53 protein-coding genes (1 of these 53 running past the window's edge) are annotated in these 57,164 nt (G+C 58.6%); 40 read left to right on the top strand and 13 right to left on the bottom strand.

Annotated features, from left to right (window positions below; all coding sequences use genetic code 11):
* Positions 1–114: 114 nt before the first annotated feature.
* The gene (gene gltA, locus AAGW23_RS13215) at positions 115–1,386 is read right to left on the bottom strand and encodes a citrate synthase (RefSeq protein ID WP_200639447.1); all 1,272 of its coding nucleotides are present in this window, start codon (positions 1,384–1,386) and stop codon (positions 115–117) included.
* A gap of 363 nt (positions 1,387–1,749) precedes the next feature.
* Between gltA and sdhC the strand changes: the two genes are divergently transcribed.
* The 17 genes from sdhC to sstT all read left to right on the top strand — a co-directional run bounded on the left by sdhC (position 1,750) and on the right by sstT (position 22,536).
* A complete protein-coding gene (sdhC, locus tag AAGW23_RS13210) occupies positions 1,750–2,124 on the top strand; it encodes a succinate dehydrogenase, cytochrome b556 subunit (RefSeq protein WP_159968054.1) in 375 nt (124 codons plus the stop codon).
* Positions 2,118–2,486, top strand: coding sequence for a succinate dehydrogenase, hydrophobic membrane anchor protein (gene sdhD, locus AAGW23_RS13205; protein ID WP_200639448.1), 369 nt, complete (start codon positions 2,118–2,120; stop codon positions 2,484–2,486). Before sdhC ends, sdhD begins: the two co-directional genes overlap by 7 nt.
* 3 nt (positions 2,487–2,489) lie before the next feature.
* The gene (gene sdhA, locus AAGW23_RS13200; protein WP_200639449.1) at positions 2,490–4,262 is read left to right on the top strand and encodes a succinate dehydrogenase flavoprotein subunit; all 1,773 of its coding nucleotides are present in this window, start codon (positions 2,490–2,492) and stop codon (positions 4,260–4,262) included.
* Between the two features lie 10 nt (positions 4,263–4,272).
* The gene (locus AAGW23_RS13195; protein ID WP_045426311.1) at positions 4,273–4,977 is read left to right on the top strand and encodes a succinate dehydrogenase iron-sulfur subunit; all 705 of its coding nucleotides are present in this window, start codon (positions 4,273–4,275) and stop codon (positions 4,975–4,977) included.
* 290 nt (positions 4,978–5,267) lie between these two features.
* On the top strand, positions 5,268–8,099 hold the full coding sequence (locus tag AAGW23_RS13190) for a 2-oxoglutarate dehydrogenase E1 component (RefSeq protein ID WP_342406919.1): 2,832 nt from the start codon (positions 5,268–5,270) through the stop codon (positions 8,097–8,099).
* A 67-nt stretch (positions 8,100–8,166) separates the two neighbouring features.
* Complete coding sequence (gene odhB / locus AAGW23_RS13185; RefSeq protein ID WP_342406918.1) at positions 8,167–9,393, top strand: 2-oxoglutarate dehydrogenase complex dihydrolipoyllysine-residue succinyltransferase; 1,227 nt, start codon at positions 8,167–8,169, stop codon at positions 9,391–9,393.
* 93 nt (positions 9,394–9,486) lie between these two features.
* Positions 9,487–10,923, top strand: coding sequence for a dihydrolipoyl dehydrogenase (lpdA, locus tag AAGW23_RS13180; RefSeq protein WP_200639452.1), 1,437 nt, complete (start codon positions 9,487–9,489; stop codon positions 10,921–10,923).
* Positions 10,924–11,098: 175 nt separating this feature from the next.
* Positions 11,099–12,265 carry an ADP-forming succinate--CoA ligase subunit beta gene (gene sucC, locus AAGW23_RS13175; protein ID WP_102836266.1) on the top strand — a complete coding sequence of 389 codons (1,167 nt, stop codon included), beginning with the start codon at positions 11,099–11,101 and terminating at the stop codon, positions 12,263–12,265.
* Positions 12,265–13,146: a succinate--CoA ligase subunit alpha gene (sucD, locus tag AAGW23_RS13170; protein WP_200639453.1), complete on the top strand. Its 882-nt coding sequence runs from the start codon at positions 12,265–12,267 to the stop codon at positions 13,144–13,146. Before sucC ends, sucD begins: the two co-directional genes overlap by 1 nt.
* Positions 13,147–13,424: 278 nt before the next feature.
* The gene (gene brnQ / locus AAGW23_RS13165) at positions 13,425–14,735 is read left to right on the top strand and encodes a branched-chain amino acid transport system II carrier protein (protein ID WP_342406917.1); all 1,311 of its coding nucleotides are present in this window, start codon (positions 13,425–13,427) and stop codon (positions 14,733–14,735) included.
* 93 nt (positions 14,736–14,828) lie between these two features.
* Positions 14,829–15,554, top strand: coding sequence for a DUF599 domain-containing protein (locus AAGW23_RS13160; protein WP_200639455.1), 726 nt, complete (start codon positions 14,829–14,831; stop codon positions 15,552–15,554).
* Between the two features lie 56 nt (positions 15,555–15,610).
* Entirely contained in the window at positions 15,611–16,069 is a 459-nt protein-coding gene (locus tag AAGW23_RS13155) for a PaaI family thioesterase (protein WP_342406916.1), read from the top strand.
* Positions 16,066–16,512 carry a PaaI family thioesterase gene (locus tag AAGW23_RS13150; RefSeq protein WP_200639457.1) on the top strand — a complete coding sequence of 149 codons (447 nt, stop codon included), beginning with the start codon at positions 16,066–16,068 and terminating at the stop codon, positions 16,510–16,512. Before AAGW23_RS13155 ends, AAGW23_RS13150 begins: the two co-directional genes overlap by 4 nt.
* A gap of 41 nt (positions 16,513–16,553) precedes the next feature.
* Entirely contained in the window at positions 16,554–17,804 is a 1,251-nt protein-coding gene (locus AAGW23_RS13145; RefSeq protein ID WP_342406915.1) for an MFS transporter, read from the top strand.
* 142 nt (positions 17,805–17,946) lie between these two features.
* Entirely contained in the window at positions 17,947–19,854 is a 1,908-nt protein-coding gene (gene htpG / locus AAGW23_RS13140) for a molecular chaperone HtpG (RefSeq protein ID WP_342406914.1), read from the top strand.
* 155 nt (positions 19,855–20,009) lie between these two features.
* Positions 20,010–21,020, top strand: coding sequence for an amidohydrolase family protein (locus AAGW23_RS13135; protein WP_342406933.1), 1,011 nt, complete (start codon positions 20,010–20,012; stop codon positions 21,018–21,020).
* A gap of 277 nt (positions 21,021–21,297) precedes the next feature.
* Entirely contained in the window at positions 21,298–22,536 is a 1,239-nt protein-coding gene (gene sstT, locus AAGW23_RS13130; RefSeq protein WP_342406913.1) for a serine/threonine transporter SstT, read from the top strand.
* 132 nt (positions 22,537–22,668) lie between these two features.
* On the opposite strand, the gene fabB is transcribed toward sstT, so the two are convergent.
* Together fabB and fabA are read right to left on the bottom strand one after the other, a co-directional pair.
* Entirely contained in the window at positions 22,669–23,886 is a 1,218-nt protein-coding gene (gene fabB / locus AAGW23_RS13125) for a beta-ketoacyl-ACP synthase I (protein WP_342406912.1), read from the bottom strand.
* An 11-nt stretch (positions 23,887–23,897) separates the two neighbouring features.
* Complete coding sequence (fabA, locus tag AAGW23_RS13120; RefSeq protein ID WP_045426348.1) at positions 23,898–24,413, bottom strand: 3-hydroxyacyl-[acyl-carrier-protein] dehydratase FabA; 516 nt, start codon at positions 24,411–24,413, stop codon at positions 23,898–23,900.
* Between the two features lie 396 nt (positions 24,414–24,809).
* On the opposite strand from fabA, the gene AAGW23_RS13115 reads away from it, so the two are divergent.
* The 8 genes from AAGW23_RS13115 to AAGW23_RS13080 all read left to right on the top strand — a co-directional run bounded on the left by AAGW23_RS13115 (position 24,810) and on the right by AAGW23_RS13080 (position 31,110).
* Positions 24,810–25,832: an NAD(P)H-dependent glycerol-3-phosphate dehydrogenase gene (locus AAGW23_RS13115; RefSeq protein ID WP_342406911.1), complete on the top strand. Its 1,023-nt coding sequence runs from the start codon at positions 24,810–24,812 to the stop codon at positions 25,830–25,832.
* Between the two features lie 19 nt (positions 25,833–25,851).
* The gene (locus tag AAGW23_RS13110) at positions 25,852–26,190 is read left to right on the top strand and encodes a DUF4389 domain-containing protein (RefSeq protein ID WP_342406910.1); all 339 of its coding nucleotides are present in this window, start codon (positions 25,852–25,854) and stop codon (positions 26,188–26,190) included.
* Entirely contained in the window at positions 26,187–26,645 is a 459-nt protein-coding gene (gene sixA / locus AAGW23_RS13105; protein ID WP_342406909.1) for a phosphohistidine phosphatase SixA, read from the top strand. The genes AAGW23_RS13110 and sixA overlap by 4 nt, the downstream gene beginning before the upstream one ends.
* A 79-nt stretch (positions 26,646–26,724) precedes the next feature.
* Complete coding sequence (locus AAGW23_RS13100) at positions 26,725–27,180, top strand: hotdog fold thioesterase (protein WP_342406908.1); 456 nt, start codon at positions 26,725–26,727, stop codon at positions 27,178–27,180.
* A 108-nt stretch (positions 27,181–27,288) separates the two neighbouring features.
* Complete coding sequence (locus tag AAGW23_RS13095; protein ID WP_342406907.1) at positions 27,289–28,095, top strand: alpha/beta hydrolase; 807 nt, start codon at positions 27,289–27,291, stop codon at positions 28,093–28,095.
* The gene (locus tag AAGW23_RS13090) at positions 28,092–28,949 is read left to right on the top strand and encodes an alpha/beta fold hydrolase (RefSeq protein WP_342406906.1); all 858 of its coding nucleotides are present in this window, start codon (positions 28,092–28,094) and stop codon (positions 28,947–28,949) included. The genes AAGW23_RS13095 and AAGW23_RS13090 overlap by 4 nt, the downstream gene beginning before the upstream one ends.
* 178 nt (positions 28,950–29,127) lie before the next feature.
* Entirely contained in the window at positions 29,128–29,931 is an 804-nt protein-coding gene (locus AAGW23_RS13085; RefSeq protein WP_342406905.1) for a DUF4892 domain-containing protein, read from the top strand.
* A gap of 84 nt (positions 29,932–30,015) precedes the next feature.
* Complete coding sequence (locus tag AAGW23_RS13080; protein ID WP_342406904.1) at positions 30,016–31,110, top strand: AI-2E family transporter; 1,095 nt, start codon at positions 30,016–30,018, stop codon at positions 31,108–31,110.
* A gap of 51 nt (positions 31,111–31,161) precedes the next feature.
* On the opposite strand, the gene AAGW23_RS13075 is transcribed toward AAGW23_RS13080, so the two are convergent.
* Positions 31,162–32,148: a patatin-like phospholipase family protein gene (locus AAGW23_RS13075; RefSeq protein WP_342406903.1), complete on the bottom strand. Its 987-nt coding sequence runs from the start codon at positions 32,146–32,148 to the stop codon at positions 31,162–31,164.
* A gap of 176 nt (positions 32,149–32,324) precedes the next feature.
* Here AAGW23_RS13075 and selD point away from each other — a divergent pair, with 176 nt between their 5' ends.
* The 8 genes from selD (at position 32,325) to AAGW23_RS13035 (ending at position 40,460) form a co-directional block, all read left to right on the top strand.
* Complete coding sequence (gene selD, locus AAGW23_RS13070; RefSeq protein ID WP_342406902.1) at positions 32,325–33,359, top strand: selenide, water dikinase SelD; 1,035 nt, start codon at positions 32,325–32,327, stop codon at positions 33,357–33,359.
* Positions 33,359–34,465, top strand: coding sequence for a tRNA 2-selenouridine(34) synthase MnmH (mnmH, locus tag AAGW23_RS13065; protein WP_342406901.1), 1,107 nt, complete (start codon positions 33,359–33,361; stop codon positions 34,463–34,465). Before selD ends, mnmH begins: the two co-directional genes overlap by 1 nt.
* Before the next feature lie 22 nt (positions 34,466–34,487).
* Positions 34,488–34,766, top strand: coding sequence for a hypothetical protein (locus AAGW23_RS13060; protein ID WP_073299532.1), 279 nt, complete (start codon positions 34,488–34,490; stop codon positions 34,764–34,766).
* A gap of 90 nt (positions 34,767–34,856) precedes the next feature.
* On the top strand, positions 34,857–35,459 hold the full coding sequence (locus tag AAGW23_RS13055) for a flavin reductase family protein (RefSeq protein ID WP_342406900.1): 603 nt from the start codon (positions 34,857–34,859) through the stop codon (positions 35,457–35,459).
* 175 nt (positions 35,460–35,634) lie between these two features.
* A complete protein-coding gene (locus AAGW23_RS13050; RefSeq protein ID WP_342406899.1) occupies positions 35,635–36,552 on the top strand; it encodes an AAA family ATPase in 918 nt (305 codons plus the stop codon).
* Between the two features lie 31 nt (positions 36,553–36,583).
* Positions 36,584–37,546 carry a DUF58 domain-containing protein gene (locus AAGW23_RS13045; protein WP_342406898.1) on the top strand — a complete coding sequence of 321 codons (963 nt, stop codon included), beginning with the start codon at positions 36,584–36,586 and terminating at the stop codon, positions 37,544–37,546.
* Positions 37,543–39,564: a DUF3488 and transglutaminase-like domain-containing protein gene (locus AAGW23_RS13040; protein ID WP_342406897.1), complete on the top strand. Its 2,022-nt coding sequence runs from the start codon at positions 37,543–37,545 to the stop codon at positions 39,562–39,564. Before AAGW23_RS13045 ends, AAGW23_RS13040 begins: the two co-directional genes overlap by 4 nt.
* Before the next feature lie 98 nt (positions 39,565–39,662).
* Complete coding sequence (locus tag AAGW23_RS13035; protein WP_342406896.1) at positions 39,663–40,460, top strand: acyl-CoA thioesterase; 798 nt, start codon at positions 39,663–39,665, stop codon at positions 40,458–40,460.
* A gap of 65 nt (positions 40,461–40,525) precedes the next feature.
* Here AAGW23_RS13035 and AAGW23_RS13030 read toward each other — a convergent pair whose 3' ends face one another.
* Together AAGW23_RS13030 and AAGW23_RS13025 are read right to left on the bottom strand one after the other, a co-directional pair.
* Positions 40,526–41,998, bottom strand: coding sequence for a methyl-accepting chemotaxis protein (locus tag AAGW23_RS13030; protein ID WP_342406895.1), 1,473 nt, complete (start codon positions 41,996–41,998; stop codon positions 40,526–40,528).
* A 110-nt stretch (positions 41,999–42,108) separates the two neighbouring features.
* Positions 42,109–42,921: a TatD family hydrolase gene (locus AAGW23_RS13025; protein WP_342406894.1), complete on the bottom strand. Its 813-nt coding sequence runs from the start codon at positions 42,919–42,921 to the stop codon at positions 42,109–42,111.
* A gap of 175 nt (positions 42,922–43,096) precedes the next feature.
* Between AAGW23_RS13025 and AAGW23_RS13020 the strand changes: the two genes are divergently transcribed.
* Positions 43,097–44,506 carry a transglycosylase SLT domain-containing protein gene (locus AAGW23_RS13020; RefSeq protein WP_342406893.1) on the top strand — a complete coding sequence of 470 codons (1,410 nt, stop codon included), beginning with the start codon at positions 43,097–43,099 and terminating at the stop codon, positions 44,504–44,506.
* A gap of 4 nt (positions 44,507–44,510) precedes the next feature.
* Here AAGW23_RS13020 and AAGW23_RS13015 read toward each other — a convergent pair whose 3' ends face one another.
* The 5 genes from AAGW23_RS13015 to AAGW23_RS12995 all read right to left on the bottom strand — a co-directional run bounded on the left by AAGW23_RS13015 (position 44,511) and on the right by AAGW23_RS12995 (position 50,567).
* The gene (locus AAGW23_RS13015; protein ID WP_342406892.1) at positions 44,511–45,530 is read right to left on the bottom strand and encodes a lipase secretion chaperone; all 1,020 of its coding nucleotides are present in this window, start codon (positions 45,528–45,530) and stop codon (positions 44,511–44,513) included.
* A gap of 49 nt (positions 45,531–45,579) precedes the next feature.
* Positions 45,580–46,476 carry a triacylglycerol lipase gene (locus AAGW23_RS13010; RefSeq protein ID WP_417797323.1) on the bottom strand — a complete coding sequence of 299 codons (897 nt, stop codon included), beginning with the start codon at positions 46,474–46,476 and terminating at the stop codon, positions 45,580–45,582.
* 344 nt (positions 46,477–46,820) lie between these two features.
* A complete protein-coding gene (gene greB, locus AAGW23_RS13005; protein WP_102836298.1) occupies positions 46,821–47,318 on the bottom strand; it encodes a transcription elongation factor GreB in 498 nt (165 codons plus the stop codon).
* 64 nt (positions 47,319–47,382) lie between these two features.
* Positions 47,383–49,884: an ABC transporter permease gene (locus AAGW23_RS13000; RefSeq protein WP_342406890.1), complete on the bottom strand. Its 2,502-nt coding sequence runs from the start codon at positions 49,882–49,884 to the stop codon at positions 47,383–47,385.
* On the bottom strand, positions 49,881–50,567 hold the full coding sequence (locus tag AAGW23_RS12995) for an ABC transporter ATP-binding protein (RefSeq protein ID WP_342406889.1): 687 nt from the start codon (positions 50,565–50,567) through the stop codon (positions 49,881–49,883). The genes AAGW23_RS13000 and AAGW23_RS12995 overlap by 4 nt, the downstream gene beginning before the upstream one ends.
* Positions 50,568–50,577: 10 nt before the next feature.
* Between AAGW23_RS12995 and AAGW23_RS12990 the strand changes: the two genes are divergently transcribed.
* From AAGW23_RS12990 to AAGW23_RS12980, 3 genes are all read left to right on the top strand, one after another.
* Positions 50,578–51,183, top strand: a complete 606-nt coding sequence (locus AAGW23_RS12990) for an arylesterase (protein ID WP_342406888.1) — start codon at positions 50,578–50,580, stop codon at positions 51,181–51,183.
* Positions 51,184–51,228: 45 nt separating this feature from the next.
* The gene (locus AAGW23_RS12985; RefSeq protein WP_102836302.1) at positions 51,229–51,510 is read left to right on the top strand and encodes a hypothetical protein; all 282 of its coding nucleotides are present in this window, start codon (positions 51,229–51,231) and stop codon (positions 51,508–51,510) included.
* Positions 51,511–51,577: 67 nt separating this feature from the next.
* Positions 51,578–52,540: a L,D-transpeptidase family protein gene (locus AAGW23_RS12980; RefSeq protein WP_342406887.1), complete on the top strand. Its 963-nt coding sequence runs from the start codon at positions 51,578–51,580 to the stop codon at positions 52,538–52,540.
* Between the two features lie 87 nt (positions 52,541–52,627).
* Here the strand turns inward: AAGW23_RS12980 and AAGW23_RS12975 are convergent, their stop codons facing one another.
* Positions 52,628–52,882: an Lpp/OprI family alanine-zipper lipoprotein gene (locus AAGW23_RS12975; protein ID WP_029404583.1), complete on the bottom strand. Its 255-nt coding sequence runs from the start codon at positions 52,880–52,882 to the stop codon at positions 52,628–52,630.
* Positions 52,883–53,303: 421 nt separating this feature from the next.
* On the opposite strand from AAGW23_RS12975, the gene AAGW23_RS12970 reads away from it, so the two are divergent.
* Positions 53,304–53,594 (top strand): GNAT family N-acetyltransferase, encoded by a 291-nt coding sequence (locus AAGW23_RS12970; RefSeq protein ID WP_342406886.1) that lies wholly within the window; start codon positions 53,304–53,306, stop codon positions 53,592–53,594.
* 39 nt (positions 53,595–53,633) lie between these two features.
* On the opposite strand, the gene AAGW23_RS12965 is transcribed toward AAGW23_RS12970, so the two are convergent.
* Positions 53,634–54,710 carry a 3-deoxy-7-phosphoheptulonate synthase gene (locus AAGW23_RS12965; RefSeq protein ID WP_342406885.1) on the bottom strand — a complete coding sequence of 359 codons (1,077 nt, stop codon included), beginning with the start codon at positions 54,708–54,710 and terminating at the stop codon, positions 53,634–53,636.
* Positions 54,711–54,983: 273 nt separating this feature from the next.
* Between AAGW23_RS12965 and AAGW23_RS12960 the strand changes: the two genes are divergently transcribed.
* Both AAGW23_RS12960 and cysB read left to right on the top strand, forming a co-directional pair.
* Positions 54,984–55,931 (top strand): putative 2-dehydropantoate 2-reductase, encoded by a 948-nt coding sequence (locus AAGW23_RS12960; protein ID WP_342406884.1) that lies wholly within the window; start codon positions 54,984–54,986, stop codon positions 55,929–55,931.
* A 307-nt stretch (positions 55,932–56,238) separates the two neighbouring features.
* Positions 56,239–57,164: the 5' portion of an HTH-type transcriptional regulator CysB gene (cysB, locus tag AAGW23_RS12955; protein WP_342406883.1), read on the top strand. The gene runs 49 nt beyond the window's last position; 926 of the gene's 975 nt are visible here — the first part of the coding sequence; its start codon is at positions 56,239–56,241; its stop codon lies off the right edge, out of view.

Genomic DNA, 57,164 nt, shown 5'->3' with positions numbered 1-57,164 from the left:
TGGGATAACTTGCTTGGCCTAACAAGAAAACGCCCGGCGTGCGGCGCCGGGCGTTTGAGGGTGCCTTATCCTGAAGGCCTATAGGCCTACTTCAGGTTGGCGCTTTGCTCTAACTTAGCGAGGCAGGTCGCGCTGCGGGTGGCCAGTGTACAGCTGGCGTGGGCGACCGATCTTCTGCCCCATCGCAATCATTTCTTTCCAATGCGATATCCAGCCGACTGTGCGTGCCAGTGCGAAGATCACTGTAAACATGCTAGTCGGAATGCCAATCGCCTTGAGGATGATACCGGAGTAAAAGTCAACGTTCGGATAAAGGTTGCGTTCGGCGAAGTAGGGATCATTCAGGGCGATCTCTTCAAGCTTCATGGCGAGTTCAAGCTGCGGGTCGTTGATGCCGAGTTCGCTCAAAACCTCGTCGCAGGTCTGCTTCATCACCTTTGCGCGTGGATCGAAGTTTTTGTACACGCGGTGACCGAAGCCCATCAACTTGAACGGGTCGTTCTTGTCCTTGGCCTTGGCCAGGAATGCCTCAATGTTCGAAACATCACCGATCTCATCCAGCATGGTGAGTACGGCTTCGTTGGCGCCGCCGTGTGCTGGGCCCCAAAGTGCAGCAATGCCGGCCGCGATGCATGCGAAAGGGTTGGCGCCAGTAGAGCCGGCAAGGCGTACGGTGGACGTCGATGCGTTTTGCTCGTGATCTGCGTGCAGAATGAAGATGCGATCCATGGCTTTGGCCAGGACTGGGCTGATCGGCTTCACTTCACACGGTGTGTTGAACATCATGTGCAGGAAGTTTTCGGCGTAGTTCAGATCATTTCGCGGGTACATCATCGGCTGACCCATGGAGTACTTGTATACCATGGCAGCGAGAGTCGGCATCTTGGCGACCAGGCGGACCGCGGAGATCTCGCGATGATGTGGGTCGTTAATGTCTAGGGAGTCGTGATAGAAGGCTGAAAGTGCGCCTACAACGCCGCACATGATAGCCATCGGGTGCGCGTCGCGGCGGAAGCCGTTAAGGAAGGACTTGAGCTGCTCATGAACCATTGTGTGGTTCTTGACGGTGCTGATGAACTTCGCTTTTTCTTCAGCTGTTGGCAGTTCGCCGTTGAGCAGAAGGTAGCAGGTCTCGAGGTAATCAGCTTTTTCGGCCAGCTGCTCGATCGGGTAGCCGCGGTGTAGCAAAATACCCTTGTCACCATCGATATAGGTGATCTTGGATTCGCAAGAGGCGGTGGACATGAAGCCGGGGTCGAAAGTGAAGCGACCCGTGGAGGTCAAGCCTCGTACGTCGATTACGTCGGGCCCTACGGTGCCGGATAGAACGGGCAGTTCGATGGCGTCTGCGCCTTCGATGATCAACTGCGCTTTGTTGTCAGCCATGTATGGCCTCCTGTTTTATGCTTGGAATCATCATGGCCCCCCACGCAGGGCCCGCATCACTATAGTGAGATAAATCACAAAGTCAATTTGGGCGAGCCGCCAGCTGTAGAGGGGTTTAGGGGTGAATTCGCATCACAGAAAAGGCTATTTACGCGAATTACAAACCCAGGCGCCATCCGCCTTTAGTGGCACTTCACCACATTGTCATTAGCGACCTAACTGTTTATAATCGGCGACCGACCGGCAGGGGCCTTACAGGCAGTTTCCTGTGGGTTGTCACTCGTGGGTGGCGGGTACCGCTGCGTGCTCTTCCCAACAACTTTGCCCTGCGGTTTCGGGGCTCTCAAGTGTGATAAAAAAGCCGTGAAAAGCCAACGACCTGTAAACCTAGATCTTAGGACAATAAAACTCCCAATCACTGCTTACACCTCAATCCTTCACCGCATTTCCGGTGTGATCTTGTTTGTTGGTGTGGCCGTTCTACTGCTTGCGCTTGATGTCTCTTTGTCTTCAGTCGAAGGCTTTGAAGATGTTAAGGCGTATCTCGGTAGTCCGCTGGCTAAGCTGGTGGTCTGGGCTTTGCTCTCTGCCTTGCTGTATCACCTGGTTGCCGGTGTGCGCCATCTGGTCATGGATACCGGCCATGGCGAAACGCTGGAAGGCGGGAAGCTAGGCTCGAAAATCGTTTTGGCCGTATCGGCGGTGCTGATCGTTCTGGCGGGAGTTTGGATATGGTAACCAATGTCACCAACTTTTCCCGCTCGGGTCTTTATGACTGGATGGCTCAGCGCGTTTCAGCGGTGGTCCTGGCGGCTTATTTTCTGTTCCTGATCGGATACCTCATGGCAAATCCGGGGCTGGACTACGCTCAGTGGCATGGGTTGTTCTCTGCTCAGTGGATGCGCATCTTCAGTCTCCTTGCACTCGTTGCCCTCAGCGTTCATGCGTGGGTTGGTATGTGGACGATTTCCACTGACTACCTGACCAGCATGGCTATCGGTAAGTGGGCAACCGGCGTGCGTTTTCTCTTCCAGGCGGTGTGTGGCATAGCCATGTTCACTTTCTTCGTCTGGGGCGTGCAGATTCTTTGGGGTATCTGATCCATGGCTAGCATTCGTACTCTTTCCTATGACGCCATCATTATTGGTGGTGGTGGCGCGGGCATGCGTGCCGCGCTGCAGTTGGCTCAAGGTGGCCACAAAACGGCGGTGGTTACCAAGGTTTTCCCGACGCGCTCGCATACTGTTTCCGCGCAAGGTGGCATCACCTGCGCTATCGCTTCGGCTGACCCGAACGACGATTGGCGCTGGCACATGTACGATACCGTCAAGGGCTCCGACTATATCGGTGACCAGGATGCTATCGAATACATGTGTTCAGTTGGTCCGGAAGCTGTGTTCGAACTCGAGCATATGGGGCTGCCGTTCTCCCGTACCGAGCAGGGTCGTATTTACCAGCGCCCATTCGGTGGTCAGTCCAAAGACTACGGCAAGGGCGGTCAGGCGGCTCGTACCTGCGCAGCTGCTGACCGTACCGGTCATGCGTTGCTGCATACTTTGTACCAGGCCAACTTGAAGGCGGGAACGTCCTTCCTCAACGAATGGTATGGCGTAGACCTGGTGAAGAACCAGGATGGCGCTATCGTCGGCATCATCGCGATCTGCATCGAAAACGGCGAAACGGTCTATATCCGTTCCAAGGCTGTTGTGCTGGCGACCGGTGGTGCCGGTCGAATCTATGCATCGACTACCAATGCGTTGATCAATACCGGTGATGGAATCGGTATGGCGCTGCGTGCTGGTGTGCCGGTTCAAGACATCGAAATGTGGCAGTTCCATCCGACTGGTATTGCCGGTGCTGGCGTACTCGTGACAGAAGGGTGCCGCGGCGAGGGTGGCTATCTGATCAACAAGCATGGCGAGCGCTTCATGGAGCGTTACGCGCCGAATGCCAAAGATCTGGCTGGCCGTGATGTTGTTGCTCGATCGATGGTCAAGGAAATCCTGGCTGGCAACGGCTGTGGTCCGGATGGTGACCACGTGATGCTGAAGCTCGATCACTTGGGTGAGGAGGTTCTGCACAGTCGTCTACCTGGCATCTGTGAGCTGTCGAAGACCTTCGCGCACGTTGATCCTGTAACTGCTCCGGTGCCCGTGGTTCCGACCTGTCACTACATGATGGGTGGCATCGCCACTAACATTCATGGCCAGGCGATGACCCAGGATGCCGACGGTAATGACAAGATTATCGACGGGCTTTTTGCGGTAGGCGAAGTGGCATGCGTATCGGTTCATGGTGCCAACCGTCTGGGTGGCAACTCGCTGCTTGACCTTGTTGTCTTCGGCCGTGCGGCTGGTCTCCATCTGGAAAAAGCCCTGAAGGATGGTATCGAGCACCGCGGTGCGACTGAAACCGACCTGGACGTTGCTCTGAATCGTCTCGCCAGCTTGAACGAGCGGACAGAGGGCGAAGACGTCGCTTCACTGCGTAAAGAGCTGCAGAGCTGCATGCAGAACTATTTTGGTGTATTCCGTACCGGCGAATACATGCAGAAGGGTATTGCTCAGCTTGCTGATCTTCGCCAGCGCATCGCTAACGTTAAAATTTCTGACAAGAGCCAGGCTTTCAATACCGCGCGTATTGAAGCGTTGGAACTGCAGAACTTGCTCGAAGTGGCTGAGGCAACTGCCATCGCTGCGGAAAATCGCAAGGAATCGCGCGGCGCACATGCCCGCGAAGATTTCGAAGAGCGTGATGACGAAAACTGGCTGTGCCACACCCTTTACTTTCCGGGTGAGAAGCGCGTAGCAAAGCGTGCCGTGAACTTCTCTCCGAAGACTGTTCCGACTTTCGAACCTAAGGTTCGGACTTACTGAGGTCGCCGATATGTTGCAAGTGAGCGTTTATCGCTATAACCCGGATAAAGACGCAAAGCCCTACATGCAGGATTTTCAGGTCAATACCGACGGTAAGGACCTGATGGTGCTCGACGTGCTTGCCCTTATCAAAGAGCAGGACGAGGGTTTCTCCTATCGTCGCTCGTGCCGCGAAGGCGTTTGTGGCTCCGATGGCATGAACCTGAACGGCAAGAACGGGCTGGCCTGCATCACGCCGCTCTCGTCTGTAGTCAAAGGCAACAAGCTGGTTGTTCGTCCCCTACCCGGTTTGCCAGTTATTCGTGACTTGGCGGTCGATATGGGCATCTTCTATAAGCAGTACGAGAAGGTTCGCCCGTATTTGATGAACGATACCCCGGCTCCGGCTATCGAACGTCTGCAAAGTCCAGAAGATCGGGAAAAGCTTGACGGTCTGTATGAGTGCATCCTTTGCGCTTGCTGCTCCACAAGCTGCCCGTCCTTCTGGTGGAATCCAGACAAGTTTCTCGGACCCGCTGCGCTGCTGCAGGCTTATCGATTCCTAGCCGACAGCCGCGACACCGAGACCGAGAACCGTCTGTCTGCTTTGGATGATCCGTTCAGCGTGTTTCGCTGCCGGGGCATCATGAACTGCGTGAGCGTTTGCCCGAAAGGGCTGAATCCGACCAAGGCCATTGGCCATGTGCGGAATATGCTGCTGCAGAGCGCAACCTGATGCGCCCAAAGCGTCTGCGAGTATTAATAGTAGTCGCAGGCCTTTAATGCTTTACCGCGACACCTACGGCGCCTGAGTTCAACTCGGCGCCGTAGTCTTAGTAGGAACCCCAGCTCACAAAGCCGTGGTTTCGCTCTGAAAATTTGATGACCAGCAGGGGCATCCGGGGTGGTTCTCGGAAACTATCTGCGCGGTCCGTAGTGGCTTTACCTGGGTCGCTGCTTCAGAACTTGGGAAGTCATGCTGCGGTCTCCACGCTGGTGGTGTCTCCTTATCGAAGGTGACCAGACATGCAAGAAAGCGTAATGCAGCGCATGTGGGACAGTGCCCACCTATCCGGTGGTAACGCTGCCTATGTGGAAGAGCTCTACGAGCTCTACCTGCACGATCCCAACGCTGTGCCCGAAGAGTGGCGCACCTATTTCCAGAAGCTGCCCGTCAGCGGTGGCGCTTCGTCCGATGTATCGCATTCGACAATCCGCGATCACTTCGTGCTGTTGGCCAAAAACCAACGCCGCGCTCAGCCTGCTTCGGCCAGTAGTGTCAGTAGCGAGCATGAGAAGAAACAGGTCGAAGTCCTGCGTCTTATTCAAGCGTACCGGATGCGTGGCCATCAGGTAGCCCAGCTTGATCCGCTCGGCTTGCAGCAACGGCCGGCGCCTGCCGACCTGGCAATCAACAACTACGCCCTGACTGACGCTGACCTGGATACGGTTTTCCGTACCGGCGACCTTGCCATGGGCAAAGATCAGGCAACCTTGCGTGAAATTCACCTGGCGCTGCAAGAGACGTATTGCCGCACTATTGGGGCTGAGTTCACCCACATCGTTGATTCAGACCAGCGCAATTGGTTTCTGCAGAGACTCGAAAGCGTTCGTGGTCGGCCGTCTTTTTCACCGGAAATCAAGAGTCACCTGCTTGAGCGGCTGACGGCAGCTGAGGGCCTGGAAAAGTACCTGGGCACCAAATATCCGGGAACCAAGCGGTTTGGACTGGAAGGTGGTGAGAGTCTGATTCCATTGTTGGATGAAATCATCCAACGCTCAGGTTCTTATGGCACCAAGGAAATCGTCATTGGCATGGCCCACCGTGGCCGTCTCAACGTACTGGTTAACACCTTCGGCAAAAACCCGCGCGACCTGTTCGACGAATTCGAAGGCAAAAAGGTCGAAGGGCTCAGTTCCGGCGATGTGAAGTATCACCAGGGCTTTTCGTCGAACGTTATGACTCCGGGTGGCGAAATACACTTGGCGATGGCATTCAATCCGTCTCACCTGGAAATCGTTTCGCCGGTCGTTGAGGGCTCCGTCCGTGCACGGCAGGATCGTCGTTGTGATGTGGCGGGCGACAAGGTTCTGCCGGTCACGATTCATGGTGATGCCGCCGTGGCTGGGCAGGGCGTTGTGATGGAAACGTTCCAGATGTCCCAGACTCGTGCGTATCGCACGGGAGGTACCATCCGGATCGTGATCAACAATCAGGTTGGCTTTACCACCAACAAGCAAGAAGATGCGCGCTCCACTGAGTATGCGACCGACGTTGCAAAAATGATCCAGGCTCCAATCTTCCACGTGAACGCGGATGATCCTGAGGCTGTTCTCTTCGTCACCCAGCTCGCTGTCGATTATCGGATGCAGTTCAAGCGCGACATTGTTATCGATCTGATCTGCTACCGCCGTCGTGGTCACAACGAGGCGGATGAGCCTAGCGGCACTCAGCCACTGATGTATCAGAAGATCGCCAAGCAGCGCACTACACGTGAGTTGTATGCCGATGCGCTGACGCAATCCAACGTGCTCGACAATGAACGCGTTCAGGCCAAGGTCGACGAATATCGTGCCGCGTTGGACAACGGTCTTCACGTGGTAAAGAGCTTGGTCAAAGAGCCAAACAAGGAATTGTTTGTTGATTGGCGTCCTTACCTGGGTCATACCTGGACTGCTCGCTATGACACGCGTTTTGAATTAAAGGCGCTGCAGGAACTGTCCAGCAAGATGCTGGCTGTGCCGGAAGGCTTCGTCGTTCAGCGGCAGGTTTCGAAGATTCTTGAAGATCGCCAGAAAATGGGTGCCGGTGCGCTCGCCATCAACTGGGGCTACGCCGAGACACTGGCCTATGCAACCCTGCTGTTCGAAGGCCACCCGGTTCGTATCAGCGGCCAGGACGTGGGCCGTGGAACCTTCTCGCACCGCCATGCGGCGTTGCATAACCAGAAGGACGGCAGCACTTACATCCCGCTACAGCATCTGTACGAAGGGCAGCCTCGCTTCGACCTCTACGACTCCTTCCTGTCGGAAGAGGCGGTGCTGGCGTTTGAGTACGGTTATGCCACTACCATGCCGAACGCATTGGTGGTGTGGGAGGCACAGTTCGGTGACTTTGCCAACGGTGCACAGGTCGTAATAGATCAGTTCATCACCAGCGGCGAACACAAGTGGGGCCGGCTGTGTGGTCTGACCATGCTGTTGCCGCACGGTTATGAAGGGCAAGGGCCAGAGCATTCGTCAGCACGTCTGGAGCGCTATCTGCAGCTGTGCGCCGAGCACAACATCCAAGTGTGCGTGCCGACAACCCCGGCTCAGGTCTATCACATGCTTCGCCGGCAGGCGATCCGTCCTCTGCGCAAGCCTCTGGTAGCGCTGACGCCGAAGTCCCTGCTGCGTCATAAACTGGCGACCTCGACGCTGGAAGATCTGACCCAAGGTTCCTTCCTGACCGTGATTCCGGAGATCGATCAGATCGATCCGAGCAAGGTCGAACGCGTTGTCATGTGCAGTGGCAAGGTTTATTACGATCTGCTGGACAAGCGCCGCAATGAGGGTCGTGATGACATCGCCATCGTTCGGCTGGAACAGCTGTATCCGTTCCCGGAAGATGATTTGGCTGAGGTGCTTGCGCCTTACCAGAACATCAAGAATATCGTCTGGTGTCAGGAAGAGCCTATGAACCAGGGCGCCTGGTATTGCAGCCAGCATCATATGCGTCGTGTTGCCGTCGCACACAAGAAGGAGCTGTTCCTGCAATACGCGGGGCGTGAAGCTTCTGCAGCGCCTGCGGTCGGCTACGCCTCCATGCACGCCGAACAGCAGGAAAAACTGCTGCAGGACGCCTTCACCGTTTAATCATTCTTGCAAGAGGCCGCGAACATCGCGGCCTCGATGTAAAAACCGAATCAATAGGACCCAGCTAATGGCTATCGAGATCAAAGCCCCTCAATTTCCGGAATCGGTTGCTGACGGCACCGTTGCGACCTGGCACAAGCAACCGGGCGATGCGGTAAAGCGTGACGAACTCATTGTCGACATCGAGACCGACAAGGTTGTCATGGAAGTGCTGGCAGAAGCGGATGGCGTGCTGAGCGAAATCGTTAAAAACGAAGGGGACACCGTGCTCAGCGGTGAGCTGCTTGGCAAGCTCGACGCAGGTGCTACAGCTTCTGCTCCCGCCGCGTCGGCGCCTGCTGAAGCCGCCGCTCCGGCAGCCCCTGCAGCTTCGGCACCGGCAGCCGGCGCTGAAGATGCCATCCTCGCGCCTGCTGCCCGCAAGCTGGCAGAGGAAAACGGCATTGACCCAAACAGCGTCAAGGGTACTGGTAAAGACGGTCGCGTCACTAAAGAAGACCTGGTTGCCGCTATCGAAGCCAAGAAGTCCGCTCCGGCTGCTAGCAAGCCTGCTGCCAGTACTGCTGCTGCTCCTGTTGCAGCCGGCGGTGATCGCACAGAGAAGCGAGTGCCGATGACCCGTCTGCGTGCGAAGGTTGCCGAGCGTCTGGTCGAGGCTCAGTCGAACATGGCGATGCTGACGACCTTCAATGAGGTCGACATGACCGAAGTCATGGCGCTTCGTTCGAAGTACAAGGACCTTTTCGAGAAGACTCACAACGGCGTGCGTCTGGGCTTCATGTCCTTCTTCGTCAAGGCCTCTGTTGAAGCGTTGAAGCGTTTCCCGGCAGTCAATGCGTCGATCGACGGCACCGATATTGTCTACCACGGCTATCAGGACATCGGTGTCGCAGTCTCCAGTGATCGTGGCCTGGTTGTACCAGTCCTGCGCAATGCAGAACTGATGAACCTGGCTGAAGTCGAAAGCGGCATCGCCACCTTTGGCAAGAAGGCGCGTGATGGCAAGCTGTCGATTGATGAAATGACTGGCGGCACCTTCACCATCACCAATGGCGGTACGTTCGGTTCGATGATGTCGACCCCGATCGTGAACCCGCCACAGGCCGCTATCTTGGGCATGCACAACATTCTGCAGCGTCCTATGGCTGTAAATGGTCAGGTGGTTATCCGGCCGATGATGTACTTGGCACTGTCCTATGACCATCGCCTGATCGACGGCAAGGAAGCGGTGAGCTTCCTGGTGACCATCAAAAACCTGCTGGAAGATCCGGCGCGTCTGTTGCTGGACATCTAACAAGCGTCGCGGGCTGCAGTTGGCAGGCTAGGCATTTGCTGGGCCTGCTGTCTGTGGCCTTTGATTTTTTTGCTGCACTCAAGAGGATTCGTAATGAGCCAGAAATTCGACGTCGTCGTGATCGGTGCCGGCCCCGGCGGTTATGTTGCAGCCATTCGCGCAGCGCAGCTGGGTCTGAAGACCGCCTGTATCGAAAAATATCAGGGCAAGGAAGGTAAGACCGCGCTGGGCGGAACCTGCCTGAACGTCGGTTGCATTCCATCCAAGGCGCTGCTGGACAGCTCCTACAAATTCCACGAAGCCCACGAGAGCTTCAAGGTCCACGGCATCAGCACTGGCGAAGTGGCCATGGATGTTCCGACCATGGTCGCCCGCAAGGACCAGATCGTTAAGAACCTGACTGGCGGCGTTGCCGGCCTGATGAAGGCTAATGGCGTGACTGTTTTCGAAGGTCACGGGAAGCTGCTCAGCGGCAAGCAGGTTGAAGTCACCGGGCTCGACGGCAACGCGCAAGTTTTGGCGGCAGATAGTGTCATCCTGGCTTCGGGTTCCAAGCCGGTCGACATTCCGCCAGCACCTGTTGATCAGAACATCATTGTTGACTCCACGGGCGCACTGGATTTCCAAAGCGTTCCAGCCAAGCTTGGTGTAATCGGCGCTGGCGTTATCGGACTGGAGCTGGGTTCGGTATGGGCGCGTCTGGGGGCCGAAGTTACTGTCCTTGAAGCGATGGACAAGTTCCTGCCTGCCGCGGATGAGCAGATCTCGAAAGAGGCTTTCAAGGTGCTGAGCAAGCAGGGCTTGAAAATTCTGCTCGGCGCCCGAGTCACTGGTTCCCAAGTCAATGGCGATCAGGTCACGGTCAACTTCACCAATGCAGAAGGCGAGCAGCAGCAGACCTTCGACAAGCTGATTGTTGCAGTCGGCCGCCGTCCGGTGACTACCGATCTGCTCGCTGCTGACGCGGGTGTTGATATGGATGAGCGCGGCTTCATCTTCGTGGATGATCAGTGCGCGACCAGCGTTCCGGGAGTTTACGCCATTGGAGACGTTGTCCGTGGAGCAATGCTTGCGCACAAGGCTTCGGAAGAGGGTGTGATGGTTGCCGAGCGGATCGCTGGGCATAAATCGCAAATGAACTACGACCTGGTTCCATCGGTCATCTATACCCATCCGGAAATCGCATGGGTGGGCAAGACCGAGCAGGTGTTGAAGGCCGAGGGCGTCGAAATCAACGTGGGCACCTTCCCGTTCGCCGCCAGTGGCCGTGCCATGGCAGCAAACGACACAGCTGGCTTGGTCAAGGTCATCGCTGATGCCAAGACTGACCGTGTTCTGGGCGTGCATGTCATGGGGCCAGCGGCAGCCGAGCTGGTACAGCAGGGTGCAATCGGCATGGAATTTGGCACTAGCGCCGAAGACCTTGGCATGATGGTGTTCTCGCATCCGACAATGTCCGAAGCGCTTCACGAAGCTGCACTGGCGGTAAATGGTCACGCCATTCACATCGCCAACCGCAAGAAGCGCTAACCGCGTAGCAACAAACGGCGGCATGCACTGGGCTTCCAGGCCCGGTGCAGGCGCCGAATACCTTCGCGCAAGGTATGACAGGTCTTTGAAAGGTATCTTCGATAGTTTTCAGCGACTTGAGGTGACGCCGCAGCAATGTGGTGTCTGATGCACATCAAACCGAACGGTAGCTAAGATGAATCTTCACGAATATCAGGGTAAGCAACTGTTTGCCGAGTACGGACTGCCGGTGTCCAAGGGCTACGCGATCGATAGCCCAAAAGAAGCGGCTGAAGCCTGTGATCAGATCGGCGGTACCGAGTGGGTGGTCAAAGCACAGGTACATGCCGGTGGTCGCGGCAAGGCGGGTGGCGTCAAACTCGTCCGCAGCAAAGACGAAGCCCGAGCATTCGCCGAGCAGTGGCTGGACAAGCGCCTGGTGACCTACCAGACCGACGCCAACGGACAACCGGTCAGCAAGATTCTCGTAGAAGCCTGCACCGACATTGATAAAGAACTGTACTTGGGTGCCGTCGTTGACCGTGCCACTCGCCGGGTGGTCTTCATGGCCTCCACCGAAGGCGGCGTCGACATCGAAAAAGTCGCTCACGACACGCCGGAAAAAATCCTCAAGGCAACCATTGATCCGCTCGTTGGCGCTCAGCCATTCCAGGGTCGTGAGCTGGCGTTCCAGCTTGGGCTCAAAGGCGATCAGGTCAAGCAGTTCGTCCATATTTTCGTAGGCTTGGCCAAGCTGTTCGTCGACTACGATTTGGCGTTGCTGGAAGTCAATCCGCTGGTGATCAAGAAAGACGGCAACCTGCACTGCCTAGATGCCAAGCTGAATATCGACAGCAATGCCATTTATCGCCAGCCCAAGCTGCGCGGCATGCAGGATCCCTCCCAAGATGACCCGCGTGAAGCTCACGCAGCCAAGTGGGAACTTAACTATGTTGCTCTGGAAGGCAACATCGGTTGTATGGTCAATGGTGCCGGTCTGGCCATGGGCACTATGGACATCGTCAACCTGCACGGCGGCAAGCCTGCCAACTTCCTCGACGTCGGCGGTGGCGCAACTGAAGAACGCGTGACAGAGGCCTTCAAGATCATCCTGTCGGACGAAAACGTTGCGGCGGTTCTGGTCAATATCTTCGGCGGCATCGTTCGCTGCGACATGATTGCCGAAGGCATCATCGGTGCGGTCAAAGAGGTCGGCGTCAAGGTGCCAGTAGTTGTGCGCCTTGAAGGTAACAACGCCGAACTTGGCGCCAAGATGCTGGGTGAAAGTGGTCTGAACATCATCGGCGCAACCAGCTTGACCGATGCGGCCATTCAAGTCGTCAAAGCCGCGGAGGGCAAGTAATGAGCGTCCTGATCAATAAAGACACCAAGGTCATTTGCCAGGGCTTCACCGGCTCGCAGGGCACCTTCCACTCCGAGCAGGCTATCGAGTACGGCACCAAGATGGTCGGCGGTGTTACCCCGGGTAAGGGTGGAACTACGCATCTGGGGCTGCCTGTTTTCAATACGGTCAAAGAAGCGGTTGCGGCGACTGGCGCGGATGCATCAGTGATCTACGTGCCAGCACCGTTCTGCAAGGACTCGATTCTTGAAGCGGTGTTTGGCGGTATCAAGCTGATCGTCTGCATCACCGAAGGTATTCCGACCCTCGACATGCTCGAAGTGAAGATCAAGTGCGACGAAATGGGCGTTCGCCTGATTGGGCCGAACTGCCCGGGCGTGATCACGCCCGGCGAGTGCAAGATCGGTATCCAGCCTGGTCACATCCACATGCCGGGCAAGGTCGGCATCGTGTCTCGTTCGGGCACGCTGACCTACGAAGCCGTCAAGCAGACCACTGATGCCGGTTTCGGTCAGTCCACCTGCGTGGGTATCGGTGGCGACCCCATTCCTGGCTCGACCTTCATCGATATCCTCAAGCTGTTCCAAGAAGACCCGCAGACCGAGGCGATCGTCATGATCGGCGAGATCGGTGGTTCTGCTGAGGAGGAGGCTGCTGCTTACATCAAGGCCAATGTCACCAAGCCGGTAGTGTCCTACATTGCCGGCGTTACGGCGCCTGCGGGCAAGCGGATGGGGCACGCTGGCGCGATCATCTCCGGCGGCAAAGGCACCGCAGACGAGAAGTTCGCAGCGCTGCAGGATGCAGGCGTGAAGACAGTTCGCTCGCTTGCCGATATCGGTAAAGCGCTGGCGGAAGTCACTGGCTGGGAAGCCAAGTAGGCCTGATTTTCAGCTTGCGTGCCAAATGCCAGTCAGCCCTGTGTGACTGGCATTTTTGTTTCTGCAGGATGGCATCGGTGCCATTGCTCCGTCGTAGCTAACCCGAGCAGCAGTCGGCCGGCTTTGCGCTGCCTCTCATGGGGCTGTGACTCCTCGCCCTTAAGGGCGATTTCGATTAAGGTGCGTGCTTTTTTTCAGGCGGCTCGGCGTAGTCGTATCTGGAAGTAAGCGCTTGGCGCGTTACTCGTGCCGGAACCTTCTGTAGTGGTGATAGTTCAATGACTCGACTGAAAGGTCTCGATCTGCTGGCCCTTGGCTTTATGACGTTCGCGCTGTTTCTCGGCGCTGGCAACATCATTTTTCCACCCAGTGCCGGTATGGCTGCGGGACAGTCACTTTGGTTTGCTGCGTTGGGATTTCTGCTGACAGGCGTCGGCCTGCCCTTGCTGACTGTGGTCGCGCTAGCGCGGGTCGGTGGCGGGATGGATCGCTTGACCGCTCCGCTGGGCCGCGGTGCCGGCACGCTGCTAGCTGTCGCAGTGTACCTGGCCATCGGGCCGCTGTTCGCGACACCGCGAACGGCAGTGGTGTCGTTTGAAATGGGAATTGCACCCTTCACCGGCAACGCTGCCATTCCCCTGTTCGTTTATACAGCGCTGTTCTTTTCGGCGACGTTGTTCCTTGCAGTAAATCCAGGTCAGCTGGTGAACCGCGTCGGCAAGTTCATCACGCCGGTCCTATTGGCGGCGCTGCTTGTGCTTGGCGGCGCGGCCGTGTTCGCGCCGGCTGGCGACATTGGCGTCACTGCCGAGAGCTACCGCAGCGGTCCGTTGCTTAAGGGGTTTCTGGAAGGCTATCTGACCATGGACACCCTGGGCGCCCTAGTATTCGGCATCGTGATCGCGACAGCGATCCGTGATCGCGGTGTGTCCAATGCGGCGCTGGTAACCCGCTACTCAATGGTTGCAGGTGCCATAGCCGCGCTTGGATTGTCACTGGTGTATCTGGCGTTGTTCTATCTGGGCGCAACCAGTCAGGGCATCGCTGGCGAGGCACAAAACGGTGTTCAGATTCTGACTACGTACGTGCAACACACCTTCGGTACTACAGGGAGCCTGTTGCTTGCGATCGTGATTACGCTGGCCTGCCTGACGACAGCGGTTGGGCTGACGACTGCTTGTGGCGAATTCTTCAGCGGTTTGATGCCGGTTGGTTATCGCACTGTTGTGGTGGTATTCACGCTGTTCAGCGTGTTGGTGGCCAATCAGGGCCTGACACAGCTAATCAGTGTCTCTGTGCCGGTGCTGGTCGGACTCTACCCACTGGCGATCATGCTGGTGGCGCTGAATCTGCTGGATCGCTGCTGGGTTTCGCCTAGTCGCGTTTTCGTCCCGGTGATGGCAGTGACATTGCTCTTCGGTGTTGCTGATGGGCTGTCGGCTGCAGGCTTCACCGAGCTGGTTCCCGTTCTGTTCACCCGATTACCCTTAGCCGCGCAGAGCATGGGCTGGCTGGTTCCGGTGATGGTGACGCTGATGATTGCGTTCGCAATGGATCGACTGGCAGGTAAGCGGCGTCTAGCAACATGAGGACCGTTGGTCCCGGGGAAGGGCTGATCGCCTGGATGCCTGGTCAGCGGTTCCGCTGGTTATAATGACGCGCATGTGCCCAGAGGGATCGTCATGCCTATTCCCAGTCATCTGCTGCCTCATCTGATCGCAGTCGCGTGGTTCGTGCTGTGCTGGGCCGGCTACACCCGGTACGCAAGCTGGCGAGGCAGGGACACGGCATGCCTCGCCAGCGTCCTGCACCTTTATCGCCAAGACTGGATGCGACGCATGTTGCTGCGCGATAACCGCATTGCCGATGCCAATGTGATCGGCAATCTGGAGCGCAACGCGGCGTTTTTCGCCTCCAGTACCTTGATCATTCTGGCCGGCATTCTGACCGCGCTCGGCGCGTCGGAACGTGCTGTTTCGCTGTTGGCAGACTTGCCCTTTGCGCAGCCGGTCAGCCGTGGGCTTTCCGAGATCAAGCTGTTGGCATTGGCGGTCGTCTTCGTTTATGCCTTTTTCACGTTCAGCTGGTGCATGCGGCAGTACAACTTCGCTGCAGTGCTGGTGGCCTCGGCACCCATGGCGGGTGAGCGTAATGTGAGCGATCTTGAGCGCAAGTCATTCGCCGAGCGGGCTGCCAGGGTTATCTCAATGGCTGCAAACCAGTTCAATTTCGGTCTGAGGGCGTATTACTTCGGTATGGCTACCTTGTCCTGGTTCATCCATCCCTGGTTCTTCATGATGGTGACCAGCGGCGTGGTGCTGGTTCTTTATCGCCGCGAATTTCATTCCGATGTACTTGAGGTCATGGTGTTCACGCCAACATTGCCTGTCGAGCAACCTAAGGAGTAGGGCTTGCGCAGGGAGAGCCGGTAAACTGCTTGGCTTGATCTTTTCTGAGAGTCCGCATGAGCGATAGTCTGATACTGGAGCGTACCCAGCGCTTCCTTTCCCTGTTACGTCACTGCCAGGTGCTCGGTATGCGTGTCGAGCATGCGGATGCCAAGGGGCTCACGTTGCGCCTCCCCTATAGTGAAAAGATTGTCAGCAATCCCGAAAGCGGGCTCGTCCACGGCGGAGCGATTACCACCCTCATGGACACCACTTGTGGCATCTCGACGGCATGCGCGCTGCCTGAGCTTGAGATCTGCCCCACACTGGATCTGCGCATCGATTACATGCATCCCGCCGAGCCCAATCATGACGTATTTGGCTTTGCCGAGTGCTACCGCGTGACGCCGACGGTCATTTTTACCCGTGGAGTCGCTTACCAGCGCGATATCAATGAGCCGATTGCCCACGTAGTCGGCGCGTTCATGCGCATGGGAAAGAATGGCTTGATGACAGGTTCGGAGGCGCCGCAATGAGCGTACTCGATCTCGATGCTTTGGTCAGTGAAGCGCACGCCAGCAATGACTATGACGCACTGTTAAAAATGGTTCCGTACGCTCGTCTAATAGGTATTGAGTGTTTGCGATTGGGCGATGAAATGGTGTTTCGGCTTCCAAAGAATCAGGACAACATTGGCAACCCTACGCTTCCGGCGATCCACGGCGGCGTGATTGCGGGCTTCATGGAGCATGCGGCGATGCTTCATCTGTTGATGTTCATGGGCGCACCACATTTACCCAAAATCATCGACTTCTCGATAGATTATCTTCGAGCGGGTCACTATCGTGACACCTTCGCCGCCTGCCAGGTCTGGCGCCAGGGACGTCGTGTAGCCAATGTCGCTGTGACAGCCTGGCAAACCAATCAGGCCGAGCCGATCGCGACTGCGCGTTGCCATTTCAAGGTCAACGAGCCCTGACAGACCAGACGGCGCAACTGTAGCTGTCTCGAAGGTGTTGAATGGATGCGTTGCTGATACTGGGTGGTCTACTGCTGATCCTGGCCGGCCTGATCTGGTTGGTTGTTCTGGCTTTCGGTACGGGTTTGTTGTGGGGCGTCGGCAGCCTACTGCCTCCGTTAACCCTGTTGTATGTGGCCCGGCATTGGAAGGTCGCTCGGAAGGCGGTGGGGCTGTCCTGTTTGGGGGTTATCCCTCTTGTGGTCGGATTTACCTTGCTAGCCAGTCACGAACCGGAGCGAGTCGCGGCCATTGCCAGTCTTGAATGGCTTGAGCCGGATGAACAGACTCAGAGCCAACAGCTGAGTTTTCGTTTGCACGGCGAGCTTGATGGTCGTTCATTCAGTCCTCAATTCGGCAGCTACGTTGGTGGCGTGCTTACACTGCGTGAAGGCGACCAACTATTCGCTCGACAGGAAGTGAGTATTCGCCTCGGTGCAAAGCCGTCTGGTGCCATACAGGTCGATGTGCTCCCTCAAGACGTTGATCCTGCCCCAGTGGTAGAAATCAACTGGATGCGTCCAGAGCAGGAGCTTCCAGAGGCTCGCCGAATTCAGAGCGGCTATACCCTGCACCTAGACCTGCAGCCGGTGCCGCCGAACAAGCTGGTCGGTGATTTTCATCTGGTCTTGCCGGCCCATTACCAAACAAGTCTTAGTGGACAGGTAGAACTGTTCACCGACAACCTGCGCTATCGCGCGGGTCACGTGGATCTAACGCATGACTCGGTCGACACCCTTGCCTATGTGGCGAGGGATTATTTGCAGCGACGGTTCGAGACGCGGGATGTGACGCTCGAAACGGTAGCGCCTGTCAGTTTTCCCACGTCAAGCTTGGTGCTCTCCATCAAAGCCAAGATTGAGGGGGCGGCGCAGCTTTTCGACCTGGCTATCAGCAAGGACAACGAGGGCTGGGCGGTAGAAGATGACACGTATCCCCCCCTGAGCGCTGCAGCCGAAACGCCGCCCAAGCAGACCCCTACGCAAGGAGCGTCGCTGCCGGACAACACTGCATCGGCCCGAGTCGATCGTCGCCTACGGTTTTCACTGGCCCGGTTGCTGCGCAACCCGGAGCGTTACGAGCACCTGCAAGTACGTGCGCAGACCAAACGAGGTGGAGTGGCGGAAGGGCGCTTCAAAGGGCTCGATCGAGACGGCAACCTGGTTATCCGGCAAAGGCTGAAGGGGGCGGGAGAGGCGGTTTTCAATCTCGGTCCCGACGATATCGTTCTGATCGACCTGCTAGAACCCTAGCTTGCGCCTCGAACACTTCTACAGGAAAGACTGCAGCTCGCCTTGCATGGGCTGCACTTGAATTTCCCGCGCAAGACCCCCATCTGCTTGTCATCGCCGCAGTCGCGGTCCGTGCCATTGACGAAGTGGAGTTTGCAAGACGATGAGTGTGGAGACTCAAAACAAAGAAACCCTGGGCTTCCAGACCGAAGTGAAGCAGCTGCTTCACCTGATGATTCATTCCTTGTATTCGAATAAGGAAATCTTCCTTCGCGAGTTGATTTCCAACGCCTCGGACGCCGCCGATAAGCTTCGATTCGAAGCGTTGGCCAAGCCTGAACTGCTTGAGGGCGGGGCCGACCTGAAGATTCGCGTCAGCTTCGACAAGGATGCCAAGACTGTCACCCTTGATGACAACGGCATCGGCATGAACCGCGAAGATGTCATTACCCATCTGGGCACTATCGCCAAGTCGGGTACGGCTGATTTCATGAAGCACCTGACCGGTGACCAGAAGAAAGACTCACACCTCATCGGCCAGTTTGGCGTCGGCTTTTATTCCGCTTTTATCGTCGCGGAGCAGGTTGAGGTATTCAGCCGCCGCGCCGGAACCTCTGCAGAAGAAGGCGTGTACTGGTCCTCGAAGGGCGAGGGCGATTTCGAGGTTGCCAACATCGACAAGGCGGAGCGCGGCACCCGCATCGTCCTGCACCTCAAGTCTGGCGAAGAGGAATTCGCCGACGGTTGGCGCCTTCGTAATATCATCAAGAAGTACTCCGACCACATCGCGCTGCCGATTGAATTGCCGAAAGAGTTTCATGGTGAGGAGAAAGACAAGCCTGCAGAGACCGAGTGGGAAACCGTCAACCGCGCCAGTGCACTTTGGACCCGTCCACGCACTGAGGTGAAGGACGAGGAGTATCAGGAGTTCTACAAACACGTTGGTCACGACTTCGAAAACCCGTTGGCGTGGAGCCACAACAAGGTCGAGGGAAAGCTCGAATACACCTCGCTGTTATTCGTGCCTGGTCGTGCGCCCTTCGACCTGTACCAGCGTGAAGCGCCCAAGGGACTGAAACTCTACGTCCAGCGCGTTTTCATCATGGATCAGGCGGATGAGTTCTTGCCGTTGTACCTGCGTTTCATCAAAGGTGTGGTCGACTCCAATGACCTCTCGTTGAACGTTTCCCGCGAAATCCTGCAGAAGGATCCGGTGATCGATTCGATGAAGTCGGCGTTGACCAAGCGTGTGCTGGATATGCTGGACAAGCTGGCCAAAGACAAGCCCGAGGACTACAAGAACTTCTGGAAGCAGTTCGGCCAGGTCCTGAAAGAAGGCCCGGCAGAGGACTTCGCCAACAAGGAGAAAATTGCAGGTCTGCTGCGTTTCGCCTCCACTCAAGATGCTTCTGGTGAGCAAAGCGTTTCGCTGGCTGAGTATCTGGGCCGCGTCAAGGAAGGTCAGGACAAGGTCTACTACCTCACCGGTGAGTCCTATGCACAGGTGAAGAACAGTCCGCATCTGGAAGTCTTCCGCAAGAAAGGTATCGAGGTGTTACTGCTGACTGACCGCATCGATGAGTGGCTGATGAGCTACCTGACCGAGTTCGACGGCAAGCAGTTCGTTGACGTCGCGCGCGGTGACCTTGACCTCGGCAAGCTCGATACGGAAGAGGACAAGAAGGCTCAGGAAGAGATTGCCAAAGCGAAGGAAGGGCTAGTGGAGCGTCTCAAAACTGCCCTAGGTGACGAGGTCGCAGAGGTGCGAGTGTCGCACCGTCTGACTGACTCGCCGGCAATCCTGGCAATCGGTGAACAAGACCTGGGTCTTCAGATGCGTCAGATCCTCGAAGCCAGCGGTCAGAAAGTGCCGGAGTCGAAGCCGATTTTTGAGATCAATCCGGCGCACCCGCTGATCGAAAAGCTCGATGCCGAGCCGGACGAAGATCGATTCGCCGACCTGTCGCACATCCTCTTCGATCAGGCTGCGCTGGCGGCTGGCGATAGCTTGAAAGATCCTGCGACGTACGTGCAGCGTCTCAACAAGCTCCTGGTTGAGCTCTCCGCTTAACCTTTAGTTTTGGCATTGAAAGGCCCGTCATTGACGGGCCTTTTTTGTTTCGAGCGCGGCACGGCTTTGCCGTAGGCACCGTTTCGGCGTTGTGAACCGCGACGGGGCGGCACGGTCTATCCGCTTGTTCATTAGGAGGACATCGGTTGCTCAACATACGAAACTGTCTCGCGGCGTTATGCCTGGTTCTCACCGTCACACCGGTGCAGGCGCGGGAGTACCACTACAGCGACTCACATCTTCATTTCGTCGATTTTTTCCAAGAGACCGACGGCATGAAGCAACTGCTCAAGGCCATGAACGAGAGCAACATTGACCACGTGATGATCAGTGGCATTCCGGTAGCGAAGAAGTGGCACGAGAACGAGCCTAAGCGTCCGCGATACTACGCTGGAGATGACGCCGCCGTTTACTGGTACAGCGCGACCGATGTGTTAGTTGCAGCCGCGCTTAAAGAGCTGGACGACGACCAGCGCAAACGCTTCCATCCTTTTCTGTCAGGTTTCAATCCAAACGACAAAAATGCCGATTCGCACATCCGTCGAATGCTGGATCTCGACCCGGGGCTTTGGCAGGGGTTAGGTGAGGTGTTTACTCGGCATGACGATGTAACCGCCCTGACGCAGGGCGATACGCCGCGCGCCAACAATGAAGCGCTTACGCGGGTGTATCACCTTGCAGCCGAATTCGATCTGCCGGTGATGCTGCATTCCAACATCACCTCCAAGCGTGAGCGCAACCCGCTCTATCTTGAGGAGCTCGAAGAGCCGCTGCGAAATCATCCGCATACCCGTTTCATCTGGGCGCATGCCGGGACGAGCATGGAGTTGCATCGGCATCAGAAGAAGCTCGACTTTCTCTTGCCTACTGTTAAGCGACTGCTTGATGACTACCCAAACCTGTATATCGATCTGTCATGGACCATGCTGGAGCCTTACTTGCTGGATCGTTCGGGCAATGTCGACCCAGCCTGGGTCGCCTTGGTCGAGCGCCATCCCACACGCTTCATGATCGGATCGGATGTGGTTGGCCGGTTTGATGGGGTCGGCGAAGCAATGCGCGCATTTGATCCTTTCCTTGATGCTTTGTCTGAACCTACAGCGGAGAAGGTGGCGCGCGACAATTTCCTCGATGTGCTCCCGCGCAACCGTGGTGGCGGAAGATGAAATGAGAGGGGGGATGGATGAGGTCGTAGACTCGCAGTGGCTACCTCAGGGCTGGTGCGTGTATCGGACAAGAGTTCAGCACTTAACTCAGCCGAGACCATCGCTCTGGTAGGTGGCGTGTTCTTAGCATAGCTCGACAGTTCGATTATCCGTTTGGCCCTAAAGCTGGGCAGGGCGTGAGGAGATGCGTACCATTCGGCGTTTTTCGCAGGGCATTGCTGTCGCTTCCAGGGCGATTGTCTTCGCCTGACCCAGCCGTCTACGCAGAGACTTCATTATGTCTAGCCTTTCAACCCAGTTATTCCGCGCTTATAACCGAGTCAGCCTTGTTACACAGATTGTTGTCGGCCTTGTTGCTGGCTGTTTGCTGGCCTGGCTGTGGCCCGAAACCGCAGCGGCGGTCAGTTTGCTGGGTGATCTGTTTGTTGCGGGATTGAAGGCTGTCGCGCCGGTATTGGTCTTCGTCCTGGTCACTGCATCACTGGCTAGCCACAAGCGGGGGCAGCCAACGCATATTCGCCCAATTCTGGGTCTCTACGCATTGGGTACAGTCAGCGCTGCAATCGTTGCGGTTATCGCCAGCTTCGTGTTTCCGACGAGTTTGACATTGGTCAGCCAGGCGAATGACGTCATGCCGCCTGCAGGCGTAGGGGCTGTTCTAAAAACGTTGCTGTTCAACGCGGTCGATAACCCAGTCCATGCGTTGATCGAAGGCAATTTCATCGGCATCCTGGCGTGGGCAATCGGACTTGGGTTTGCGTTCAGGCATGCTCGTCAGAGCACTCGCGATCTGATCTCCGATATGTCGGAAGGCGTGACGCTGATCGTCAAGGTTGTTATCGGATTTGCCCCTCTGGGCATTTTCGGGCTGGTCGCCGGCACCCTGGCTAAGTCCGGTTTCGCAGCGCTGGCCGGTTACCTGCAGCTGCTGATGGTTTTGGTCGGCAGCATGCTGTTAATGGCGCTGGTGGTTAACCCTCTGATCGTGTTCTGGCAGATTCGTGGTAATCCCTATCCCTTGGTGCTGACCTGTTTGCGGGAGAGTGGCATAACCGCATTTTTTACCCGCAGCTCAGCAGCCAACATCCCGGTGAACATGCAATTGTGCGAACGACTGGGGCTGCATAAAGACACCTATTCGGTTTCGATTCCGCTTGGCGCCACCATCAACATGGGCGGTGCGGCTATCACCATCACGGTGTTGACGCTGGCGGCCGTAAACACGCTGGGTATTGCTGTGGACATTCCAACCGCAATTCTGCTCAGTCTGCTTGCGGCGATCTGTGCCTGCGGTGCGTCTGGTGTTGCAGGCGGCTCGCTGCTGCTCATTCCGCTGGCGTGCAGCCTGTTCGGGATTTCCAACGACCTGGCGATGCAAGTTGTCGCGGTCGGCTTCATCATTGGCGTGATTCAAGACTCGGCCGAGACCGCGTTGAACTCCTCTACGGATGCGCTTTTTACCGCAGCATCGTGCATGGCGCATGGAGATGTTGAAGGCGCTGTGCAGGCGCCCTGATCCAGGGGCGTCTGTCAGGTCGCGTCCCGCTCCGGTTGCGCGATCCGCTGGCGTGATTTACCAGTGATCAAAGCACACCACAAACAATAACGGCGCCTTCAGGCGCCGTTATTGTTTGTAGCGAGGAATCGATCAGCCTTTCCAGCGCTTCAGTACCAGCGTAGCGTTGGTGCCGCCGAAGCCAAAGCTGTTACTCATGATGGTGTCAATTTTCGCATCTTCGCGGGTTTCGCGAACGATCGGCATATCGGCGACTTCTGCATCGAGCTCTTCGATGTTGGCTGAGCCGGCAATGAAGTTGCCCTGCATCATCAACATGCAATAGATCGCTTCGTGGACACCTGCGGCGCCCAGCGAATGCCCAGACAGGCTCTTAGTCGAGCTGATGGCTGGGATCTTATCGCCGAACATGTTGCGTACGGCCTTGCTCTCAGCGACGTCGCCCACTGGTGTCGACGTGCCATGGGTGTTTAGGTAATCAATGTCACCTTCGACCGTGGCCATTGCCTGCTGCATGCAGCGCAGTGCGCCTTCGCCGCTCGGCGCAACCATGTCGTAGCCATCGGAAGTAGCGCCGTAGCCGACGATTTCCGCATAGATCTTGGCGCCGCGCTTGAGCGCATGCTCCAGCTCTTCAACCACCACCATGCCGCCACCGCCCGCGATGACGAAACCGTCGCGCTTAGCATCGTAAGCCCGCGAGGCTTTTTCCGGCGTCGCGTTGTACTGGCTGGACAGGGCGCCCATGGCGTCGAACAGGCAGCTCTGGCTCCAGTGCTCTTCCTCGCCGCCGCCGGCAAAGACGACGTCCTGCTTGCCCATCTGAATCTGCTCCATCGCATGGCCGATGCAGTGCGCACTGGTCGCGCAGGCCGAAGCGATGGAGTAGTTGATGCCTTTGATGCGGAACGGCGTTGCCAGGCAGGCGGAAACCGTGCTGCTCATGGTGCGCGGCACGCGGTATGGGCCGATGCGCTTGACGCCCTTTTCGCGAAGGATGTCGATGGCTTCCATCTGATTGATGGTCGAAGCGCCGCCGGAGCCGGCGATCAGGCCGATGCGTGGATTGGATATATCATCCGCGCTGAGCCCTGAATCTTCGAGGGCCTGTTGCATCGCCAGATAGGCGTAAGCCGCTGCATCGCCCATGAAGCGCAAGACCTTGCGGTCGATCAGCTCTTCGAGGTTCAGGTCGACCGAGCCAGAGACCTGGCTACGCAGGCCCATATCGGCATACGCCTGATTGAAGCGAATACCAGGACGGCTGGCCCGCAGGTTGGCGGAAACGGTGTCTTTGTCATTGCCGAGGCATGAAACGATGCCCAGGCCGGTGATTACGACGCGACGCATGCTGAAGTCCTTCAGAAACTATCAGTAGATGTAAACAGGCCGACACGCAAACCTTCGGCACTGTAGATCTCGCGACCATCCACGCTAACGGTGCCATCGGCAATGCCGAGAACAAGCGAGCGGCTAATGGTGCGTTTGATATGGATGTTATAGGTAACTTTCTTGGCGGTCGGCAGGACCTGACCGAAGAATTTGACCTCGCCAGAACCCAGCGCACGACCACGGCCTGGGTTGCCTTGCCAGCCTAGGTAAAAGCCGACCAGCTGCCACATGGCGTCGAGGCCCAGGCAGCCAGGCATGACTGGATCCCCTTCGAAATGGCAGGCAAAGAACCAGAGGTCAGGATTGATATCCAGCTCAGCAACCAGCTCGCCCTTGCCGTACTTGCCGCCGACTTCGCTGATATGAACGATGCGGTCGACCATTAGCATGTTCGGTGCCGGCAGTTGCGCATTACCGGGCCCGAACAGCTCGCCGCGGCTGCAACGGAGCAGATCTTCCCGAGTAAAGGCCTGTTGTTTGGTCATGCGTATTCCTCAATGGTCCCTTTATGGAGGGCTTGCTGCATTCATCCGACTCGACAATAGCGAGTCCGGTCATAAGACTAGTCATAGACTGCTGCCTTGCGCTTAAAGTCACAGCGCAGGGACATGAGTACCGCTCGTTTCGACCAGCCACGAGATGACCATGGTGGAAACGGGCCCATACTTTAACACTCCTGACCCGTCACCACGACCATGTGACGTTCTGCCTCTATATAGACCATTGGGGAATGCCTCCTCGCTACGGCTGCAACACAGCTCGGCAGCATTGGTCGGAAATTGTAATCTGATGATTCCGGGTGTATCGGGGTTTGCACTGGTTGCGCTCGAAGCGGCACGTATAATGCCGGCCATTGCACTTGGTGCCTAAACGGATTCCTCATGACTGAACAGCAACCCATCGCGGTGCTTGGCGGCGGCAGCTTCGGAACCGCCATCGCAAACCTGCTCGCCGAGAACGGCCACAGCGTCCGCTTGTGGATGCGCGATGCCGAGCAGGCCGAGAGTATTCGAGTGCACCGCCAGAATCCGCGCTATTTGAAAGGCGTGACCCTGCTGCCTGCCGTAAACGCTGTCACTGATCTTGGGCAGACATTGGCCGATTGTCAGCTGATCTTTGTTGCGCTGCCCTCCAGTGCCTTGCGCCAAGCTCTTTCCCCCTTCGCTGAGCAGCTGTCGGGCAAGATGTTGGTAAGCACTACCAAAGGCATCGAGGCGCAGGGGTTCATGCTGATGAGCCAGATCCTGGAACAAATCGCGCCTCAGGCCCGTATCGGCGTGATATCAGGCCCCAATCTGGCGCGCGAAGTGGCTGAACACGCTCTGACTGCGACGGTTGTGGCCAGCGACGACGAGGCGCTTTGCTGCTGTGTGCAGCAGGCGCTGCATGGGCGGACCTTTCGTGTCTATGCCAGTTCGGATCGGTTTGGCGTCGAGCTTGGCGGTGCATTGAAAAACGTGTACGCCATTATGGCCGGCATGGCCGCGGCGCTCGGTATGGGGGAAAACACCCGAAGCATGCTGATCACTCGCGCCCTGGCCGAAATGACTCGTTTTGCTGTTAGGCTCGGCGCCAATCCGATGACCTTCCTCGGCTTGGCCGGAGTGGGCGACCTGATCGTTACCTGTACCTCGACGAAAAGCCGGAACTTTCAGGTGGGCTATGCCCTCGGCGAGGGATTGAGTCTCGATGAGGCCGTGTCACGGCTGGGTGAAGTCGCTGAAGGCGTCAACACCATCAAGGTTTTGAAGGTCAAGGCAGAGGAGCTTCAGGTCTACATGCCGCTGGTCGCGGGGCTTCATGCCATTTTGTTTGAGGGGCGTACGCTGGATCAGGTCATTGCCCTGCTGATGCGCGGCGAACCGAAGACCGACGTTGATTTCATTTCCACCGACGGTTTCTGATACGACAACGGAGCTATCAATGAACACATCTCAACGCACCGCGGAGCGCGAGTCGCTGATTCTGCGCGCACTCTGGATGCTGGTTTTCTTTTTTGTCTGGCAACTGGCCGAATTGGTATTGCTAGTCATTGTCGTGGCGCAGCTGGTGCTGCAAGCGGTTAACGGCAAAGCGAACGACAGCTTGCTGGAGCTGGGTGACAGTCTCAGCCAGTATGTGGCCCAGATAGGTCGATTTGGCACCTTCAATACGGACAGGAAACCCTGGCCGATGTCCGACTGGCCCAAGCCGCGTCCAGCCGACAGGGAGGCAGCTCCTCCCGTGCAACCGGCCCCTTCTGAGCAGGAGCCTCAGCCGTGAGGCTGTGGCTGCTACGCCACGGAGAAGCCGAGCCCCGGAACCGGACTGATGCCGAGCGTAATCTCACCGCGGCCGGTCGGGTAGAAGTGGAGCGCGCTGCCGCGCATCTGCAAGGGCAACCGATGCAGGCCATTCTGGCAAGCCCCTACCAGCGAGCCCAACAGACCGCTGAGCTTGTTCGGCAAGCACTCGGTTTCGGTGGTTCAGTTGAAATCGTGCCCTGGCTGACGCCGGAATCTGACCCGGCCGATGCGCTGCTCTATCTTGATCGTCGCAGCGAACAGCATGTACTTCTAGTTACGCATCAGCCCTTTGTCGGTGTATTCGGCGGCTGGCTGGTCAGTGGTCACCGTGACGCGCCCATACCAATGGCAACCGCCAGCCTGGCCGAATTAGAAGGGGAGCATGTGGCGGCGGGGTTGATGCACCTGGTTGGGCTGCGGCACCCAGTCTGAAGTCAACAACTTCCTATCTACGCTGCGCCTGCCGCTGCAGGTGGAGCGCTATCAAAAAAATAACAGGAGAGCGACATTCGTGAGCATTTGGCAGCGTCCACCGAGCCTCGAACAACTCAATGCCAACCGTCAGAACACCATTGTCGAACTGCTCGATATTCGTTTCGAAGCAGTCGAAGAGGACTGTCTCACGGCGAGCATGGTTGTCGATTCACGTACCCACCAGCCTTATGGTCTGCTGCACGGCGGCGCTTCGGTTGTGCTCGCTGAGACTGTTGGCTCGATGGCCAGCTATCAGTGCATCGACCCCAATCGATTCTATTGTGTCGGCCTGGAAGTGAACGCCAACCATATCCGTGCAGTACGCAGTGGTCGTGTTACCGCAGTCTGCCGTCCGGTTCATCTTGGGCGCTCCAGTCACGTCTGGGATATCCGGCTGCACGGAGAGGACGGCAAGCTGAGCTGCATCTCGCGTTTGACCGTTGCAGTCGTGCCTCTTGGCGAAAACAGCCCACAACCAGTTGCGGCGTTGTAGACGCCCTTGTTTGGCAGGACTGCCTTTGCTTCTGCCGCTTCGGCCGATTGCCGTTAAGGGAAGGGGGCCAGACAATGACCGTCGTTTCCAGTCCGCTGCTTAGAACCTATGACGCAACGCATTTTTTTCGCTCACGCCAACGGTTTTCCATCCGCTACCTATCACAAGCTGTTTGAAAATCTGACGCCTGAGTACGCCGTTACCCACCTCGATCAGCATGGTCATGACCCGCGCTTTCCGGTGAATGACAATTGGCAGAACCTGGTGCAAGAGCTCATCGAGCAGCTGGTCGGGTTGCAGGAGCCGGTCTGGGGTGTCGGGCATTCGCTTGGCGGAATGCTGCACTACCACGCTGCCCTGCAACGCCCCGAGTTTTATCGTGGGGTGGTCATGCTCGACTCACCCATGCCGACCTGGCTCGATCAGACGCTGATCTGGGCGGGCAAACGTTTTGGTTTCATCGATCGCCTGACCCCTGCCGGCCGCACCCTGGGCCGTCGCGAGCAGTTCAGCTGTGTCGATGAAGCGCGGCTTTACTTTGCAAGCAAAGCACTGTTTCGCGCCTTTGATCCTGCCTGTCTGGATGCTTATGTCGAGCATGGTCTGGAGCCCACCGAGCAAGGCGTGCGCTTGCGCTTCGACCCGGAAACGGAAATTCGGATCTATCGCAGCGTTCCGCATGTGACGCCCGGCTGGCCCCATTCGCTGAAAATGCCGCTGGCTGTGGTACGCGGGCGTCAGAGCCGCGTGGTGCTGCCTCATCATCTCTATTTGTTGCGACTGGTTGCCCAGGGGGAGGCACACACCTTACCTGGTGGGCATATGTTTCCGCTTGAGCGACCGGATGACACCGCAGTCCTGCTCAGGCAGTTGTTCGCTCGCTGGAGCGAATCGAACAGAAGGGGTGCTGCATGAGTGTTACGTTCGAAGAGATCCGTCTAAGCCTGCCCCATATTGAGGTCGCCGCCCACCTGTACGGACCAGAGGATGGTCAGCCTGTCATTGCACTGCATGGCTGGTTGGACAATGCGGCTACTTTTTCTCGTCTCGCGCCGTTGCTCAAGGGGCTCCGTATCGTTGCGCTAGACCTTCCTGGGCACGGCCATTCCGATCATCGACCGCTCGGTGCCGCCTATAACATCTGGGACTATGCGCACGACGTACTGCAGACGGCCGAGCAGTTTGGCTGGAAGCGGTTCTCCTTATTGGGACACTCCATGGGAGCCATCGTGTCGGTGTTGCTGGCCGGCGCCATGCCTGAGCGGGTCGAACGCCTGGCATTGATCGATGGGGTGATTCCCTTTACCGGCGAAGCCGAAACTGCGCCACAGAAGCTTGGTGAATCTCTGCAAAAGCTACTCGCCGTGGATGACAAGCGGAAGCCGGTTTACGCCACCTTCGAGCAGGCTGTCGCGGCACGCATGAAAGGCGTGGGTGCGGTGAGTCACGAGGCGGCCGAACGGCTTGCGCAGCGTGGATTGATGCCGGTTCCCGGTGGCTATACCTGGCGCACTGATGCGCGTCTGATGCTGCCTTCATCGATGCGACTGACCCGCGCTCACGCTCTGGCATTTGTACATCGGATAGCCTGCCCGGCGAGCCTGATCCTGGCGGAGCAAGGTTTGCTCAACCAGCCAGCCATGGTCGAACTGACGCAGAACTTGCCGTTCGCGCAGACTCGGCTGCCCGGCGGCCATCATTTGCACTTGGATGATGAATTCGGGGCTGAGGCGGTGGCGGCCGTTTTCAATCCGTTCTTCGCAGGCTGAGCCGAGGCAGGACGGCATTACGCAAGAATCTGTCGCAAAGCCCCGCTTGACTTGCCTTTACCAACTGGTGACGCTGGGCCATCGCTTCAGCAGGGACCACCTCGATGATTGACTTCCATAGCATTGCTACCTCTAACGGTCGGACCGCGTCGACGGCGGTCCTCCTTTGAGGTGTCGTATGCGAGTTATATCCGCAACAGCGCTGGTCTTGGCTGTCGGCATCGCTGAAGCAGCCGACCTTCCAGGCGGCCGAGATTTCGACATGCTGCCGCGCTACCCGCAGTCTGAAATTGTGGCCTTCAAAGAGAGGAACGTGCTGGACCGAACTTATCCTCTGGACTCGATTCGGCGCATCAGTGGACGGCTACGAATGAGCGACCAGATCACCGCCAGCGGCAGGCTGACGGTGGTGACCTATCGATTGCCCGACATTCATACGGGCATAGAAGCCTTCGAGCGGTCGCGACGTCGCCTGTTGCAAGAGGGCGCTGAGCTGCTTTTCTGGTGTGAGGGGCGCGAATGCGGTTCGAGTAGCCTGTGGGCCAATGAAGTGTTTCACCGCTCGACACTCTACGGCCCGGATGCAAGGCAGGCCTTCCTGCTGGCGCGCCTGCCAGGCGACTCGGATCGGCTCATGGCCCTTTATGGCATTACCCGTGGCAACGACCGTCCCTATCTGCAAGTTGAGCAATTCGAGCCGGATGAGCCGCTCGGTATCATCCTGCCGAATCCGAGCACCCTGCTGCGTCAGTTGAAAAGCACCGGAGAGCTGTGGCTGCCGCGATTGCCACAAGAGCCCACGGCTGAGTGGGGGGCGCTGCTGGCGAACGTGCTGCGGCTCGATAGTACGATACGGGTCGCCTTGAAAGGCAAGGGCGCAGCGGCTTGGTACGAAGCGCTGACGCAAGAGAGGATCAAGGCGCGGCGCATCGAAGCAGAAACCTCCAACGAGGATGGGCTGCGGATCACGCTGTTGCGTTGAGGCTTCGTTTGAGACTGCAAAAGCCAGTGCTCTTCCAGGCGCACTTTGCTCTAAAGTGCGCCACGTTCTTCCATAGGTAACACCATGCTCAACAACGATCGTCTGCTGGTGCAGATTCTGCTCCTGGTGCTGCTCGGCGCCTGTGTGTGGGTGCTGGCCCCGTTTGCCTCAGCGCTGTTCTGGGCGGCGGTGTTGGCATTCGCCAGCTGGCCGATCATGCGCGTACTCACCCGTTGGATGAACGGCAATTCCACGCTTGCCGCCACGCTGTTGACAGGCGGATGGATGGTCCTGGTGGCCGTGCCGCTGGTCTGGTTGGGGTTCAACATTGCCGACCAGATCCGCGAGGTCAACGTGCTAGTGCACAATCTGCAGGTGCAGGGGCTGCCGGCGCCGCCGTCGTGGCTCGCTGAATTGCCGCTGATTGGCGACAATCTGTTGAGTCTCTGGGACACGCTAGACGAGCAAGGCACGGCCTTCTTCGCGACGATCCGGCCGTATATAGGTCAGGTGGGCAACTGGTTGTTGGTGCGCAGCGCACGCGTTGGCGGCGGAATGCTGGAACTGGCGCTCAGCCTGGTGCTGGTGTTCTTCTTCTATCGCGATGGGCCGAAACTGGCTGCGTTCGTACATAGTCTGCTGCACCGACTGATTGGTGATCGCGCTGATCACTACCTGGAGTTGGTGGCCGGTACGGTTCAGCGTGTTGTCAACGGTGTGATCGGCACCGCGGCTGCCCAGGCGATTCTGGCGTACGTCGGATTCAGCATTGCTGGCATACCCGGAGCGCTGATCCTCGGTCTGCTGACGTTCGCTTTCAGTTTCCTGATGGTCCCGCCTCTGATTTGGGGCCCCGCCACGCTCTGGCTCGCCTGGCAGGGTCAGTACGGCATGGCCGTATTTCTGGGGATATGGGGCATGTTCATCATTAGTGGCGTGGACAACGTCCTGAAACCCTACTTGATCAGTCGCGGCGGCAACCTGCCCTTGGTGGTGGTACTGCTCGGCGTATTTGGTGGCGTGCTGGCGTTCGGTTTCATGGGGCTGTTCCTTGGTCCGACGCTGTTGGCTGTTGCTTACAGCCTGCTGGAAGACTGGCTGGTCAAGGAAGTGCCAGGCATCGTCGCGCCGGCGAAGCGTCCGAGCGATCAGTTGGAAGATGCAGCGGCGCGCGACTAGCTGACTGCTGCAGGTAGCTCTGTTGCCAATCGATTCCTCGTGTTCCCGCTACTAGAGCTGTTCGCTCTCGTATTTGTCCAGGGCATCGCTGGCAACGATCTGTCCCAGCTTGATCAGCTCAGGGGCTTTGTAGAATTCGTAGAAACGGCAGGCGCGCTTGGGGATGTTCACCAAGACGTTGGGCGGATACCCAGCGATCTTGTACTGCGTCAATGAGGATTGCATCACTTCGAAGCTCTGGTTGATGAGCTCCAGTAAGGATGCCGGACCGCCTACATCAATCACCATCGATCCCTCGGCCGACTTCGGCGCACTTTGCCCCGATGGGGCGGCCGGCGGCTGGGCCTCGCCAGGTCCTTCAACGGCAGCGAGTTCGGCGATACGCTCTTCGAGCCCTTTGCTGCGCCAGAACGGCAGGCGTGAGCTGATCGAGCTGACCATGGCATCGAAGCGTCCTGGGCGGATCACGTCCGGAAGCGGGTATTGCCGATGGTTGTTGGCGTTGAGGTTGACGGCGATGATGATGTCGCTGTGGCTAGAGACCACAGGCACGATGGGCAGTGGGTTGAGTATCCCGCCATCGACCAGCATCCGGTTGCCTTGCATGACCGGGGTGAACAGGCTTGGGATAGCTGCCGAGGCGCGCATCGCCAGTTCCAGATTGCCCTCCTGAAACCAGATTTCCTGTTGATTCGTCAGGTCGGCCGCAACGGCCGTGAACGGAATTGGCAAATCCTCAATGTTGACCGAGCCGAGCATTTCCCTGATACGTCCGAAAATCTTCTCGCCGCGTATCGCCCCGAGGCTGAAACTCGGATCGACCAGTCGCAGCATGTCGAAGTAGTCCAGGCTTTCAATCCATTCGCGGTATTCCCCAAGCTTGCCGGCTGCGTAGATGCCGCCTACGACTGCGCCCATCGAACAACCTGCGATACAGGTGATTTCGTAGCCCCGGGTCTCGAGTTCTTCGATTACGCCAATGTGTGCGTAACCGCGGGCCCCACCCGACCCCAACACCAATGCGACCTTGTTGCCCATGTAGTTCTCCCTATTGGCGTTGGGCGATAGCTTCCAGCTTCAGGCTGCAAGCTTCAAGCTAAAGCGAGAAGCTGGTCGTTTCCGTGCAATCCCTTCGGCTCACGCCGCAGCGATGTGGTCACCAGCCTTGCTACAATCGTCGCCCGTTTTGCCAGCATCACGAGAGTCTTTCCCAGATGAGCGAACCCATCCGTCTCACTCAGTACAGCCACGGTGCCGGCTGCGGCTGCAAAATTTCACCCAAGGTGCTGGACGTCATCCTCGCCGGCAGCGGGGCACAGAACCTCGACCCGCGCCTGTGGGTTGGAAATGCCTCGCGTGATGACGCTGCGGTATATGGCATCGACGAAGAACGCGGCGTGGTATCGACTACCGATTTCTTCATGCCAATCGTCGACGATCCCTTCGATTTCGGCCGTATCGCCGGGACCAATGCCATCAGTGATATCTATGCGATGGGCGGTGATCCGCTGATGGCGATCGCCATCCTTGGCTGGCCTGTCAACGTGCTGCCGCCTGAGGTGGCGCGCGAGGTCATCGCGGGTGGCCGAGCCGTGTGTGAAGCTGCAGGTATTCCGCTGGCCGGCGGGCATTCGATCGACGCGCCCGAACCGATATTCGGTCTGGCCGTGACCGGTTTGGTCAAAAAGAACCAGATGAAACGTAACGACACGGCCTCGGTTGGTTGCAAGCTCTATCTGACCAAGCCCCTTGGGATAGGCATTCTCACCACCGCGGAGAAGAAGGCCAAGTTGCGGCCCGAAGATGTCGGCAGGGCGCGTGATTGGATGTGCACGCTCAATACGCCCGGTAGCCGCTTCGGCAAGCTCGACTGCGTGCGGGCTATGACGGACGTCACCGGTTTTGGGTTGCTCGGGCACCTGGTCGAAATGGCTGACGGCAGCGCTGTGACTGCGTGCATCGATTACGCCCGCGTGCCGCGTCTGGAAGGCGTCGAGTATTACCTCGAACAGGGCTGTGTACCTGGCGGTACGGGGCGCAACTTCGAGAGCTATGGTGAGCGTATCGCCGCCATTGACGAGGTGCAGAAGCAGTTGCTGTGCGATCCGCAAACCAGCGGCGGATTGTTGGTAGCCGTTGACCCTGTAGGTGAGGCCGACTTCCTCGCGGTCGCCGCGGAACTCGGCCTGGTTCTCCAGCCGATCGGTGAGCTGATCGAAGCCGGCGCCTTTGCAGTTGAGGTACGTTGATGCGTGGCGATACCGATGATTTTGCCGAGCTGTTTCTTAACGATGCGCCGATGATGGACGCACGAGCGCCTGTTGAGTTTGCCAAGGGCGCGTTCCCCGGAGTGGTCAACCTGCCGCTGATGAACGATCTCGAGCGCCAGAAGGTCGGCACCTGCTACAAGCAGCAGGGGCAGCAAGCGGCAATTGAGCTAGGCCATCGGTTGGTAAGTGGTCATATCAAGGCCGAGCGTATCGAGGCTTGGGCCGACTTCGCGCGCAGTAATCCTCAGGGCTATATCTATTGTTTTCGCGGTGGCCTACGCTCGCAGCTGGTCCAGAAATGGCTCAAGACCGAGGCGGGAATTGATTATCCGCGCGTGACCGGTGGCTACAAGGCGATGCGCCATTTTCTGCTGGACACCCTCGAGCATGCGGCCACGCACGACAATTTCGTACTGGTTGGCGGTATGACCGGGACAGGTAAAACCGAGGTGCTGGCGCGTCTGGAAGACGGGGTCGATCTGGAAGGCATTGCCAATCATCGCGGCTCAAGCTTTGGCAAGCGCGCCACCCCGCAGCCAGTCCAGATCGACTTCGAGAACGCCCTGGCTATTCGCTTGTTGAAAATGCAGAAAGCCGGTGCCAGGCAGTTCGTGCTGGAAGATGAAGCGCGGCTGGTCGGACGCTGTTCTATCCCGCTGCCCTTGTTCCAAGGTATGCAGCGCTATCCGCTGGTTTGGCTCGAAGACAGTTTCGATGGCCGGGTTGATCGTATCCTCAAGGACTATGTGATCGATCTCTGCGCCGAGTTCATCACCGAGTTCGGCGAGGAAGGTTTCACCGCATTTACCGAGCGTTTGCAGCAAAGCCTGGTCAATATCAGCAAGCGGCTCGGCGGCGAATGCTACACACGGCTGGCGGCGATCATGGATCAGGCCCTTGCCGAGCAGGCAAGCGCGGGTTCGGTTGATCTGCATCGCGGATGGATCGAGGCGTTGTTGAAGCAATACTACGATCCGATGTACGCGTATCAGCGTGAAAGCAAGGCCGCCAGAATCGAGTTCGCGGGTGAGCAGGACGCCGTCGTCGAGTTTTTGCGCGAGCGCTCTGCGGGGCATCAAAACTGAGTTTTAAAACGAGGATCTAGGGATGAAGAACTTAATCTGTCTATCGCTGTTAGCACTGACCCTGACCGGTTGCGCCGCCAAGACTGCCTATCGAGACAGCTGTGCGTCTCAGCTGAACGCCGCCTGGGAAGAGCAGAGCCTGGCCGAGGCGGAAGGCTTCGCCGGCACTGTCAGCTATTCCAAGGCGATGGCACTGCTGACCGGCGCCAAGACCCAGCAACAATTTGAGGCTTACCAAGGCTGCGTGGAGAAGGCCAAGAAGGCTCGTTTCTATCTGCGTGAGTCGCGCGCAGGACGCTGATGTTGCTGCCATGCTGTGGCGGTCGCCTGGCTGCCACTTCCTTATCCATCGGTTCCTGGCAATCACCGATCCGACTCATCAGGGATATACATGCAGCTTGATTTTTCCACGCTGGCACCGGTCGAAGCCTATCGTTGGCTAACGTCCACCATTACGCCGCGACCGATTGCCTGGGTCTCGACTTGCTCGACGTCGGGCATCAGCAATCTTGCCCCGTTCAGCTTCTTCCAAGTCATCAGCAGTAACCCTCCAACATTGCTGATCAACGTCGGTTTGAAAGACGGCCTACCAAAAGACACCGCCCGCAACGCGCACGAGACAGGGGAACTCGTCGTGCAACTCGTCAGCGCCGAGCAAGCCGAAGCGATGAACGCCTCGGCGGCTACCTTGGCACACGGCATCAGCGAGTTTGAGCACTGCGAGATTGCCAGCGAACCGGCTAGCCTCGTGAAGGTGCAGCGGGTCGCCGGTGCGCCGGTTGCCTTCGAATGTCGCGTAGCGCAGATCCTGCCATATCCGCCCGAGTCGCCTAATTGCCAGCTCATCTTCGCCGAAGTGTTGTTAGCGCACATCGACGACGGTGTTCTCGATGAGCGAGGTCGCGTCGATTCGGCCCGGCTTGATCTGGTCGGCAGGCTGGGCGGCGCAGCGTACAGCTATACGCGCGAGCGTTTCGAGATGCAGCGACCCTGACAGGCGCCCAGGTTTCTGATCGCTTGGGTCAGGAAGCGACCAAAGCTGTGAAGCGGTGTGGCGTTGTCACCCGCGGTTCAAGTGACGTATCACAAATTCGCAACACCAGGTTATCACCGCTTTGCCTGCGCTGGCCGGGTCAGTAGGATCGAAGGAACAAACAAAGGAGAGTTGCATGCGCACCCGATTGGAAGTCTGTCTGCGGTCGGTCAATGAAGTGCTGCTCGGCAAGCAATCGCAGGTGCGATTAGCCATGGCCTGCCTGCTGGCGAGGGGGCACCTACTGGTCGAGGACCTGCCCGGTATGGGCAAGACGACCTTGAGCCATGCGCTTGCGAAGGTCATGGGGCTGGATTTCCAGCGCATCCAGTTCACCTCCGACCTGCTGCCGGGCGATATTCTCGGCACCTCGGTATTTGACAAGGAAAGCGCTCAGTTTGTGTTTCATCCGGGACCGATCTTCGCCGAGCTGGTGCTGGCGGACGAGATCAACCGGGCTACACCGAAGAGTCAGAGCGCGCTGCTTGAAGCAATGGAAGAAGGGCAGGTAACGATAGAGGGCGCGACGCGGCCTTTGCCCGAGCCCTTCTTCGTGGTCGCCACGCAGAACCCGGTCAGCTCCGGCGGTACATTTGCCCTCCCTGAATCACAGCTGGATCGCTTTCTCATGCGCCTTTCGCTGGGCTACCCGGCTAAAGCGGCGGAGAAAGCATTGCTGCTCGGCGATTCGCGTCGCGATTTGCTCGCCCGATTACAACCCCAACTGGATCGTGCCGAGCTAGCGGCTATCCAGCAGGCGGTGAGCGCTGTTCGCGTCAGTGATGCTCTGGTCGATTACGTCCTGCGCCTGGTCGAGGCCACGCGCACCCAGCCGCAATTCGCCTGGGGCTTGTCACCCCGTGCCAGCCTGGCGCTGCTGGCGGCAGCCCGGGCCTGGGCTTTTCTCGACGGGCGAGACTATGTAATTCCGGAAGACGCCCAGGCGGTGCTGCCCTCGGTGGTTGGCCATCGGTTGCGCGAACGTGCCGATGCCACCGGACATGGCGGCGGCGCACTGGTGCAATGGCTGTTGCGCGAAGTGCCGGCGCTGTGACGCCGCCTCTGCCGGACTGACGGGGGCGGATATGCGAGTGTTACCACGGATACGGGATCGCTGGCTGCTAAAACGCATCCCACCGGGCCCCAGCGTACGCCTCAACCAGCGTCGCATCTTCATCATGCCTACGGCGGTCGGGATGAGTTTTCTGGTCGCGCTGCTGTTGATGTTGCTTGCCGCCATTAACTACGAGAACAGTCTGGCTTACGCCCTGACGTTTTTGCTGGGCTCGGTATTTGTCGTTGCTATTTTGCATACCTGGCGCAACCTGGCGGGGCTCGAATTGAAAGCGGGGGGCTCGGAAGCGGTTTTCCTTGGAGAGCAGGCCCGCTTGCGGGTGCGTCTGGAAAGCCGGGGTCGCCTTTATCAGGCCGTCTCGGTGGGTTGGCCTAAAAGTGGTTTGCAGCTGGTAGACGTGCCGGCAGCAGGTTCTTGCGAATTGGAACTGAGCCTGCCCACCGAGCGGCGCGGCTGGTTGAGACCAGGACGGTTGCGTGTGGAAAGCAGGTTTCCCTTGGGCATTCTGGTGGCCTGGAGCTGGGTCGATCTGCAACAGGCCGCACTGGTGTATCCACGCCCAGTCGCAGGCGATCCGCCAAAGATCGGCGGGCAGGCCGATGAGGGCGATGAGGGGACGCTGGCGCAGGGCCGTGGTCTCGACGATTACCAGGGCTTGCGTCCCTGGCAGCCAGGCGACTCGAGAAAACGTTTGAACTGGAAAGCTTACTCTCGTGGTCAAGGCTTGCTGGTCAAGGACTTCACTGCGCTGTCCGGCGAGGACCCGTTACTGGATTTCGCCGCGCTCGAAGGCGACATCGAGTCCAGATTGTCGTTGCTCTGCCACTGGGTAGTGGAACTGTCGGCGCGCCAGCAGCCTTTCGCTCTCCGTGTCGCCGATACCACGATAGAAGCAGGCGCTGGCGCAGAGCACCGCAACCGCAGCCTTCGTGTCCTGGCGATGTTCGGACAGCCAGCTATGGAGTCGAAATGAGCAGCGGGCAGCCCATTCCGCGCAATGGCCTGATCTGGCTGTTGGTGGCGCAGGTGCTGGTCATCTTGCCGCACCTGGCTCATCTGCCGCTGTGGATCATTGGCCTCTGGCTGGGTTGCGCGATCTGGCGGGTGCAGATTTTTCGTATGCGCGCTCGATACCCGCGAGGCTGGGTGAAAGCACTGATGATGCTGGGCGCTGCGTTCGGCGTCTATTTTTCGCGCGGGGGGTTGATCGGCCTCGACGCCGGCGTGGTGTTGCTCATCGCGGCGTTCATCCTCAAGCTGGTGGAAATGCGCAGTCGCCGCGATGCCTTGGTTCTGGTGTTTCTTGGCTTCTTTGCCGTGGTCACCAGCTATTTTTTCAATGACGGGCTGCTCGCCGGGCTTTACAGTCTGGCGCCAATCGTCGCGCTGCTGGCGGCGATGATAGGCCTGCAGCAGAGCCCAGCAGGCACACATCCCTGGCCAACGCTGCGACTGGCAGGCGCTTTGCTCCTGCAGGCGATTCCCTTGATGCTGGTCCTGTTTGTGCTTTTTCCGCGCCTGGGTCCGCTTTGGTCATTGCCGCAGCCGAAGGATCGCGGCGTGACCGGTCTGGCTGACAGCATGTCGCCGGGCGACATGGCCGAACTGAGTCGCTCGAATGCACTGGCATTTCGCGCCAGTTTTGAAGGCCCGATCCCCGAGCGGGATCGGCTGTACTGGCGTGCGGTCACCTTCGAGCGTTTCGATGGCCGGCGGTGGTCTCAGTCTTTTTCATCGCAGCTTCCACGAGCCCCGGACTGGTCGCCACGGGGCGCGCCGGTGGAGTACAGCATCGTCATGCAACCCAGCGGACGGCCGTGGTTGTATGCACTGGATGTGGCTCAGGTAAATGCAAGCGACGTGCGACTGATGAGCGACTTCCACCTGGCGCGCCCACGGCCGGTTGAAAAGCCGTTGCTGTACCGCGCGACATCCTGGCCGGAGGCGCTGCGTGAACCAGAGGCTGGACCTGCGATCCTCGGACGGGCGCTGGAGCTACCGTCCTCGGGTAACTTACGCAGCAGGGCCTGGGCTGCAGAATTGCGGCGTCAGCACCAGACACCCAAGGCAACCGTGCAAGCATTGCTTAGCCATTTCAACCAGCAGCCCTACCGCTATACGTTGCGTCCGTCGCCCGTTGGTGGGGATATCGTCGACGGTTTCCTATTCGAGACTTTGAACGGATTTTGCGTGCATTACGCAGGCGCGATGACCTTTGTCCTGCGCGCAGCAGGTATCCCCGCGCGGGTGGTCGCCGGCTATCAGGGCGGGGAGGTCAACCCCTCGGGCAACTATCTGTCGGTGCGTCAGCTTGATGCTCATGCCTGGGTCGAGTACTGGGAGGCGGGCAGCGGTTGGGTCAGTGTGGATCCGACATTTCAGGTCGCGCCGGAACGGATCGAGCGAGGGCTGGAGGAGGCGCTTGGCGCTGAGCAGGATCTGATAGAAGGCGCCGTGATGGACCTCCGGCGCTACCGCAACATTGGCTGGCTGAACGACTTGCGGTTTGGTTGGGACAATCTCAATTACGGTTGGCAGCGCTGGGTACTTAATTATCAGGGTGAACGACAACTGGAAGTGTTGCGAAGCCTGTTCGGCAAGGCCGACGCCCGCAACCTCGGTTTTATGATGGTCGCTCTGGGTGCGTTGCTGATTGTCCTGCTGGCGCTTGTGCTCCTGAAACCCTGGCGCCGGGAACAGGATGCGCAGTTGCGTCAGTTCCAGCGCTTCGAGCAACTGCTGGCGCGCCAGGGTATAGCGCGGTACTCAGGGGAGGGCGCTCGTGACTTCGCACAACGCGCAGCAGAGCAGCTGCCGGGTATTGCTGCCCAGATTCAAAGGTTTTCCGAACTGTACGAACAGGCCCGCTATGGGGGGCAGCCAACCGACCTGGCCGAGATGAAGGCTGCGCTCGGGAGCTTGCGCCGACAGCTACCCTGGCGTGCCATTGGGAGTAAACGGCACCATGACATCGACGGCGGGAAGCCATAGCTGGTCGCGATGGCATGGCATCACCAACCATTCAGCGATTTCTGTGCTGGTATGTGCGGCGATAAGATAAACCCAATAACAAACGAGTCGAGGTGGGAATGACCCTGTCCGAATTGCTTCAAGCCGTGCGTGAAACCCCTCAAGATATCGTCGTGCCTTCCAGCTGGGGGCAGGGCCGGGCCGGCTTCGGCGGGCTGGCCGCAGCATTGGTATTCGAAGCCATGCAGGCCAAGGTGCCGAGTGATCGCCCGGTGCGGTCACTGTCCATCAGCTTTGTAGGGCCGCTTGCGGTTGATGTGCCCGTTAGCTTTGAGGCCGAGGTGCTGCGCGAAGGCAAGGCGGTCAGCCAGGTGCTCGGCCGTGCCGTCCAGAATGGGCAGGTAGTCACACTGGTGCAAGGCAGCTTTGGTGCAGCGCGTGTCTCTGCCGTCAGGGTGGAAGCTGAGCCGGCGCCGGAGCTGCCACCGGTGGAGGCCTGTCAGGAATTGCCCTACATCAGCGGCGCCACTCCTGAGTTCACTCGCCATCTGGTCATGCGCTGGGGCATTGGCGGTCTGCCTTTCTCGGGTAATACCTCACGGCAAATGGGCGGTTGGGTTCGTCAGCGTGGCGAGGTTGACCGGGAGCCGGTAACCGTCTCGCATCTGCTTGCGCTCGTCGATGCGTGGCCGCCAGCGGTGCTGCCACACTTGAACCGTTTCGCACCGGGCAGCTCGCTGACCTGGACCATCGAATTTGTCCAGCCATTGCCAATAATTGATACCCACGAATGGTGCCGGTACCGGGCGGTCATCGAGCACGCTCAGGACGGCTACGGTCATTGCGCCGCGGCGTTATGGACCGGCAACGGTGAGCTGATTGCCCTGAGCCGGCAAACGGTAACCGTCTTCGGTTAACCAGGGCGCTGCCCGCTCGGTTGTTAAATCCGCGGCAGGCAAGTCATCCGTACAGGTTGATGCGGTCAGAGCTTGAGTTGGTGGATCGCCTTGCTGAGTTCGCCGGAAAGTGCTGCGAGCTCAGCGCTGGTATTTGCCGACTCGACGGTTTGCTGAACGGTTTGCTCAGTAACGTCGCGAATGCCGGTGACCGAGCGGTTAAGTTCCTCTGCCACTTCGCTTTGTTGCTCGGCGGCGACGGCAATCTGCGTGTTGCTCTCACGCATCTGTGCGACCGCCGCGGTGATGGCCTCAAGTGCTAGTCCTGCTTCACGTGCTTCGCGAACGCAGTCGTCTGCCTTGAGCGAACTCTCTTGCATGAACTCGACGGCGTCGCGGGTCATGCCCTGAAGCCCGGCGATCATCTGCGTGATTTCGTCTGTGGATACCTGAACGCGTTTGGCCAGGCTACGCACTTCATCCGCAACCACCGCGAAGCCTCGGCCCATTTCCCCCGCACGTGCCGCTTCAATGGCTGCGTTCAATGCCAGCAGATTGGTTTGTTCGGCGATGCTGTGAATGACGCTGACCACACCGTTGATCTTTTGGCTGTCGGCAGCAAGCTGCTCGATGGTTTCGGCAGTCTGCTGTACGCCCTGCGACAGGGTGGATATCGAGCGCTCGACTCGCCCTACGACCTGCTGCCCATTGCCCGCAAGCTGGTCCGCGCTCTGTGATTGGTCTCGCGTCTCTCTGGCGTGTTCGGCGATGTGGTGTACGGTGGCGGTCATCTCGTTGATCGCGGTTGCGGCTTGGTCGGTTTCGCTCTGCTGGCCGAGCATGCCCTGGCGGACCTCACCCATGCTCGATGCAAGTCGAGCGGCCCCGTCATCGAGGCGGGTGGCCGCCTGGGCAACGGTGCTGACAATGCGCTGGTAGCCGGCCTGCATGGCATTGAATGCCGCTGCCATCTCGCCCACTTCATCACGGCTCGCCAGCGGCACCCGCATCGCGAGATCGCCACTGCGCTCGACATGCACCATGACGTTTTTGAGTGTATTGAGATGACTTAGGAGGAAATGAATCAGCAGCTGTGATGCGGCTAGCAGCACCAGCATCAGCACAGCAACAGCAACGGCATAGCTAAGGAAATGGTCACCCAGCAGCTGTATCGCACTGGGCGCACGCGCCAGCACAGCCAGGGTTTCCCCGCCCGGTCTGATTACGAGCTGGGCGCCCAGTACCGGCGTGGTGTCGAACAGACGGTCATGCTCGATGGCTACCCACCCCTGGCGGACGGCGACCGGTCGCCCCTCGATAGTGATGGCCTGACCAGCCGAAAACAGCTGAATGTCGCCGCGCGGGGGAATTGCCGTGCCTTCTGGCCAGCTCTGCAGCAGTGCTCCTATCTGCTGCGCATTGTTCTCGGCGTCCTGGCTTCGCGACTGCTGTTCAAGTTGCAGGGCAAAGAGCACCAGCAGCAGGGTGGTAGCGAACGACACCAGGTTCAGCGCCCAGAACTTGTACTTCAGTGACAGATCGCGAATCCATAAAGCCATTGCATGCTCTTCTTATGTCGATGACCGGAACGGTTCGTCGCGCGGAGGCATCGCCGCATTTTTGCGAACCCGTTCTGTTAACGGCCGAAAAGTGTTGGGCTTGAGCCAACTCAGTGCTCATTCATTGGCGGTATGCGAAAGAATTCCTGAGCGCAATGCGTCGTGCTCAGCGCCAGCTGTTCTTCGCTGACACCGCGGTGCCGGGCCACTTCACGAAGCACTTCAGGAAGAAACGCCGGCTCGTTCTGGCCGCCTTTGGGCTTGGGTCGCAGCGTGCGTGGTAGCAGGTAAGGGGCATCGCTTTCGAGCATCAAACGGGTCGCAGGAATGTCGCGCACCAATGGGTGCAGGTGGGTGCCGCGGCGCTCGTCACAGATCCAGCCGGTGATGCCGATGTGCAGGTCGAGATCGAGATAGGCGTATAGGGCGCGTTTTTCGCCGGTAAAGCAGTGCACCACCGCAGCGCTGAGCTGATCACGGAACGGCCTGAGGATTTGTACCAGACGTTGGTCGGCGTCGCGCTCATGAAGAAACACCGGCAAGCCGGTTTCTACTGCCAATTGCAGATGTTCCTCCAACACTCGCTCCTGTTGCGCGCGAGGAGACAAGTCCCGGTTGAAATCCAACCCGCATTCACCAACCGCGCGTGCCTCGGGTTCGCCGAGTAGCGCCTTGAGCTGTGCGCCGGTACTGGAAGTCCATTGGCTCGCGTCATGAGGGTGAATGCCCACTGTGCAGAACAGCCGATGTCCGCCTTCATCCAGCTCCCGGCAGAGTGCTAACGCCGATTCGCTTTCGTCGAGGCTGGTGCCCGTCAGGACGAGCTGGGCAACGCCCGCTGCGTGGGCACGATCTACGACCGCGCGTGGGTCTCGGGCGAAGGTAGGGTGGGTAAGGTTGACTCCGATGTCGACAAGCTGCATGAAATGTCTCGCTTATGAGATCAAAATATATGCATTAAAATCAGCCACTTGAGCATGATAATTAATGTAGATGAAAAGGTGTTGCTGGCGATCAGGCCAAGGCTGTGACAATCTTCGCCACCCTGCGGCGGGGTAGCCGCTGTATAGCTTGTCTGATTCGAGCCGATATCCGGAAATGACCCGACTATTTTCCTTGCTGCTGTGTCTGCTCGTGCTTATGCCCTGGCCGGCGTCTGCGCGGGTGATGGGGCCGCAGGCCTGGCAATCGGGCGATACCGTACGCGATCTTGCGGACATCCGCCGCAGCGGCGTTTTGCGGGTGCTGGTCAATCAAAGTCGCAATAGCTCCGGCGAGGTTAAAGGCGAAGCTATTGGTGTTGAGTATGTACGCCTGCGTGCGTTCGAGCAGCATCTGAATCGCGGGTCGAAAGGGCCTCCGATCACCTTGAAGATCATTCCCAAGGCTAAGGATCAGCTGCTCGGCGCGCTGCAGCGCGGGGAGGGCGATCTGGTAGCGCCCGGGGAAATCTTGGCGCAAGGAACGATTCGCAGGCTGAGCCGTAGTCGCTCGCTGATCGGTCCGGTGCCGATGGTATTGGTGAGTCGGCAGGGTGGTCCCCACTATCACAGTTTCGACCAGCTATCCGGTCGTAGCTTGGCGTTGTCCGCTGGCAGTGCCGCAGGCTCAGCGCTCGACAGGCTCAATAGAACCTTGATGCAAGCTGGGCGAGCACCGATTGCCGTCGAATGGGTCGATCCCACGCTGGCGGTGGAAGACGTGCTGGATATGGTACAAGCCGGCGTCTATCCGGCAACGGTGGTGGAGCAGCCGATTGCGGAGCGATGGGTCAAAGTGCTGCCGAAATTGCGCATCGAGTCGACGCTGACGTTGGGCGCTCCCGCTGACATGCACTGGTTTGTGCAAAAAGATGCGGGGATGTTGCGCGCGAGCATCGACCGTTTTCTTCAAACCTATAACGCGCCGGATAACCAGGATGCGGCATTTGTTCGCGTCTACCGCAGGCTCTATCGGGTTCAGTACCCGCTCGATCGTGTCGGCAGACAGCGCCTGGAAAAGGTGCGTCCGACCTTGCAGCGGCATGCTCAGGGGCAGGAGATTGACTGGCTCAACTTGGCGGCTCTGGCTTTCAAAGAGTCGACGCTAAACCCATCTGCCCGCGGAGCCTCCGGCGCCACCGGGCTGATGCAGGTAACGCCAGCGACCGCTCGCAGCATGGGGGTGCAGGACATCGGCCAGCTGGACAACAATGTGCTGGCCAGTGCGAAGTATCTGGCAAGCATCCGCAAATCCTTTTTCTCCAGCCCCAGGCTGAATGAGCGCGAGCGCATGGCGTTTGTGCTGGCCGCGTACAACCTCGGTCCGCAGCGGGTCCAGAGCTTGCGTGCGGAAGCGCGGCGTCGAGGTCTCAATCCTGATCAATGGTTTTTTCAGGTCGAGCGCGTTGCCATGTCGACCATGGGCATGGGCGTGGTCAGCTACGTCAATGCCGTGAACAAGTATTACCTGGCCTATACCCGGGAGCGGTATCTGCTCGAGGGTGGCCCGCAAAGTGCCGGCAACTGAACGCTCAGCCGCGCTCAGCCGCAACCAGTTGCTCAGCCGCTTGAAGGCGCTGACGTTCATGCTCGGTGAAACGTTCGGTCGCCAAGCGGGAAATGGCGGCACGTTTATCCGCTTGGCCGAGGCCCTGGCTGCGTTCAATCCGAAGTTTTTCCTCGCGGTAGGCGGTGACGCGGGCCTGCCATGCTTGACGCTTGGCGTCGAGCTGCTCCAGACGGGCCGCGGCTGCATTGCCAACCAATTGCTGGCGTAGCTGGCGCAGGTCCGTGGGGTTGCCACCACTGGCTGCTAATGCGCGGGTCTGTTCGCGCAGCTGCACTTGCATCTGTGCCGCCATCGGATCCTGCAGTTCCGCTGGCAGGTTGTTGCGCAAGCGGTCCAGTGCCGCGCCCTTGCCTGACGCATCAAGACTTGGGTCATGACGAATTGCCAGGCGTTCCAGCATGAAGCGGTCAGTTGCTTCGTCCAGACCGAAAAAGGTCTGATGGACCAGTTCATCGAATATTCCTGCACGCAATTGCTGAACTGCGTGCAGCCGGTTGCGCATGGCGTCGATGTCTGCCTGCTGCATATGCTGCTGTTCCAGCATCAGCAGCTGCCGCTTGTAGTTCAGGTACTGGCTCAGCAGCTGGGTGGCGTGGCCTGCTGCAGGTGCAGGCAGTTGAACTCCAATATAGCGACGTAGGCGGTTCACGCTGGTTTCCAGGGGCTCCTCGCCAATCGAGGCAAGGAAGTAGTCGAATACGCGGCGTATCTCTGCATCAATGATCAGCTTTCCGGCGGCGTCAGCCCGAAGTCGACCGTCCACCTGGGTGCCGGCAAAGGAGCCTGGCAGGCGGCCCGGTGCGTCTGTCCTCGGCCGCGGAATTGAAGCTGAGCGCTCAGGCAGACGGGTCTCGCTGGTATTGATCCGGTCGTTCTCGGTGCGGCTCTGCGTTTGGGCAGGTTCTGAGTCGGGCGGGGCACTGCCGTTCATCACAATGCCGATCAGCAGCGTCAGCACAAACAGGGCGGCGATAAATTTCATCAGGATGCCTTGTAGTCAGAAGGTGGGGCCAGCAGGCCCCACCGAAGCTTCAGAGACCTGCGTTTTTCAGCCGATTGGCATGCTGCCGGTACACCGTCACCGGATCGGTCTCGAACAGGCTGGTCAGGCCAAATACCTGATTGACTTCATCCAGATGGTTCATCCGGTAGTTGTCGCGGATGACCATGCCCAGATGCGAGCTGCAACGGCCAACGAGCCCGTCATTGGGCTCGTCAAATGCCAGCGAGCCTGCTCCCATCATGGCGTCACTCACATCCAGTGGGTTGGTCAGCGGGCTGGTGCCGCTCCAGGAGTAGTAACGCACACCGTTGACCTTGTAGGCGCCTTCGCCGCACGCACTGGTCGGCACCCCTTGCGGATACTGCGCATTGAAACGAGCAGCACCTTCGCTGTTGAGCGATTCAAGCGTGCCGAGCGAGTCTTGTGGTTCTGTACTGGTGCTTCCCGAAAGGAAGTGAATCAATGCGCCCATTCCGTTGATGATGCCGGCGAGGATGGCTTCGCCACCGGAGCCTTCCGGAATCTGACGTATCAGATCAGCAACATCGGACCCCTTGTGCGGCGCGCCTACGCTGGTGACCGACGCCACCAGGTCGGGACGGACCGCAGCGACGTAGCGCACAGTCGGTCCGCCGTGACTGTGGCCGACCAGATTCACCTTTGGTTTGCCGCTGATCGCGACGATCTCCTCGACTTGTTGCAAGAGCTCCTCCCCACGAAGCTCCGAGGTGTTGAGCTGACTGACTTCAGTGACGTACACCTGGGCACCGTCACGTCGAAGCGCCTGGGGAATGCCGTACCAGTAATCGATGCCAAGGATGCTGTCGAAACCGAGCATGCCGTGCGCCAGCACAATCGGATAACGCGTCTGGGTGTAGCCGTTGGAGCCGAACAGGCCGGCCTGGACCTGGCTGGAAACAGCCATGACGGTCCCGAGGCATAGAGCAAACACTGTCTTGTTCTTATTCATGAATGCACTCATCTAGGGTGACTGGAGATTGGGCAATCCCTCGCCATTCACCGCGCCTAGCGCGTACTGCAGCTATAACAAGCGCAGCATTCGTGCCAGTCTGCCAGCCGACATGCGTGAATTGCTCTGGCGCGGCGTTTCGCCTAGCGGAAACTTAGTGGGCGTGGCGGCATCAGCGAAACGTCTGTTACCAGATGAAACATGCCGCTGGGTAGGAAGGTGATAGCGCGCACGTTGACCGAATATATCCGCCAGATCGAGAGATTTCGTGACCAATGGGTCCAAAAATAACTAGCTGGTCATGGATAGTCGATGGCAGTGATGTACCAGAGCTTCGGTCCGGTAGGCGTCTGCACCTGGACTTCGGCATCCAGCGTTTTGCCCACCAAAGCGCGCGCCAGCGGCGAATCGATGCTGATCAGCCCTTGGCGCAGGTCCAGCTCATCGGGGCCTACGATACGGTAGCGGGCCTGTTCTCCGTCCTCGTCCTCGACTGTCACCCAGGCGCCGAAATAGACTTTTCCGGGGTCACTGGGCCGTTCTGCGACCACTTTGAGTTTTTCCAGCCGCTTGGTCAGAAAGCGTACACGGCTGTCGATTTCGCGCAGCATCTTCTTGCCGTAGGTGTATTCAGCGTTTTCCGAGCGGTCGCCTTGCGCGGCCGCCTCGCTGACTGACTGGGTGACCTGAGGCCGCTTCACGTGCCACAGTTCATGCAGCTCGGCTCGCAGCCTCGCCTCGCCTTCGGGGGTGATCAGAGGGGTGCCGGCAGGGCGAGGTGGGCGATAACGGCTCATGGAGTTTCCAGTTCAGGCACGGGCTGGGCATTCTACAGGCAGTCCAACATGCTGCCTGCTCCGGTCAATTTTCACGCAGCACATCCAGCGGGCTGGCGTTGAGTGCTCGACGCGTACCCAGCACACCCGCAGCGCCGACCAGTAGCGCGCCAATCAGGGGCAGCAAAAGTAGCCATGGATGGGGGTGCCAGCGAAGATCGAAAACGAAGTGGTAGAGCAGGGCGCTGACCAGTTCACAACCCAATGCAGCGAGTACACCGCTGGCAGCGCCTAGTACGCCGAATTCGGTACGTCGGGCTCTGAGTAACAGTTTCCGCTCCGCCCCTAGCGCCCGGAGCAGCGCGCCTTGACGAATCCGCTCATCCAGCGTTGCTTGAAGACCTGCGAACAATACCGCCAGGCCTGCCGCCAACACGAACATCAGGACATATTCGACCGCTAGCGAGACCTGCGCGAGGATGCTGCGCAGCTGACTGAGCAAGGCTTCGACCTGCAATATCGTCGCAGACGGAAAGTCCCTGGCCAGCTGCACCAACTCACGATCTTTTCCTTGCGGCAGGTGAAAGCTGGTCATGTAGGTGGCGGGCACGTCCTGGAGGGTGTCGGGCTCGAAGATCATGTAGAAGTTGGGCTGGAAACTGTCCCAGTTGACCTCTCGCAGGCTGGTCACGCTGACATCGCGGGTGAGCCCGCCAACTGTGAAGCTGAGTCGGTCACCCAGCTGCACCTGGAGACTTTCGGCCAACTCGGCCTCCACCGATACGCCAGGCAGATCGCCTCGTGCTCCGGTCCACCATTGGCCGGCGGTCAGGCGATTGTCGGAGGGCAGGTCCTTGGCCCAGGTCAAGCTCAGGTCTCGACGAATGGCACGATCGCCCTGGCTTTCCTTGCTTACCAGTTGGCGAACCGGCTCGCCGTTGATGGCAACCAGGCGACCAGGGACCACCGGGTACAGGGGAGCCGCGTGATCAGAGAGTGCCTCGATGCGAGCAGTGAATGCACTCTGGTCGGCGGGCAGGACGTTCAGGACGAAATGGTTGGGGGCGTTGTCCGGCAGCTGGTTTTGCCAAGTGTCGAGCAGTTCGCCGCGCAGCAACCCGATCAGCGCCATGGCAAGCAGTATCAGGCCGAAAGCCAGCGACTGACCAGCCGCCGCCAGTGGGTGACGGAGTAGCTGTCCGAGTCCAAGACGCCATGTCAGCGATGCGCCTGACAGCGCCCGACGCAGCCCCTTCAATGCCAGCAACAGCAGTCCACCGAGAACCACGGTGGCGAGCAGACCGCCGCCCAGCAGCGCGAGGGTAATCTTCAGGTCCAAACTGAGGCGCCACATGATCAAGCCGAGTGCGATAACGGCGGTGCCATACACCAGCCAGGAGCTCGGCGGGATCGGCAGCATGTCGCGGCGTAGAACCCGCAGCGGGGGCACACGTCCCAGCGCGGCCAGCGGCGGCAGGGCGAAACCCGCCAGTGCAACTAGGCCGGTCGCAATCCCCGCCAGCGCCGGCCAAAGCGTGGCGGGTGGCACTTCACTTACCACGAGTTCACGCAGCAGGAAAAACAGTCCATGTTGTGCTGCCCAGCCCAGCAGCGCGCCAGCCGTGCTGGCAACCAGTCCGAGGTAGGCGAGCTGCAGGGTATAGAGCATCAGCGCTTCGCGGCGTGACAGACCAAGGCAGCGCAACAGCGCACTGGCGTCGAAGCGGCGCGCCGCGAAGCGTGCGGCCGATAGCGCCACTGCAACGCCTGCTAGGAGCACTGCGGCAAGGCTGGCCAGATTGAGGTAGCGTTCGGCGCGTCCCAGTGCGCCGCCAATCTGGCGGTTTCCGTCCTTGGCTGTCTCGATGCGCTGGTGCGGTTGCAGATCAGCTTTGATCGCCTCTTCGTAATCTGCCAGTTGCTCAGGAGAGCCCCGCCAGAGTTCGCGATAGCGAACGCGGCTACCGGGCTGAACCACGCCGGTCGCTTCGAGATCATCCAGATGCATCAGTACGCGTGGCGTCAAACTGTAGAAATCACCGACGCGATCGGGCTCGTAGGTCAGCACGCGAGTCAGTTGCAGCGGCTTGTTACCAACTTCAATCCAGTCACCGATCTGGAGGTTCAGGGCGGCGAACAAGCGTGCTTCGGCCCAGGCTTGCCCGGGCTTCGGACCTGTTCCGGGTTGTTCGGGCTGATATGGCGCCGCTGCACTGCGAAGCTCACCGCGTAACGGATAGCTGTCATCAGCGGCCTTGACGCTGGTCAGCTGCAGGTTGTCGTCCGTGGCGACCACGCTGGAGAACTCAACAACCCGGGCGTGCTGGAGCTGTAACCGTTCACCTGCCTCGATCTGTTCAGATGCCGCGGGTGCGCTACCGTTCAAGACCAGGTCGGCGCCCAGGAACTCGGTAGCACGCAGCAACATGGCGTCATTCAGGCGCGCACCGAAATAACCAATGGCCGTACTGGCCGCAACGGCGATCAGCAATGCGAAAAACAACACACGCAACTCGCCAGCTCGCGCATCTCGCGACAGCTGACGCAGCGCTAGCTTTACCAAACGGCTGATGGGCACATGCTTCATTGACTCAACTCGTCGACGAGTTGGCGACCGCCTTCCAGGCGAAGCAGGCGCTGGCAGCGTTGGGCCAGGCGTTCGTCATGGGTTACCAACACCAATGTCGTGCCGTGTTCCCGGTTGAGCTCGAACAGCAGTTCGGTGATGGTTGCGCCGGTGTGGCTGTCGAGGTTGCCGGTCGGTTCGTCGGCGAACAGCACGGCGGGTTCGGCGGCAAAGGCGCGGGCGACGGCGACGCGCTGTTGTTCGCCGCCTGACAGTTGCCGTGGATAATGGTGCAGCCTGGCACCAAGGCCGACCCTGTCGAGCAACTCGGTAGCTTTCGCCTGTGCGTCGGAGCGGCCGTGCAGCTCAAGCGGAAGCATGACGTTTTCCAGGGCGTTGAGGCTGTCGAGCAGTTGAAACGATTGGAAAACGAAGCCGACGTGCTCGGCTCGCACACGGGCGCGCTGGTCTTCGTCCAGCGCCCCGAGCAGATGACCAGCCAGGTGAACCTCGCCTGATGTCGGCAGATCCAGGCCAGCCAATAAACCCAGCAGCGTCGATTTGCCGGAACCTGAAGTGCCGACAATGGCAAGGCTGTCGCCCTTGTCGAGACTCAACGAGACATCGTCTAGTATCGCCAGCTCGCCTTCCGCGCTGGGTACCGCTTTGCTAAGGTTCCGGGCGTAGAGAATGCTGGCGCTCATGGAGATTCCGATGCGAAATTGGCTGATAGGTGGGGGCCTGGTTCTGCTGTGCTGGGCCCAGGGCACCTTGGCGGGAACGGTGTTGGTGGTCGGGGATAGTATCAGCGCCGCTTTCGGGCTGGAAACCAGCCAGGGCTGGGTACAGCTGCTCCAGCAACGCCTTGATACAGAGAATCTCGATCATCGTGTGGTGAATGCTTCGATCAGTGGGGACACCAGTGCGGGAGGGCTGGCAAGGTTGCCCGCATTGCTGGCGGAATACGATCCGGAGGTGGTCATCATCGAGTTGGGCGGCAATGACGGACTTCGCGGGCAATCGCCGAAGCAGTTGAACAGCAATCTGGCGGCCATGGTCGACCTATCGCGTGACGCCGATGCCAATGTCGTGTTGCTCGGGATGCGTTTGCCGCCGAACTTGGGGCAACGTTATACGCGCGCATTTGAGGAAGCGTTCGACTCGCTTGCAGACGATCGGAAACTGCCATACGTCCCGTTTTTCCTCGATGGAGTTGGGGGTGTTGAAGGCATGATGCAAGCCGATCGCATTCATCCCACTGCGAGTGCCCAGCAGCGGTTGCTGGACAACGTCTGGCCGGTGCTCGAGCCCTTGCTTTGAAGCGTGCGCGCGGCTACTGTCGCGCCCCTCGAATCGGAGCCTCAGATGCCGCGCCCAGCCTGGACCCTTTTTGCCTATCGCCTCATCGTTCCAGACGAGCAGTTCGACCTGTTTGCTTGTCGGGAGAACCGGCTGCACTTGGCATTACGGCAGCTTGAGTTGAGCGGGCAGGTTGATCGCACGCTGTGTGGAGGTTTTCTGCCAGCGCGCCCGCTCTGGAAAGATATCGAGCGCTCCGTGCTCAAGGACCGCCGGCTTTGTCCTGCATGTCGCGATGCACTTAGCGCCCAAAGAAAAGGCCTTCCGTCTGCCGTCAGCGCCTGGTAGGTCGGCGTCCGCCGGTGCTTCGAGTACAATCGGCGCAACACGAACACTTTCCCAAGGAAACCCCTGAATGCTCTCGCGTGCGTTTGCAGTCGCCTCCAGTGTGTCTTTCGCAGCTTTACTTTCGGCCACCCAGGCTGTCGCACTCGAATTACCATTGCCGCCGGAGGGCGAGGACGTCGCCGGGCAGATCCAAGTGATCAAGGCCAAGTACGAAGACACCTTTGCTGCGCTCGGTGAAACCCATGATCTCGGCTATCTGGAACTCGTTGCGGCAAACCCGGGCGTGGACCCATGGTTGCCTGGCGAGGGGACCGACATCATTCTGCCGACACGGTACATTCTGCCCCCCGGACCGCGTGAAGGCGTCGTGATCAATCTTGCGGAGTACCGCCTGTATTACTACCCGGAGGGCGAAAACGTGGTGCACACCTTTCCGCTCGGCATTGGGCGTGAAGGTTGGGGTTCCCCGGTGGGCAATACGCGGATCTCAGCCATGACCAGTAACCCAGCCTGGTATCCGCCGCAATCGATCCGCGACGAACACGCCGCCGATGGTGATCCGCTGCCGAAGGTGGTGCCGCCGGGGCCGGATAATCCGCTGGGTCCTTACAAGATGAGCCTGGCGTTACCTGGGTATCTCATCCACGGTTCGAACAAGAAGTTCGGAATTGGCATGCGCGTCAGTCATGGTTGTTTCCGTATGCTCAACCACAACGTGTTAGAGCTGGCGGGGTTGGTCAAGGTCGGAACCTCGGTGCGGATCATCGATGAGCCTTACAAGTTCGGCGTGAGCCAAGGCAAGGTTTATTTGGAGGCACATACGCCGCTTCAGGACGAAGAAAAAAAGATGACGCTCATGGACAAGCATGCAGTAGTGATCAATACATTGCTCAAGCGTGACGAGCCTGCAGGTTCGCTGCAGCTGGACTGGGAAATGGTTCGTGAGATCATCGCTGGCGAGGATGGTCTGCCAATCCAGATCGCCGAGCAGGGCCAGGCCCTGGCCACTCATGAAGAGCCCGTCTTCTAGCATTTTGCGCCTGCATATGGCGTCTGGAGAATCAGGCGCCCACAAAAAAGCCGACCTGATTGCAGGTCGGCTTTTTTTGCCTGAAGCTTACTTGCGGCTGGCGCGTTCCAGCATACGCAGCGCACGCTCGTTGGCTTCGTCAGCAGTCTGCTGGGCCTTCTGAGCAGCCTGCAGAGCCTCGTCGGCACGGCTGTACGCTTCGTCGGCACGCGCTTGAGCGCGGGCAGAGGCGTCTTCGGTCGCGGTCAGGCGGGCTTCGCTTTCTTTGGTCATGCTGTTGCTGCAACCAGTAGCCAGAACTGCGGCGAAAGCCAGAGCAGAAAATTTCAGAACGTTGTTCATCGTGTTCCCCTTAAGGATGAAATCCATGGCAACTCCCGTTATGGAAAGTTGGCGCGCACATACTACCGATTAGTTGCGCTAAGTAAACTGAGCCAAGCAGCTGCTACCGCATTTTTTCTGCATGCTCATTTTTTTTAACTGCATCTGCTGGCAGAACTGATTGAAAAACAATCAGAGCCAACGCTGCACCCGCTACATGGACCGGTGCGAGCGCCGAAAAGTTGCAGTTTTTATCTGCGTCGATCAGTTAGTTAAAGCTCATCCGGCTCATTGCGGCGCGCTGATGATTTAAGCAATTGAGCCAAGTCTTGCCTGGCGGTAGCATGCCTCGTCCAGCTAACAATATAAACGGAGAGTGCGTGAGGGTAATCCACGTAACTTCCAGACAATCAGGGCAGGTCCAGCCTGCTGAGGAGGCGAGATGACCGAACAGCTGAATATCCATCATGATCGAACGAGCCACCAGTTCGAGACAGTCGTTGATGGCCATCGCGCTTATCTGGCCTATGTCGATTTGGGCAAGCAGACGTTGGATATCTACCGGACCTTCGTGCCCGATGCGCTTCGTGGTCGAGGTGTGGCTGCAGTGTTAACCCGGCATGCGCTGGAGTACGCCGAACGCGAGGGTTATACGGTTATTCCATCCTGCTCGTATGTTGAGTGGTACATCGAACGGCAGGCTAGTGCAGCGGACGGTTCTGATCGGGAATAAAAAACGCCGGCAAGCGGCGTTTTTTTGATTCTGACAGCGTCAGCTGCGGGCGCGTTTAGGCAAAACGTCCTTCAGCTTCGTGTGCATGCCGAGAAGGGCTTTTTCGGTGGCTTCCCAGTCGATGCAGGCATCGGTGATGGAGACGCCATATTTCAGATCGTTCAGGTCCTTGGGAATAGGCTGGCTGCCCCAGCCCAGGTGGCTTTCCACCATCAGACCCACGATTGAATTGTTGCCCTCGAGGATCTGGTTGGCCACATTGTCCATCACCAGTGGCTGCAAGGCTGGGTCCTTGTTTGAATTGGCGTGGCTGCAGTCCACCATGATGTTCGGCTTGATGCCGGCCTTGCTCAATTCCTGTTCACATACTGCAACGCTGACCGAATCGTAGTTCGGCTTGCCGTTCCCGCCACGCAAAACCACATGACCGTAGGCGTTGCCTTTGGTAGTGACGATGGACACCCCGCCCGACTGGTTGATACCCAGGAAACGGTGCGGGCTGGAAACCGATTGCAGCGCGTTGATCGCAACCGTCAGGCTGCCATCGGTACCATTCTTGAAACCCACCGAAGACGACAGGCCCGAGGCCATTTCTCGGTGTGTCTGGGATTCGGTGGTACGTGCACCGATGGCCGACCAGCTGATCAGGTCTTGCAGATACTGCGGGGAGATCGGGTCCAAGGCTTCGGTAGCCGTTGGCAAGCCCATCTCGGCGAGATCGAGCAGTAACTGGCGGCCAATATGCAGGCCATCCTGAATCTTGAACGAATCGTCCATGTAAGGATCGTTGATCAGGCCCTTCCAGCCGACTGTCGTGCGTGGCTTTTCGAAGTACACCCGCATGACCAGAAACAGGCTGTCGGAGACCCTTTCAGCCAGCACCTTGAGGCGCTCGGCATATTCATGCGCAGCCTTCAGGTCATGTATCGAGCAGGGTCCCACCACGACGAACAGGCGATGATCCTTGCCGTCGAGAATGTTCCGTATTACCTGCCGCCCTTCGGAGACGGTCGCCAGCGCGGCAGCGGTCAGCGGGATTTCACGCTTCAACTGATCTGGAGTGATCAGTGTCTCGTTGGAAGAAACGTTAAGGTCATCGATCGGTAAATCAGCCATCGTGTTCTCGTCGGGGTCACAGATGCCGTCCGCCAGCCAGCCCCGGTGCGGCGGAGCAGAGCTTGAGGGCGCAGCGGGGAGCGGAACCTTATCGCGTATTGCGTTGCCTCGACAATCATCTTGAAGTCGGACGGCTGGCCGGATATCGCTGGAAAGCTGTTCTGTCATGCCGCCGTTCATAGCCACTGGGCGCTGTCTTTGGACGCTGATAAGGTGGTGGTTTATTTGCGCCCCCATCATGGCGCTTCACTGAACTGTCGCTGGAGTCCTTGCATGACTGCTCCCAACATTCGAATCGGAATCATCGGTACAGGCGCCATTGGCGGCTTTTACGGCGCGATGCTCGCCAGGGCGAGCTACGATGTGCACTTTCTTCTGCGCAGCGAGTTTGAGACGGTCCAGCAGAACGGGTTGCAAATAAACAGCGCGGTTCATGGCTCGATCCACCTGGACTCGGTCCAGGCGTATCGCACTGCTGCCCAGATGCCCAAATGCGACTGGTTGCTGATCGGAGCGAAAAGCACCAGTAATAAAGAGTTGGCGCCCCTGATTGCCGAGGCTGCAGCGGAAGACGCCAAGGTTGTGGTTTTGCAGAACGGTCTGGGCGTGGAGGAGACCTTGCGCGAAGCGCTTCCGAGTCACGTTCACTTGCTGGGTGGCCTCTGTTTGATCTGTGCCCACCGCTCGGCGTTGGGTGTCGTTGAGCATCAGGCACTGGGCGGGGTGAACATTGGTTACCATTCGGGGCCGGCCAGTGACGCTGATCAACAGAGGCTGGTAGAAGAAGGGGTTGCCATGTTTCGCGCGGCGGGCATCGATTCCAATGCAGCCGCGAATCTCGAGCAGGCGCGTTGGCAGAAGCTGGTGTGGAATTTGCCCTATAACGGTCTTTCCGTCCTGCTCGATGCTGGCACAGGCCCCCTGATGTCCAACCCCGACAGCCGAGCCCTGGTCAAATCGATCATGTTGGAAGCCTGCGGAGCCGCCGCCGCCTGTGGCCTACCGCTACCCGATGTGCTGGCGGATCGAATGATGACGTTCACCGATCAGATGCCCGACTATCTGCCGAGCATGTATCACGATCATGCTCAGGGCCGCCCGATGGAGCTGGAGGCAATCTATGCTGCTCCGCTGGCTGCTGCAGCGGATCATGGTTTCGCAATGCCTAAAACAGAGGCGCTGTATCAAGCGCTGCGTTTTTTCTCGGCGCGTACGCGCTGACAATCAGCGCCAAACCACCCGGCGCGGCACGTGGCGGCGCGATCCTCGGTGCGATAGTGATTTGCTTCCCGGCTGCTAAGCTCAATCAGGTCCAGCCATTACTCAATGCCTGTGGCCGGCAGTTGCGGTGTGATTTTGTTGGTGGCCCGGCTGGGTTGACGCGTCAGGCTTACAGTGCCGGTATGCCCGACCAGGCGGCCGCCTACCGGCGGTTCATATGGAAATGGCCTAGAATTTCTAAGTTCTGGTGCATAACGTTATAAAATATGGTTGGCGTCCGAGCGCCATTGGCCTTTGAGGGATCTCTATGAAGCTTCAGCAACTGCGTTACATCTGGGAGGTGGCGCACCATGACCTCAATGTCTCGGCAACGGCGCAAAGTCTGTTTACTTCACAGCCCGGTATCAGCAAGCAAATCCGGCTGTTGGAGGACGAGTTGGGCGTGGAGGTCTTCGCACGCAGTGGTAAGCATCTGACCCGGGTCACGCCAGCCGGAGAGCGGATAATTACGACCGCTGGAGAAATTCTGCGCAAATGCGAAAGCATCAAACAGATTGCGCAGGAGTTCTCCAATGAAAAACGCGGCACGCTCAGCATCGCCACAACCCACACGCAAGCGCGCTACGCTTTGCCGCCGGTAATCAGTGCATTTATCAAGCAATATCCAGATGTCTCGCTGCACATGCATCAAGGCACGCCGATGCAGATTGCCGAGATGGCAGCTGACGGAACCGTCGACTTCGCCATTGCTACCGAAGGGCTGGAGCTGTTCGGCGACCTGGTGATGATGCCGTGCTATCGCTGGAACCGTTGTGTTGTTGTGCCGCAGGGGCATCCATTGGCGAAGCTGCAAAAGCTCACGCTGGAAGCCTTGGCCGAGCACCCGATCGTGACCTATGTGTTTGGTTTTACGGGACGATCCAAGCTGGATGAAGCGTTCAGTCACAGAGGACTGTCACCAAGGGTGGTGTTTACCGCCGCCGATGCCGACGTCATCAAAACCTATGTACGTCTGGGATTGGGTGTCGGAATCGTCGCGCGCATGGCCGTCGACGCAAAGCTCGACCCGGATCTGGTCGTGCTAGACGCCAGCGAGCTGTTCGAACCCAGCGTGACTAAAATCGGTTTTCGTCGAGGCACGTTTCTGCGCGGCTTCATGTGTGACTTCATCGAAACCTTTGCCCCGCATCTTGATCGCGAGATGCTCGAAAAAGCTGTGCAATGCAAAAACAA

This window comes from Stutzerimonas chloritidismutans (assembly GCF_038562055.1).
Classification (GTDB): Bacteria; Pseudomonadota; Gammaproteobacteria; order Pseudomonadales; family Pseudomonadaceae; genus Stutzerimonas; species Stutzerimonas chloritidismutans_A.
This window is presented reverse-complemented; position numbering and strand designations above follow the sequence as displayed.

Coding starts and splice junctions, on each gene's coding strand:
- AAGW23_RS13090 (WP_342406906.1), top strand. CDS start 28,092: ATGAGTGTTACGTTCGAAGAGATCCGTCTAAGCCTGCCCCATATTGAG.
- AAGW23_RS13050 (WP_342406899.1), top strand. CDS start 35,635: ATGCGCACCCGATTGGAAGTCTGTCTGCGGTCGGTCAATGAAGTGCTG.
- AAGW23_RS13045 (WP_342406898.1), top strand. CDS start 36,584: ATGCGAGTGTTACCACGGATACGGGATCGCTGGCTGCTAAAACGCATC.
- lpdA (WP_200639452.1), top strand. CDS start 9,487: ATGAGCCAGAAATTCGACGTCGTCGTGATCGGTGCCGGCCCCGGCGGT.
- AAGW23_RS13015 (WP_342406892.1), bottom strand. CDS start 45,530: ATGAAATTTATCGCCGCCCTGTTTGTGCTGACGCTGCTGATCGGCATT.
- AAGW23_RS13110 (WP_342406910.1), top strand. CDS start 25,852: ATGAACACATCTCAACGCACCGCGGAGCGCGAGTCGCTGATTCTGCGC.
- AAGW23_RS13085 (WP_342406905.1), top strand. CDS start 29,128: ATGCGAGTTATATCCGCAACAGCGCTGGTCTTGGCTGTCGGCATCGCT.
- AAGW23_RS13155 (WP_342406916.1), top strand. CDS start 15,611: ATGAGCGATAGTCTGATACTGGAGCGTACCCAGCGCTTCCTTTCCCTG.
- AAGW23_RS13160 (WP_200639455.1), top strand. CDS start 14,829: ATGCCTATTCCCAGTCATCTGCTGCCTCATCTGATCGCAGTCGCGTGG.
- AAGW23_RS13025 (WP_342406894.1), bottom strand. CDS start 42,921: ATGCAGCTTGTCGACATCGGAGTCAACCTTACCCACCCTACCTTCGCC.
- sucC (WP_102836266.1), top strand. CDS start 11,099: ATGAATCTTCACGAATATCAGGGTAAGCAACTGTTTGCCGAGTACGGA.
- AAGW23_RS12985 (WP_102836302.1), top strand. CDS start 51,229: ATGCCGCGCCCAGCCTGGACCCTTTTTGCCTATCGCCTCATCGTTCCA.
- sdhD (WP_200639448.1), top strand. CDS start 2,118: ATGGTAACCAATGTCACCAACTTTTCCCGCTCGGGTCTTTATGACTGG.
- fabA (WP_045426348.1), bottom strand. CDS start 24,413: ATGACCAAACAACAGGCCTTTACTCGGGAAGATCTGCTCCGTTGCAGC.
- AAGW23_RS13010 (WP_417797323.1), bottom strand. CDS start 46,476: ATGGCTGTTTCCAGCCAGGTCCAGGCCGGCCTGTTCGGCTCCAACGGC.
- greB (WP_102836298.1), bottom strand. CDS start 47,318: ATGAGCCGTTATCGCCCACCTCGCCCTGCCGGCACCCCTCTGATCACC.
- odhB (WP_342406918.1), top strand. CDS start 8,167: ATGGCTATCGAGATCAAAGCCCCTCAATTTCCGGAATCGGTTGCTGAC.
- AAGW23_RS13150 (WP_200639457.1), top strand. CDS start 16,066: ATGAGCGTACTCGATCTCGATGCTTTGGTCAGTGAAGCGCACGCCAGC.
- AAGW23_RS13000 (WP_342406890.1), bottom strand. CDS start 49,884: ATGAAGCATGTGCCCATCAGCCGTTTGGTAAAGCTAGCGCTGCGTCAG.
- AAGW23_RS12980 (WP_342406887.1), top strand. CDS start 51,578: ATGCTCTCGCGTGCGTTTGCAGTCGCCTCCAGTGTGTCTTTCGCAGCT.
- selD (WP_342406902.1), top strand. CDS start 32,325: ATGAGCGAACCCATCCGTCTCACTCAGTACAGCCACGGTGCCGGCTGC.
- htpG (WP_342406914.1), top strand. CDS start 17,947: ATGAGTGTGGAGACTCAAAACAAAGAAACCCTGGGCTTCCAGACCGAA.
- AAGW23_RS13115 (WP_342406911.1), top strand. CDS start 24,810: ATGACTGAACAGCAACCCATCGCGGTGCTTGGCGGCGGCAGCTTCGGA.
- AAGW23_RS13080 (WP_342406904.1), top strand. CDS start 30,016: ATGCTCAACAACGATCGTCTGCTGGTGCAGATTCTGCTCCTGGTGCTG.
- AAGW23_RS13055 (WP_342406900.1), top strand. CDS start 34,857: ATGCAGCTTGATTTTTCCACGCTGGCACCGGTCGAAGCCTATCGTTGG.
- fabB (WP_342406912.1), bottom strand. CDS start 23,886: ATGCGTCGCGTCGTAATCACCGGCCTGGGCATCGTTTCATGCCTCGGC.
- AAGW23_RS12975 (WP_029404583.1), bottom strand. CDS start 52,882: ATGAACAACGTTCTGAAATTTTCTGCTCTGGCTTTCGCCGCAGTTCTG.
- brnQ (WP_342406917.1), top strand. CDS start 13,425: ATGACTCGACTGAAAGGTCTCGATCTGCTGGCCCTTGGCTTTATGACG.
- AAGW23_RS12990 (WP_342406888.1), top strand. CDS start 50,578: ATGCGAAATTGGCTGATAGGTGGGGGCCTGGTTCTGCTGTGCTGGGCC.
- AAGW23_RS12995 (WP_342406889.1), bottom strand. CDS start 50,567: ATGAGCGCCAGCATTCTCTACGCCCGGAACCTTAGCAAAGCGGTACCC.
- sdhA (WP_200639449.1), top strand. CDS start 2,490: ATGGCTAGCATTCGTACTCTTTCCTATGACGCCATCATTATTGGTGGT.
- AAGW23_RS13195 (WP_045426311.1), top strand. CDS start 4,273: ATGTTGCAAGTGAGCGTTTATCGCTATAACCCGGATAAAGACGCAAAG.
- AAGW23_RS13145 (WP_342406915.1), top strand. CDS start 16,554: ATGGATGCGTTGCTGATACTGGGTGGTCTACTGCTGATCCTGGCCGGC.
- AAGW23_RS13030 (WP_342406895.1), bottom strand. CDS start 41,998: ATGGCTTTATGGATTCGCGATCTGTCACTGAAGTACAAGTTCTGGGCG.
- AAGW23_RS12960 (WP_342406884.1), top strand. CDS start 54,984: ATGACTGCTCCCAACATTCGAATCGGAATCATCGGTACAGGCGCCATT.
- AAGW23_RS13190 (WP_342406919.1), top strand. CDS start 5,268: ATGCAAGAAAGCGTAATGCAGCGCATGTGGGACAGTGCCCACCTATCC.
- AAGW23_RS13020 (WP_342406893.1), top strand. CDS start 43,097: ATGACCCGACTATTTTCCTTGCTGCTGTGTCTGCTCGTGCTTATGCCC.
- AAGW23_RS12970 (WP_342406886.1), top strand. CDS start 53,304: ATGACCGAACAGCTGAATATCCATCATGATCGAACGAGCCACCAGTTC.
- AAGW23_RS13075 (WP_342406903.1), bottom strand. CDS start 32,148: ATGGGCAACAAGGTCGCATTGGTGTTGGGGTCGGGTGGGGCCCGCGGT.
- AAGW23_RS13095 (WP_342406907.1), top strand. CDS start 27,289: ATGACGCAACGCATTTTTTTCGCTCACGCCAACGGTTTTCCATCCGCT.
- AAGW23_RS13035 (WP_342406896.1), top strand. CDS start 39,663: ATGACCCTGTCCGAATTGCTTCAAGCCGTGCGTGAAACCCCTCAAGAT.
- AAGW23_RS13040 (WP_342406897.1), top strand. CDS start 37,543: ATGAGCAGCGGGCAGCCCATTCCGCGCAATGGCCTGATCTGGCTGTTG.
- mnmH (WP_342406901.1), top strand. CDS start 33,359: ATGCGTGGCGATACCGATGATTTTGCCGAGCTGTTTCTTAACGATGCG.
- AAGW23_RS13060 (WP_073299532.1), top strand. CDS start 34,488: ATGAAGAACTTAATCTGTCTATCGCTGTTAGCACTGACCCTGACCGGT.
- gltA (WP_200639447.1), bottom strand. CDS start 1,386: ATGGCTGACAACAAAGCGCAGTTGATCATCGAAGGCGCAGACGCCATC.
- sstT (WP_342406913.1), top strand. CDS start 21,298: ATGTCTAGCCTTTCAACCCAGTTATTCCGCGCTTATAACCGAGTCAGC.
- sucD (WP_200639453.1), top strand. CDS start 12,265: ATGAGCGTCCTGATCAATAAAGACACCAAGGTCATTTGCCAGGGCTTC.
- AAGW23_RS12965 (WP_342406885.1), bottom strand. CDS start 54,710: ATGGCTGATTTACCGATCGATGACCTTAACGTTTCTTCCAACGAGACA.